Consider the following 55,274-nt stretch of genomic DNA (forward strand, 5'->3'; position numbering starts at 1 on the left):
CGGTGCGCAGGGGAAAGGCGATGCGCAGTTGCTGCACCAGTTGCAGGCTTGATTCATTGCTCAGGGCAAAGAAGGTTTCGGTCTGGGTCTGGCGCAGGCTGTCGCGCAGGATGCCTTCGCTTTCCGGGGTCAGCAGCCACACCAGCAAACCGTTGGCGCCGCAGTATTGGTTGTAGATCAGCGATTTGAGGGCGATGCGTACGTAGTCGGTGAGGGCGGTGATGTCGCGTTCGTGCTGGCCGTGTTCGATCAGGGTTTCGGCGATCACCCGGATCGCCCGCAACGGCACGCATTCGGACGCCAGCCGTTGCAGTACGGAAGAGAACCGCGCCAGTGGCAGCACTCGCTGCATTTCCTGGGCGAGTTCCGGTTGCTCGGATTCCAGCCAGCCGAGGATCGCTTTGGTTTCCTGCAACCCGATGAACTGCGGCCCGCAAGCCTGTAATGCGCGCTCCATGCGCTCGACGATCAGGGTGCTGGCGCTGATGGTTTCCACCGGGCTTTGTTGCAACTGCGCGGCGTCGGCCGGCAACCACAGCCATTGGCTTTCCTGACGCTCAAGGCTGCCGGCCACTGCGTGTTCGAATTGCCCGGCATCCAGAGCATCGACATCGATGGCGACGTGGGTCTGGTTGAACGTGGCCTTAAGCATCGGCACTTCATAGACCGAGAAACGGAATTCGTCCGGTGCCAGGTGTTCGGCGGTTTCGATGATGAACGACGGTAAGGTCAGGCCGTAATGCACCACCAGGCGATTACGCCGTTGACGGATTTCGCTGACCAGCGCGTCGATCTGCGCCCTGTTCTGCTGGGGATGGAACTGCAACAGAAACTGCCGGCTCGGGGTAAAGGTGCGCAGGTCTTCGTTGCCGTTGTCCTCCGGCGCCACGGCGACCGGTTGCTCCTGCGTGGATTTGGGTTTGGCGCTGTTGCAGTTGCAGCACGCCCCCCAGGCTACAGATGATCGCGATCACGATGAACACCGCTGTCGGCATCCCTGGCATCGCCGCAAAACCAAGCATCGCCACCGACGCGATGATCCAGGCCTTGGGCTGGCTGGTGATCTGCTCGGCGATCTCGCGGCCGATATTGGCTTCCACGCCCGGATTGTCGTTGGACACGCGGGTGATGATCATCCCCGAGGTGACGGAAATCAGCAGCGCCGGAATCTGCGCAATCAAGCCATCGCCAATGGTCAGCACGGTGTACAACTGCACCGCGTCGCCAGCGGTCATGCCGTGCTGAATCACGCCGATGGCGATCCCGCCGATCATGTTGATCGCGACGATAATCAGGCTGGCAATCGCATCGCCGTTGACGAACTTCATTGCCCCGTCCATGGCGCCGAACAACTGGCTTTCCTTGCCCAGTTCCGAGCGTCGGCGGCGGGCTTCATGGACGCTGATCAGGTTGGCGCGCAAGTCGGCGTCGATCGCCATCTGCTTGCCGGGCATGGCGTCGAGGGTGAACCGCGCGCCGACCTCCGCCACCCGTTCCGAACCCTTGGTGATCACCAGGAAGTTAACCACGGTGAGGATCATGAAAATCACCATGCCCACCGCCAGGTTACCGCCGACCACGAACTGCCCGAAGGCCTCGACGATGTGCCCGGCGTCCTGATCTAGCAGGATCAAACGGGTGGTGGAAATCGACAGCGCCAGGCGAAACATCGTGGTGATCAGCAACACTGAGGGGAAGGTCGAGAACGCGAGCGGGCGGGGCAGGTGCATGGCCAGCATGATCAGCAGGCAGGAAATACAGATGTTGATGGCGATCAGAATGTCCACCAGCCAGGTCGGCAGCGGCGTGATCATCATGAACACGATGGCGAGCACGACGAACGCGCCGACGATCTCCGAGCGACGCATGGCCGCCAGGGCGATCTGGTTCAGCACATTGATAATCTGTTCCATCAGGCGGGGCTCCCCTTGGGCAGGTCCTGCTCTTGGCGTGTGAGCTCCGCCATCAACGTCAGCAGGTTGCCCAGGGCGTTCTGTCGGGCCTTGAGATCGCGCCACAACAGAATGGGCAGCTGCTGCAGCATCGGACGCAGACCGTTGAGAAAAGCCAGTTGATGCTTGAGGTGTTTGCCGCCAATGAATTGCGCCAGTTGCAGCGTTTCATGCAGGTTCATGCCCTTGCCCGACAGCGTCAGCAGGTGCTTGAGGAAGGTCGGTGCATTCAACTGCAACGCCGGGTTCTTGCCGCGCATGCGGCCGAGCAAGTGCTCGCTGGTTTGCAAAAGGGTCGCGACATGGCGAGCCGTGTTCAGGCCGTGCATGAGGTTGCGCAATTGTTGCTGGGTGCTCGAGGGGCTCAGGGCTGCGAGGTCGTCGGCAATGGCGCCGCGCAGGTCGCGCAGGGTCGGTGCGAATTGCCGTTCGCCTTCTTCCTGGCCGAGCAGGGTGTCGATCAGGCTGGAAATGCTTTGCTGGCCGACTACGCCCGAGTAGTACAGGTCTCGCAGCGTCTGTCGGCGTCGCGGGTTGAGGCTGGACTTGGCAAAGGCCCGGGCGGTGTTGATGCCGGCCTGGGCCTTGTTGCCGTGTTCGCGACGCAGCAGCTTGAGTTGCTGATTCAGGTTGACGTGTTCGCCGCTGGCCCCTTCGTTATAGGCCTGGCGCGAGGCTGCTTGCAGCATCACGTGGGCCTTGGCGGCGTCGTCACCACTGAGTGCCAAAACTTGCGCAAGGGTCGGCGTCTGGTTCTTCAACTGCTTGCGCAGTTCCCGCGCCGCGCTGTCGAGGCCCTTGTCCTGGCTGCCCATCAGCAGCTGATAAAGCTCCCCCAGTTTGACGGCCTTGGACTGCAAGGCATTGGTGCTGGCCATCAAGTCGCGCTGGCTCAGGGTCCGGCTCTGCTGAATCAGCGCCGAAGCAAACCGCGTGACCTGTTGGGTCGATGTCCCCTGATTGGTCGGGGGTGTGCTCTGGGCAAGCAGTGCCGCCGACCTGACAGGCGTCGCCGGGGCCGGTTGCTGGACATGGGGAATGTTCGGAGCCGCGATCTTCATAGCGCATTTCTGTCAGGGGTCATGCGCAGTGAGTGGGTCGTCCTGGCCATCCGGTTCCATGTCGGCGGCAAACGGAACATCTGTGCCAGATCCAGTATTGGATCCAATCGGCTTGTGCAAGAACTTGCACAGAAATCATCAGTAACGGTTTTAAAAATCGTTAAAAATCAAACAAGTACATAAATGTGTCAATTGGCATACAAATCGCTATAGCCCTGGGACATATCCTGAAATGGTTTATAGCGATGCTTTCCAGCAATTCGATGACCTGTCCAGCTCCTGTTTCCGGCCTCCGTCAGCTCAATACCGAGCAGGTGCACAAGCTGAGAATCTTCATCAAAAAAAGGTGATGAACCTTGATGATGTGGAGGACATCCTCCAATGCACGTTTCTCGAAGCGCTGCGTAATGAGCATAAATTTCGCTACGACTCCCAGCCGCAAACCTGGTTGTGCGGCATCGCGCTGAACCTGATTCGTAACCACTTTCGCAAACTGTACAAACAGCCCTTTCAGGAAAGCTGGGAAGACCGCGAAGAGCTGGAGGTTAGCGATGGTTGCGACATTGGTGCGCAAGTGGATGATCACCGACAGTTGGCGCGCGTCGTCCTGGCGATTGGCGCGTTGCCGGTGACCATGCAGCAAGTGCTGCGGGTCAGCCTGGAAATGGACGGCAACTATCAGGACACCGCCTCGAGCCTGGGCGTACCCATTGGCACCGTGCGCTCGCGTTTGTCCCGGGCGCGGGAACAACTCAAGCGCAGCGTGCCCTGTGTTTTTTGAAACTCATTCACCTCAAGTTGGGAACCGCATGAGCCTGTCCTGCCACACATCGGCATTGTCCGACTGAAAATGGCGAACCCTCATGCGCATTTCCAACACTCCGTTCCCCGCAACCGCCTCTCCATTGTTGGGCGGTGACAAGCCTTCGCGGCCAGCGTTGGAGAATGCCAAACCTAGCGTGATGTCCGCGCCGGGTGGTGGTGTGCAGTTCGGACAACAGGCCGGGTCCCAGACACTGGCCAGCCCAGCCAAAGACGCTCAATCGCCGAACCTGTTGGGCCTGGTGATGAAGCGTTTGCTCGGTGGCGATGAAGGCACTACGCCCGCGAGCAAACTCACCGATACCACCCCGGCTACCCGTACTGCCGCCGTAACGTCGACGACCGATGCCACGGCGCCTTCGTCCAACCCGGCGGCGGCCAGCAGTCCCGAAGCCCAGTTACTCGACGACTCGAAATACTCCTCACCCAAGGAGCTCGAACGCTGGGCACCCCTGGTGGCGGACTTGCCGCCGGAGCAGCGGGAGCAAGCGGCCAAGGAACTCAATCGACCGATTGCCGCCGCCCTTATGGCCACTGAAAAAGGCCCGGATGCGGCCAAGGCGATGAAGTTCATCAACGACAATCCGGCCCTGAAAACCGCCGTCGATACCGGCAAACACGGCGGCAAGGCGGACGGCAAAATCACTGACGGCGACCTCAAGGCGTTTGCCAAGAAGATGCAAGGTGCGGCCGACAACGCTGACAAGGACCTGGCTAATTACCAGAAGGACCATCCCAATGCTGATCCTCAGTCGTTGCAGATGGTCCGCTCGGCCTCGTTGTTGCAGGCCAACGGTCCGCTGGCCAATGCTGCCGATCCCAAACATGCGGCCGGCGCGGAGGGTAAAACCAAAGTCGATCAGTACATGGACGCCGACGGCCTCAAGGCTTTGCAGGACAACAACCCCGGGCTCGCCGGACCGCTCAAACAAGCCTCGAAAACCTGGTCGCAGCCGGGCCTGCTCAACCTGCTTGATCAGGGTGGACTCAAAGGCCGGGACCTGGCCACCCATGGCCCGGACAAGAAATTCGATGCAGCGAACATCAGCAACTGGATCAAGAACCAGGCTCCCACCAATGGCGGCGAGTTCGCCGGGATGCTCAGCGACGCAGCGACCCTGAATGCTGTCGCTGGCACTGATATCAGCAAACTGGGTAAAGAGGTTTTCGAGCAGCCGCAGAACTACACCGGCGCCGAGAAAGCGGCGGTGATGGTCAAGTTGCAACAGACCCAGCAGAGCGTTGTTGCCGGTTCCGATCTACGCAAAACCGGCAAGACCGAAGACGCTCTGGCGGAAAAGATCGGCCAGTTGCAGGACGATCCCGATGTGCAGACCTACATGAGCCAGGCCATCCCCAGTCAGGAACGAGCCCTGGTGGCCAGCGACCCGTCCCTGGAAAAAGCCGTGAAGGGCCAGTTGCAAAACGTAGTGAGTGGCCAGGCCCTGCGCAACGACATGAACAGCGCCGACAAGACCTCGAAAAAAGACGCCGCTCCCGACTACAGCGGCGCCATCGGCGGGCTATCGGCGCAACTGCAAATGCAGCAGGACTTGCTGGGCCCCGACGCTGATCTGCCGACGGCTGCGCAAGTGGTCGGCAACCAGCCCGATGTGCAGGGCAAGCTGCAACAGTCCTACGTCAGCAATTTCAGTGAGGGCGGTTCGCTCAAGCAGTTGCTGGGACAGAAAAAGGCCGACGCCGGGCAGTCCCTGCAAACCAGTGATGCGCAAAAAGCGGCCTATGACGCGGTGCTGCCACAGAGCTTCGTCCAGCGTCAGCAAGCGAGTTATGTGGACGCCACGGTCGGCCAGTTACAGCAGTCGAAAAAAGGTCGCGAGTTACTCGAAAACGTCGGTGATGCGACAGGTCAGTCCGGCTCGGTTTCCGATGCCGTTGCGCCGAAAAACAAGGCCCAGCAAGTCAAGGATGCCTACGACAACACCAAGCAGGGTCTTTCGACGGCCAAGGATGGCGTTGATGCGGTGCGCAAATTGGCTGGCCGTGAAGCGTCGGCCGGGCTCGGGCGCATGGCCGGTTCTATCGGCGGACGGATTGCCGGGGCCGTTGCCGGTGAGGCAGCAGGGCTGGCGGCGGCTTCGGCCATCGGCGCGGCTGCCGGTCCTGTGGGTTGGGTGATCGACGCGGCCATGAGCATCGGTTTCGGCATCGCGGCGATTGTCGAGGCAGTGAAAAAGCACTCCGCGCAAAAGCAATTCGACCACAACGTCGATCCGACCCTGGAGCAGTTTGGAATTCCCAAGGCGCACTGATCGAACGTTCTATTTGATCTCAACGCTTCACTCCAACAAAAGGAATGTCCATGGACCCGTTATCTTCCAGCCGTACACAACCTTTGATCGATCGCAACGAGATCGAAATGCAGCCGCCCACATCCACCAACGCTGCCGCATCCACCAGTGCTACCGCAGCGATAACCAGTGGCGATCCGCAGGTCCTGCACGACCTTAAGACAAAAATGACCGAGCTGTTCAGGGGTGACCGAACCGATACAAACGGGGAAGCAATGGACGCGCTGGTGGAAGGGCGGGCCAACAGACTGCATGAATTGAATTATTCCTCCGCTGACGTCGATCGTCTGTTGGACAAGGCCGAACGTATGGACCGAGTGACGGTTCCGACCCAGGGCGCTGTCGGTGGCTTGCCGTTTGGTGTGGTCACCGTGGTGCTCGACAAAGTGCCAGGGGTAACAGCCGACGCCACCGGTAACCCGGGGTATACCGGTTTTATCGCCGGGGCGATGTCCGGCGCGGCCGATGTGGTGGGCGGTGGGGTGCTCGCTAAAACGACCGAAGATTCGCTGTGGCTCAAAGCGCCGGCTGACAAGCTTGAAACGATTATGGCTGACTCCCAAAAGGCCAAATCGGAGGCTCATCCGATCAAGCAGGCCGGGCAAAGCGCCCTGGCCCTCCAGACATTTTCCGTGCGTAACGTCGTTCGTCTGGGGGCAGCGGCAGCGCTCAATGCAACGGCCGGGCCTAAAGTTGCCGCTGCATTCGATACGGCCATTGGTTCGGCCGGCGGGATGGTGGCCGGCGCCGGGTATGCGGTGCTCATGCACAACAATCAAAAAGCCGCGGGACTGGTCGGCGGGGCGCAGTTGTTCGGGCGCAAAGACTGGGAAGATCAATTCAAGGAGCTGGACAAGTGCAGTCCTTCCCGGCCTTACATCAACGGCGCCAAGCGCGCCGCCAAATTCCCACTGGACGTTGCGACCGAGACCTTGAGCTCTGTGCGCAAGGTGTTTGAAGGCGGCAACCTCCTGACTAACGGCGGCGCGCTGGCTGGAGGTTTCGCGCTGACAGGCATGGCGCGTAACGCGGCCAAGCAGGCGGCACTCAATCAGGGGCTGCCGAAGGGGGCCGTTGCCGCGGCGGACCATGCGGTGAACGTCGCGGGTTCGGCGTTGACCTTCGCCGCCTACGGTGCTGCCGGTGTGCTGGCCGGAAAAGCGGCGGACAAAGGCGTCAAGGTTATTCAGGAAGACATTCCGCCCAAGGCTCTGAAGCTGGCCAAAAAAGTCCAGGATGGTATTGAGGAAGGGGCGAAGGATACGGGCGAATTTGTCGAGAATAACTATAACTCGGCCAAGAAAGGCTTTCAGGAGGCCGGCACTGCGATCAAGGGGGCTTATACCTCCGGTACGCAAGCGCTGGGTCTGCGCGAGCGTCGGGTACCTACCGGTGATGGTACAGACCAGGTGTGATGGGGATGCCCCGACATGAAAATGTCGGGGCATCAGTGAGTTTGTCGCGTTTGTAAAAACTCAACGATCACCCGCGCAGCTTTATCGGGGGTCGCCTGAAGCAGGCAGTGCGGCGCCTCGACTTCGATCACTTGTACCTGCGGTTTTAGTTCGCAGATCCGCAGCGAGGCAGTCTTCGGCACCACCCGATCCTGGGTTGCACGCAGATAAACAGCGGGAACTTTGATTTGGGACAGTTGCGTCGATACATCGACTTTGAGCACCGATCGCAGTCGCTTGCGCATCACCGAAGGACTGACCTTGTTGATCGCCCGACTCAGTGCGGTGCGTAGGGCGGCGGTGGAAAATCGGCCGAGTAATAACGGGCTGAGCCAGCGGGTAGGCACCAGACCCATGGGCAGAATCTCGACCAGAAATCCCAGGCGATTGAACAGCGGCCGCGGGTTGCTGGCAAAGGTGCAGCAGAGCACCAGCCCGACCTGCCGAGGCAGATTCAAGGCCGTCAGAGCAATGGCGATCGGCCCCGAGAAGGATTCGCCCAGCAACACGAACGGCCGGTCAGTGGGCAGCGATTGCCTGGCAATGGCTTGCAGTTCCCCATAGTTCAACGGGATGTCGCAGGGGTAAGTCACCACAACGATGTCGCAAGCTTGCCCCATGGCCGCCACGAAAGGCTGGAACAGTTCACCCGTTCCATCCATTCCCGGTAGCAGGACCAGCGTCGGCAGGTTTGATCGGTTCATGTATTCCTTCCTTGGCGAATGGCCATTCTGCCCATTTGGTCCACATCACGCTTCGAAAAATCCCCCTTCGGTCTATGGGCAGATTTCCGGGTTTTGGACTACTACTGACGAACCCTTTTCCATTCCCCTGTCTGGAGCATTCAATGCTATCTCACTGGTTTCTTGCGGCGATCCACCTCTTGGCTGTGGCCTTGGGTCTTTGGGCGGTGCTCACTCGCGGCACGGCGTTAAGCCGCTTGGCCGCTGGAACGGCGCAGATTCGTAGCGTGCTGGTCGCGGATAACGTGTGGGGGATTTGTGCCGGGATTTTGCTGGTCACGGGACTGATGCGAGCCTTCGGTGGGTATGAAAAAGGCACCGACTACTACCTTCATCAGCCGCTGTTTCATCTCAAGATGACGCTGTTCGTGATCATTTTGCTAATGGAACTGGCGCCGATGATCACCTTGATCAAATGGCGGATCGCGTTGGGGCGTGGCGCTTCGATTGACCAGGGACGGGCGAAACTGTTTGCCCGGATCAGCCACACGGAAGCCCTGTTGCTGATGCTGATGATCATCGCAGCCACCGGCATGGTGCGCGGTGTGACCTTCGGCTAGCAACGCTGATTCGTCGGGTTTAAAGCGAATAGTCTGACAGCCAAGGCGTGGCCGACGCCGGTAGTATCGGCTTAACGAAAGGGGGAGGGACAGGAGGCGAGTGCTCAGCAGAACGCCGAGCATGAATCTTTAGCCAGCCATTGCGCTGAAGCGAACGGGCTGGCTACTGATGCAGCAGGACTCAGGGGGTTTGTGGCTTGTCTGGTGCGGTCAGACCGGCCTGAATGCGCTGATAGATTTCTTCGCGATGTACGGCAACATCTTTCGGGGCGTTGATGCCAATCCGGACTTGCTGGCCGCTAACGCCCAGAATAGTGATCGTAATGTCATCACCGATATTTATGCTTTCACCGACTTTGCGGGTGAGTATCAGCATGGTCTTCTCCTTGATTGCTTGTAGGGCACCTGATTCAGACAGTGCAGAGGTCGGTGTAGTTATAGATTAGTGCGAAGTCTCACAGTTTGGGTGCCTCTTTCTGACGCGCAGATGCTGCATTAATTCCCAAGGCGTAACTATACAGAGGCCGCAACCATCATTCTCGTTGTTTTAAGGCCATTTTGCGGCACTCGGGAAGTATTCATGAATGTTAAAATCCGCACTTTCAGCATTCAGAGGGAAACGTTGTGCGCAAAATGGCCTTGGTAATCGCAGTATTGGCGTTGGCGGGATGTGGTGAGGGCAAGGAAGCGAGCACTCAAAAGACGCCATCCAGCGCAGTTTCCGTACAGGCTTCAGCTCCTGTTCCGGCAGCCGGTCCGCAATGGGATCTCGAAGTGCGCGGCGAAACAACCCAGGCAGTCAGCGACCTCAGCGGCTGGTTGATCGAGCACAGCTTCGTTTCCAATGTGGTTCGGGAAAACGGCAAGGACCGGATCCTGCTCGGGCCGTTCGGATCCAAAGCCGAGGCCGAGGCGCGTCAGGCTGACTTAAACGCGGCGCTGACCAAGGCGAAAAAGATGAACATCGAATCGCTGATCATCGAGCGTCCGGCGGCTCAGTAACCGCACAACTGTTCAGGCGCCGTTCAGCAGCGACTCTTAAAAGGGGAGCTGGAGGACGTCAACGTGGACGAGGAGATCCTCAGGGGAGCCTCCGAATCGGCCAGCGATGGTTTCTACGGCTGGGTCGCCTCTCAGCCTGATGGGCTACTGGCGCTACAACAAAGTCGGTGGTTAGAAACAAAAAAAGGCCTAGGGTTTAATGCCCGAGGCCTTTGTGTTTTCAGCGGTTGTTCAACCACAGGCTTTCATGTTTACCGGGCCGACAAACTCATTACCGCGACCCATCACGCAGGCCACGCTCTGGTTGCGCTGGCGCTCCCAGGCTTGCACCGGGTAGGTCTTGTTCCAGGCTTCATACAGTTGGCGATCCTGTTTGGACAGCTTCAAGCCGTACTGCTTGCTCATGTAGAAATACGTCCGGGCGATCATCCCGCGTATCGAAGGGCGCGGCATGACCTTCTTGGCCTTGAAGTCGACCTGCGTCAGGCACGAACCGTATTGGCCCGATTGTACCGGCAGCCAGCCAAAGCTGAAGTTGCTGCGGTCGCCATTCACCTCGCCGATGCTCGGCACCAGGTTGTGCAAGTCGGCCTCGGCCTTCTGATAAGTCGGGTCGTAGCGCGTGCAGTTTTTGCGTCCGCCCGACTGCCAGCATTGGCGCTGATGACCGATCTGCCAGGCGGGGACAATGTGTTCCCACTCGATGCGCGAGGCGCGCTTGAGGCTTTTGCGCGGCACATACCCACAGGCGGCGAGGTCCACCTTGTTACCGGTGTATTTGCAGCCGCAATAAAACTCGGTGGATTGCGGTGCGTAAAGCTTCCAGGCGACTTTCTTGGCTTCGTTGAAGGTGCGCGGAGCGCCAGCCTGGGCGCCCATGGCGATGAACAGAAACAACAAAGCAAAACAACGGACACTCATTGACTCAATCTTCCTTCGGCACAACCCAAAAAATCTGCACGCCGCCATCGTCGCGATAGGCGAGGGTGACGTTATCGTTTTCGTCGATTTCTTCGAGCAGTTGTTCCCACTCATCCACCGGTTCGTCAGGAAGACGGAAGATCAGGGCGGCTTTGGCTTTCTGGGCACTTTGGGAATTGATGATTTTTTGGACGCGAATGCCCATGCGTTGATAGGAGTCAGGAGAGGCGGAAGTGGTGGCCACAGGATTATCCTTATTAAGCTGTACGTGCATACAGTATTTAACTGTAAGCATTTTCGCAACTGCTTAAAATTCAAGAAAATCCTCTGACAGTGGTTTTTTCCGTTTGGTGTAAGACGGTCAGGATTTTTTGTAGGACTATGACCCCTCGCCAGAGTGGCGAAGGGTGTAAGCGGTGCCCGACCGGAGCTGGTCGGGCGAGGGCGGATCAGTATTCCCAGAACATCCGTTGCAGCTCTTTGCTGTCATTGGTTTTGGTCAGCGCGACCATGGCCAGGATCCGGGCTTTTTGTGGGTTGAGGTCATGCGCTACAACCCAGTCGTACTTGTCATCAGGCTGTTCAGCGTTACGCAGTACGAAACCGCCGGCGTTGACGTGGGACGAGCGGATGATTTGCACGCCGTCCTTGCGCAGGGCCTGCAGGGTTGGAACGACGCGCGAAGACACCGAGCCGTTGCCGGTGCCGGCGTGAATGATCGCTTTGGCGCCCGATTGAGCCAGGGCTTTGTAGGCGACATCGCTAACGTTGCCGTAGGAATAGGCGATTTCGACGTCAGGCAGGCTCTTGATGGTTTTGATGTCGAATTCCGAATCCATGGTGTGACGCTTGGCTGGCAGACGGAACCAGTAGGATTTGCCTTCGACCACCATGCCCAGCGGGCCCCAGGCACTTTTGAAAGCCTCGGTCTTGATGTTGATCATTTTGCTGACGTCGCGACCGGACTGGATTTCATCGTTCATGGTCACCAGCACACCTTTGCCGCGTGCTTCTTTGCTGCTGGCCACGGCCACGGCGTTGTAGAGGTTCAGCATACCGTCAGCCGACATCGCAGTGCCTGGGCGCATGGAGCCGACCACGATGATCGGCTTGTCGGTTTTTTCCACCAGGTTCAGGAAGTAGGCGGTTTCTTCCAGGGTGTCGGTGCCGTGGGTGATGACGATGCCATCGACGTCTTTGCTGTCGGCCAGTTCTGCCACGCGACGACCCAGTTGCAACAGGTTGTCGTTGGTGATGCTTTCAGAGGCGATCTGCATGATCTGTTCGCCACGCACATTTGCCAATTTGCCGAGTTCCGGCACGCCGGCAATCAGTTGCTCGATACCGACTTTGGCCGCTTGATAAGTGGCACTGTTGGCCGCGCTGGCGCCAGCGCCGGCGATGGTGCCGCCGGTGGCGAGGATCACCACATTAGCCAGTTTCTGTTGGGTTTCGGCTTCTTTCGCTTGAAGGGCGGTCGGCAGGAGCAGCAGGAGGGCCAAAGCGCCCGGAATAAAAGTGTTGAATACAGATTTCATTATTTTCTCTCTAGTAGTGACGGTGCTGATGCAGGTTCATCTAGATGCGCCCCCGGCAGATCTGAACGCCTGGGGTGCACGAGTAGGAGCAGGATCTGTACCAGCCGTACTTTGAATGAGAAAAAACTTTAATCTGCTGATTTATATAGGTATTTTTGTGATTGTCGGGACAGGTTCACATCTTGTTGTCCGGGTTCTCGAACACGTTTGGTGTTTGTGTTCGGTTCTCCGAAAAAACCTACGACTTTCGTTGAGAAAATCGCCTTGCGAAATTTCAGACCGCTGCTAAAGAAATTCGCGTTCAGGTCGATGCTCCTTTAAAGGACCTTACTTTTTCAGGAGCTCACATGTCGTTATCCGTCGGTATTCCGAATGCTGCAGGCATCACAATCGGTGGCAAATCAGCCGCTACCATCCGAGCGTTGAACGAAGCTACAGCGGAGGCGGCAGATAAAGCGCTGGGTGTCAGCAAGGACGACGGCAAGCAAGTCAAGACAAGCGCCGTGGGCCTGGCATCGGGTGCAGATGCGCAGGAAGTCCCGGACAACACCAGTGTGACGGTGAAAATGCTGCTCAAGCGCATGCAAGAGCTGCAACAGCAACTGCGCGAGGAGCAGCAACAATTGGCGGCAGCCCAGGCGGCTTCTTATCCAACGCCGGAAGCCAAGACCACTGCGGTCATGGGTGTTCAGGGCCAAATAGCCGAAACCAACGGCGCTTTGATGGAGGTATCCGCCGCCTTGGTCAAGGAGATGTCCAAGGGCTCCGGTAGCGGGTCGGTGGTCAACACCTCGGCCTGATGTGATTGCCCGGTTTTTGCCAACCAGTACAAAAAATTGGTCGTTTCTGCTCGTTGACAAATCCCTGCAGGGTTCGCATAGTTCGGTCTACGCAAACGTTTGCGCGGCGTTCCCGATGACTTGATTCATCGGCGACGCCCTGAAGCTACGCCAGCGCAAGCGTTGCTCACAATAATCATAAGATCGGAGTGAACCCATGAAGCTGCCATTCGCTGGACGTCTTCTCGCTGTCGCTATGCTGGCTGCCGCATCCGCCGCTTTGCCCTCTCTTCGGCTTTCGCCGACACCCCCGAAAAACCTAAAGTTGCCCTGGTCATGAAATCCCTGGCCAACGAATTCTTCCTGACCATGGAAGACGGCGCCAAGGCCTACCAGAAGGAACACTCCGCCGATTTTGACCTGATCTCCAACGGCATCAAGGACGAAACGGACACGAGTAACCAGATTCGCATCGTCGAGCAGATGATTGTGAACAAGGTCAATGCTCTGGTCATCGCACCAGCAGACTCCAAGGCTATGGTCCCGGTGCTCAAGAAAGCCGTCGATGCCGGTATTACCGTGATCAACATCGACAACCAACTTGATCCGGCCGTCGTCAAAAGCAAGAACATCACCATACCGTTCGTAGGCCCGGACAACCGCAAAGGTGCGCGTCTGGTGGGCGATTACCTGGCCAAGCAACTGAAGGCCGGTGACGAAGTTGGCATCATCGAAGGCGTGTCCACCACCACCAACGCCCAAGCCCGCACCGCAGGCTTCAAGGATGCGATGGAAGCGGCCAATATCAAGGTTGTCTCGTTGCAGTCCGGCCAATGGGAAATGGACGGTGGTAACAAAGTCGCCGCTGCAATCCTCAGTGAATACCCGAACATCAAAGCCCTGCTGGCCGGTAACGACAACATGGCCCTCGGCGCCGTTTCCGCCGTCCGTGCAGCGGGCAAGGCTGGCAAGGTTCAGGTAGTCGGTTACGACAACATCAACGCCATCAAGCCGATGCTCAAGGACGGCCGCGTCCTGGCGACCGCTGACCAGTTCGCTGCCAAGCAAGCCGTGTTCGGCATCGAGACTGCGCTGAAAATCATCAAGGGCGAGAAAGTCGACAGCGGCACCAACGGTGTGATCGAAACTCCGGTAGAGCTGGTTACCAAGTAGTCCTTCTGGCGACACAACGGTGCTCGCCCGTCCGGGCGAGCGCATGGAGAGTTTTTTATGTCAGTTTGCGCCCCGAACGCTGTCCTCTCGGTCAGCGGTATCGGTAAGACCTATGCCCAACCGGTCCTGACCGGCATCGACCTGACGCTGATGCGCGGTGAAGTGCTGGCGCTGACCGGTGAGAACGGCGCCGGCAAAAGCACCTTGTCGAAGATCATCGGCGGGCTGGTCACGCCGACCACCGGCCAGATGCAATTCCAGGGTCAGGAATACCGCCCCGGCAGCCGCACCCAGGCCGAAGACCTGGGCATTCGAATGGTCATGCAAGAACTCAATCTGTTGCCGACGCTGTCGGTGGCGGAAAACCTGTTTCTCGATAACCTGCCCAGCAGCGGTGGCTGGATCAGTCGCAAGCAACTGCGCAAGGCTGCGATCGAGGCCATGGCCCAAGTCGGTCTCGACGCGATCGACCCGGACACCCTGGTCGGCGAGCTGGGCATCGGTCATCAGCAAATGGTCGAGATCGCCCGTAACCTGATCGGCGACTGCCATGTGCTGATCCTCGACGAACCGACCGCGATGCTGACGGCTCGTGAAGTCGAGATGCTGTTCGAACAGATCACTCGCCTGCAAGCCCGCGGCGTGTCGATCATCTACATCTCCCACCGCCTCGAAGAACTGGCGCGAGTGGCACAGCGCATTGCCGTGCTGCGTGACGGCAACCTGGTCTGCGTCGAGCCGATGGCCAATTACAACAGCGAGCAACTGGTCACCCTGATGGTGGGCCGTGAGTTGGGCGAACACATGGACTTGGGGCCGCGCAACATCGGCGCGCCGGCGCTGACGGTCAAAGGGCTGACCCGCTCCGACAAGGTTCGCGATGTGTCTTTCGAAGTGCGCGCCGGTGAGATCTACGGCATTTCCGGGCTGATCGGGGCAGGGCGCACCGAGTTGCTGCGCCTGATCTTTGGCGCCGATACCGCGGACAGCGGCACGGTCGCGCTGGGTTCTCCGGCTAAAGTCGTCAGCATCCGTTCGCCGGCTGATGCGGTCGGTCACGGCATCGCCCTGATCACCGAGGACCGCAAGGGCGAAGGCCTGCTACTGACCCAATCGATCAGCGCCAACATTGCCTTGGGCAACATGCCGGTGATTTCCAGCGCGGGCGTCGTCAATAACGGTGACGAGATGGCACTGGCCCAACGTCAAATCGACGCGATGCGCATCCGCAGTTCAAGTCCAACACAACTGGTGTCCGAGTTGTCCGGTGGCAACCAGCAGAAAGTCGTGATCGGCCGTTGGCTGGAGCGCGATTGTTCGGTGATGTTGTTCGATGAGCCGACTCGCGGTATCGACGTCGGCGCCAAGTACGACATCTATGCCTTGCTGGGTGAATTGACTCGCCAGGGCAAAGCGTTGGTGGTGGTGTCCAGTGACCTGCGCGAGCTGATGCTGATCTGCGACCGGATCGGCGTGTTGTCTGCGGGGCGCCTGATCGATACCTTCGAGCGCGACAGCTGGACCCAGGATGATTTGCTTGCCGCCGCTTTTGCCGGCTACCAAAAACGTGATGCGTTGCTCAACGAAGCAGCGCCTAGGGATCTTCCATGAAAACTGCAGCATCTGCCGGTAAACGTAGTGGCAATTTTTACGGGCTAGGCACCTACCTGGGCCTGGCCGGTGCCTTGCTGGCGATGGTCGCGCTGTTCTCGGCCCTGAGCAGCCATTTTCTGTCGTATGACACCTTCAGTACCCTGGCCAACCAGATCCCCGACTTGATGGTATTGGCGGTCGGCATGACGTTCGTGTTGATCATCGGCGGTATCGATCTGTCGGTCGGTTCAGTGCTGGCGCTCGCAGCTTCAGCGGTCAGCGTGGCGATTCTCGGCTGGGGCTGGAGCGTCTTGCCCGCAGCGTTGCTCGGCATGGCGGTTGCGGCACTGGCCGGGACCATCACCGGTTCGATCACCGTGGCCTGGCGAATCCCGTCGTTCATCGTGTCCTTGGGCGTGCTGGAAATGGCCCGTGGTCTGGCGTACCAGATGACCGGCTCGCGCACGGCTTACATCGGTGATGCCTTTGCCTGGCTGTCCAACCCGATTGCCTTCGGTATTTCGCCGTCGTTCATCATTGCCTTTGTGATCATCATCGTCGCCCAGGCTGTGTTGACCCGGACTGTGTTCGGTCGTTACCTGATCGGCATTGGCACCAACGAAGAGGCCGTGCGTCTGGCCGGGATCAATCCAAAACCCTATAAGATTCTGGTGTTCAGCCTGATGGGCTTGCTCGCCGGTATCGCCGCGCTGTTTCAGATTTCCCGTCTGGAAGCGGCGGACCCGAATGCCGGCTCCGGCCTGGAGCTGCAAGTGATCGCCGCTGTGGTGATCGGCGGCACCAGCCTGATGGGCGGCCGCGGTTCGGTCATCAGCACGTTCTTCGGTGTATTGATCATCTCGGTATTGGCGGCGGGCCTGGCGCAGATTGGTGCGACCGAACCGACCAAACGCATCATCACCGGTGCGGTTATCGTGGTGGCGGTGGTGCTTGATACTTATCGCAGTCAGCGCGCAAGCCGGCGGACCTGATTCATGGCAACGATCAAGGATGTGGCGGCACTTGCAGGGATTTCCTACACCACGGTGTCTCACGTGGTGAACAAGACGCGGCCGGTCAGTGAAGAAGTGCGGGTGAAAGTCGAGGCAGCGATCAAAAGCCTCGACTACGTCCCCAGCGCCGTCGCGCGTTCGTTAAAAGCGAAAACCACGGCGACCATCGGTTTGCTGGTGCCCAACAGCCTCAACCCGTACTTCGCCGAACTGGCCCGGGGCATCGAGGATTACTGCGAGCGTAACGGCTACTGCGTAATCCTCTGCAACTCCGACGATAACCCGGACAAGCAGCGCAGCTACCTGCGGGTGCTGCTGGAAAAACGCATCGACGGCTTGATCGTTGCCTCGGCCGGTGGCGATGCCGTGCTCGCTGAAGGTCTGGCGGGCGTGCGCACGCCGATGGTGATTGTCGACCGTGGCCTGGAAGGTGTGAATGCCGATCTGGTGCGCATCGACCACGAATACGGCGCCTACCTGGCGACCCGGCATCTACTGGAGTTGGGGCATCGGGACATCGCCACAATCGGCGGGCCGGCGGACACCAGTGTGGCGCAAATGCGTCTGGCCGGTTACTGCCGGGCGTTGAAAGAGGCGGGCGTCGAAGTGCCCCGCGAGCGCATGCTGGAAAGCGACTTTACCAGCACCGGTGGCTACACAGCCGCCGCGATCCTGCTGGAAAAGAACCCGCCCAGCGCGATTTTCGCCGGTAACGACATGATCGGTATCGGTGTGCTGCGCGCGGCCGCCGAACGCAATATTCGCGTGCCCACAGAGTTGTCGGTGATCGGCTTCGATGACATCCAAATGAGCCGTTATGTTTATCCGGCGCTGACCACCGTGGGCCAGTCGATCCTGCAGCTAGGTGAGATGGCTGCCGAGGTGCTGTTGCGAAGGATTGCCACGCCGGACCTGGCCACTGATCAACGGATCGTGACCCCAAGTATTGTCTTGCGGGAGTCGACTGCACCGCTGGCTGGTGTGTTTGCTGAGTACCGCTAAACAAAAGCACCGCTGAAACCGAATTGATGAGTAATGATGTATGCCAGCAAAAGTAGTGGTAATAGGCAGCTTGAATATGGACCTGGTGACCCGGGCGCCACGGTTGCCCCGTGGCGGTGAAACGCTGATTGGTCAGTCGTTCACCACGGTCTCTGGCGGCAAGGGTGCGAACCAGGCCGTGGCCGCCGCGCGACTGGGTGCCAAGGTATCGATGGTCGGCTGCGTCGGGACCGACGCTTATGGTCAAGAGCTGCGCGGGGCATTGTTGGCGGAACGGATCGATTGTCAGGCGGTCAGCATCGTCGATGGCGCCAGTGGCGTGGCGTTGATTGTGGTTGATGACAACAGCCAGAACGCGATCGTGATTGTCGCCGGTGCCAACGGCGCGCTGACGCCGCCAGTGATCGACCGTTTCGACGCGGTGCTGCAAGCGGCGGACGTGATCATCTGTCAGCTGGAAGTGCCGGACGCCACCGTCGGTCATGCGCTCAAGCGCGGCCGTGAGCTGGGCAAAATCGTGATTCTCAACCCGGCGCCGGCCAGTCGTCCGTTACCGGCGGATTGGTATGCGTCCATCGACTACCTGATCCCGAATGAAAGCGAGGCGTCGGCCCTGAGTGGTTTGCCGGTGGATTCCCTCGACACCGCGCAAACCGCCGCGACCCGATTGATCGCGATGGGCGCCGGCAAGGTGATCATCACCCTCGGTGCCCAAGGCTCCCTGTTTGCCAACGGCACAGGTTTTGAGCATTTCCCTGCGCCGACAGTGAAGGCAGTTGATACAACGGCGGCCGGCGACACCTTTGTCGGCGGTTTTGCCGCTGCCCTGGCTTCCGGCAAAAGCGAGGCCGAGGCGATCCGTTTCGGTCAAGTCGCAGCAGCACTGTCGGTCACCCGAGCGGGGGCGCAACCTTCGATTCCTACTTTGTCCGACGTACAGGCCTTTAAAATCCCATGAAAAAGACACCTTTGCTCAACGTCGCGCTGTCGCGGCTGATCGCGTCCCTGGGTCATGGCGACATCGTGGTGATCGGTGATGCTGGCCTGCCAGTGCCGCCGGGCGTCGAACTGATCGATCTGGCACTGACCCACGGTATTCCGGATTTCATCAGCACCTTAAAAGTGGTGCTCAGCGAAATGCAGGTCGAAAGCCATGTACTCGCCCAGGAGATCCTCGACAAGCAACCGACGGCCCTGGCGACACTGGAAGAGCTGAATGCCGAAGGTGCCTTGGGCCGGCGCGACTTGCTCAGCCATGATCAATTCAAGGTCCTCAGCCGACAGGCGCGGGCGATTGTTCGTACGGGCGAATGTCAGCCGTACTGCAACATCGTGCTGGTGTCCGGGGTGACGTTCTAACTTGCTGTAACCCTTTCTGCTTTCCCACGCACAAGGAGTGCGCTATGCACCGCTATGCTCAGAAACTGCATCATCTGCTCCGGAGTCTGCTGCTTTTGTCCCTGATTACCGCAACAAGCGCCCAGGCGGCGGAAAAGATCGACTTGATCATCGACACCGACCCGGGTGCCGACGACGTGGTCGCCTTGCTGTTTGCCCTGGCCTCGCCGGAAGAACTGAACATTCGCGCACTAACCACCGTCGCTGGCAACGTGCGCCTGGACAAGACTTCGCGTAATGCACGCCTGGCCCGCGAGTGGGCAGGGCGCGAAGAAGTGCCGGTCTACGCTGGCGCGCCGAAGCCGCTGATGCGCACGCCGATCTACGCCGAGAACATCCATGGCAAGGAAGGCCTGTCGGGTGTCACCGTGCACGAACCGAAGCAAGGCCTGGCCAAGGGGAATGCGGTCAATTACCTGATCGATACCCTTAAAACTGCCAAACCCCACAGCATCACCATCGCCATGCTCGGTCCACAGACCAACCTGGCCCTGGCGCTGATCCAGGAACCTGAAATCGTTCAGGGCATCAAGGAAGTGGTAATCATGGGCGGTGCGCACTTCAATGGCGGCAACATCACCCCGGTGGCTGAATTCAACCTGTTCGCTGACCCGCAGGCTGCGGAAGTGGTGCTCAAAAGTGGGGTGAAACTGACCTACCTGCCGCTGGACGTGACCCACAAGATCCTCACTAGCGACGCGCGCCTGAAGCAGATCGCCGCGCTCAACAACAATGCCGGCAAGATCGTGGGCGATATTCTCAACGAATACGTCAAAGGCGACATGGAGCACTACGGTATTCCGGGCGGCCCGGTGCATGACGCCACCGTCATCGCTTACCTGCTGAAGCCGGAGCTGTTCACCGGTCGTTCGGTCAATGTGGTGATCGACAGTCGTGAAGGTCCGACATTCGGCCAGACCGTCGTCGATTGGTATGACGGCCTGAAAGCACCAAAGAATGCTTTCTGGGTTGAAAACGGCGACGCTCAAGGCTTTTTCGATCTGCTGACCCAGCGTCTGGCTCGTTTGAAGTAAGCCGCAGACCCGCAGGTGCCAGCCTGCGGGTTTTACTCCCTTTCTGAATCCACCACGCCGGGGTAGTCGGCCGGGTATTTCTCGAATATCTGGGCGATGAACGACTGGGCGGCTTGTGTTCCCAGTTCCTTGACCAGTAGGTCGATGCCAATGATTGCCAACTCTTCCGGGCTGCCCGGGCTGTAGGAACTGTGGCCCTGTGCCCACTTGGCTTTGATGTCGGCGTCGATACTTACGGTGGTCATGATGGCGCTCGTGAAGTCGGGAAAGTCTGAGTGTCGAGTTAACCATTTTGCGCAGCGTTTGGCACTCCGACTTAGGCATGAGGGAAGGGCTATGCGACACTTGGCCTTTGATGGATTTTCAAGGACCGCGCTGTGCAGATCGATTTGAATACTCCCGACGGCTTGACCCTTGAGGCCGTGCGCCAGCTCCTGGCCTCTGCCAGCGACGATGAGCACACGCAGTTGCGGGTAACCAAGGGCGGCATCGCTTACATTTCGTCGGGCGTTGTCGGCGGCACTGATATCAATGGTCTGCTGTTTCGCCTGGAGACGTGGGCCAAGGGCTCGGGTTATGTGGGATTAGTCGCCGCCAGTGACGAGGTCTGGGTCATGCAGATCTTCAACGCGCTGAAAGAGAACTGGCCGAATCCGCTTTACGACTACATCGACGTCTATTGAGTGCTGTTCATATTCAGTCACGATTGAGTGATGAACGATGCTGCGACGCTCAGGCAAACTCGCTGACCGTCCAGATTGGGGGCAGGGTGACAGTACTGTCCGTGAAACCAAACGCCAGATTGGCGGTCGCACGATCTCAGATTAACTATTTAAAGAAGGAGGCTTCATGCCTTGGAAGCTCGCGTCATTGGGTACTTTGTTGGCCGTTGCCATGCTGGCCGGTTGCAGCACTCCCTCCACCGAGTCGACAGCAAAAGACCCTGTGGTGACCGACACCGGTCACAGCCGTTGTGATTCAAAGGCTGCAGAATTCACCATCGGCAAAAAGGCCTCGCCAGAACTGCTGGAGCAGGCACGTACTCGCGCGGGCGCGCAGAGTGCGCGGATTCTCAAGCCCAGCGATATGGTGACCCTGGAGTATCGCTCCGATCGCTTGAACCTGAACACTGACGACAACTTGGTGATCACGCGCATCAACTGCGGCTGATACCGTCAGGCTTTTGTTTCGCCCATAAAAAACCCCGTCACATGGACGGGGTTTTTTTAGTGCGCCAGAAACTTACTCTGGGCGAACTTGTGCAGCTTGCATACCCTTTTGGCCTTTCTCAGCCACGAAGGAAACGGTCTGGCCTTCTTTCAGGCTTTTGAAACCGTCGCTTTCGATAGCTTTGAAGTGTACGAACAGGTCGTCACCGCCACCTTGAGGAGTGATGAAGCCGAAGCCTTTTTCATCGTTGAACCATTTAACGGTGCCGGTTTGGCGATTAGACATGGTGTATCTCCAAGAAACATATATTTTCAGTAGTACTGTGCTGCTCAGGCCAACTGGGCACACGGGACTATCATAGTCGAAATGTACGGTTTGGGAGCCCCCGCAGGTGCTGTTTGCCCTTAAACCGTGCTTTCTTTGCTGCTTGATCTGGCTGTAAGCCCCGTTTTAAAAGGCTTTCAGCCAAAAGTAAAGACGATAAAAAAAGCTGTAAAACCTGTATAAAATGTCCGAAAAAGCGACGCTCGGGCTCTTTTTACAGTCATCGGTGGCGTAAAAACGACTTCGCCTGGCTTATTTTTTCTCACCATTCTCGAGCCTGCATGTGGCAATTTTTTCCATTGCCTGTTTCCCCAGTGCGTCACTGGCCGTGCCGTTCATCAATGCCGTAAGGTCACTGGCAGGATATGATTTGAGCTGATCGGCGCCGCAACCACACACGGCTTTTGCCTGAGCGTTACTGATCTTCTTTTCGGCAGCAGGAACGCACTGGGCCATGTATTTATCCCGCTCGCCCTTCGGCCAATCGGCATGGGCCGCCAGAGGCAGCAGAAGGACGAGAGGGGCGACTACTGCGAATAAACGATTCAGACGCATGCTTGGATGCTCCTTGTGGGTCAAATGTCTTGTTATCTGATGGATAAAACCGGGTTCAAGTTCAGCACTCTGGCATAAAAAGCGTCGTTTTACGCTGGCATAAGGCGTGGGTGCATCGACGACCGTTCATCTGTGCTAGGATTCTGCGCTCGTGCTTTTGCAGGCTCCGGCTGACATTCAGTCCCGGCAGCGGCAACTGTACGAATAACCCTGATTTGAATCCCAGTCACTCTGGTTCGGTTTTCCGGTTGGCCGCAAGGCTCCTGCCGCTGTAAGGCAGGCGTTCGTCATTGAATGGCCTGGATCGGATCTTGTACTGGCTCATCCCAACCCACGTGACCTTTGGTAGGGGTCACCACTAGGAGAGGAGGCGCCATGCCAACTATTACTCTTCCCGACGGCAGTCAACGTTCATTCGATCATCCGGTTTCCGTAGCCGAGGTCGCCGCATCCATTGGTGCTGGCCTGGCCAAAGCCACCGTGGCCGGCAAGGTCAATGGCAAGCTGGTCGACGCCAGCGACATCATCGACAGCGATTCCACGCTGCAAATCATTACGCCAAAGGATGAAGAGGGGCTGGAGATCATTCGCCACTCTTGCGCCCACCTGGTTGGCCACGCGGTCAAGCAGCTGTACCCGACCGCTAAAATGGTCATCGGCCCGGTCATCGACGAAGGCTTCTATTACGATATCGCCTTCGAGCGTCCTTTTACGCCTGACGACCTGGCTGCAATCGAACAGCGCATGCAGCAGCTGATCGAAAAAGATTACGACGTGATCAAGAAAGTCACTCCGCGCGCCGAAGTGATCGAAGTGTTCAAGGCCCGTGGCGAAGACTACAAGCTGCGCCTGGTCGAGGACATGCCGAACGAGCAGGCCATGGGCCTGTACTATCACGAAGAATACGTCGACATGTGCCGCGGTCCGCACGTGCCGAACACGCGCTTCCTGAAATCCTTCAAGCTGACCAAGTTGTCCGGCGCCTACTGGCGTGGCGATGCCAAGAACGAGCAATTGCAGCGCGTTTACGGCACGGCTTGGGCTGACAAGAAGCAGCTGGCGGCTTACATCCAGCGCATCGAAGAAGCTGAAAAGCGCGATCACCGCAAAATCGGCAAGCGCCTGGGCCTGTTCCACACCCAGGAAGAGTCGCCGGGCATGGTGTTCTGGCACCCGAACGGCTGGACCCTGTATCAAGTGCTTGAGCAGTACATGCGCAAGGTTCAGCGCGACAATGGCTATCTGGAGATCAAGACTCCGCAGGTCGTTGACCGCAGCCTGTGGGAGAAATCCGGGCACTGGGCCAACTACGCCGACAACATGTTCACCACTCAGTCGGAAAACCGCGACTACGCGATCAAGCCAATGAACTGCCCTTGCCACGTGCAGGTGTTCAACCAAGGCCTGAAGAGCTACCGCGAACTGCCAATGCGCCTGGCCGAGTTCGGTGCTTGCCACCGTAACGAGCCATCGGGCGCGTTGCACGGCATCATGCGAGTACGTGCATTCACTCAGGACGATGCCCACATCTTCTGCACCGAAGAGCAGATGCTGGCTGAATCCGCTGCGTTTATCAAACTGACCATGGACGTTTATGCCGACTTCGGCTTTAAAGACGTCGAAATGAAGCTGTCCACTCGTCCGGAAAAACGCGTTGGTTCCGACGAATTGTGGGATCGCGCTGAAGCCGCATTGGCCGCAGCCCTTGATAACGCTGGCCTGCCGTACGATTTGCAGCCGGGCGAAGGTGCGTTCTACGGTCCGAAGATCGAATTCTCCCTGAAAGATTGCCTCGGCCGCGTCTGGCAGTGTGGTACCCTTCAGCTCGATTTTAACCTGCCTGTCCGTCTGGGAGCCGAATACGTCTCCGAAGACAACAGTCGCAAGCACCCGGTTATGTTGCACCGGGCGATACTTGGATCCTTCGAACGTTTCGTCGGAATCCTGATCGAGCACTACGAGGGTGCATTCCCTGCGTGGCTGGCTCCGACCCAGGCAGTGATCATGAATATCACTGATAAACAGGCTGATTTCGCCGCTGAGGTTGAAAAAACTCTCAACGAAAGCGGATTTCGTGCCAAGTCTGACTTGAGAAATGAAAAGATCGGCTTTAAAATCCGCGAGCATACTTTGCTCAAGGTTCCTTATCTCTTGGTTATCGGAGATCGGGAAGTCGAGATGCAGACTGTCGCTGTGCGTACTCGTGAAGGTGCTGACCTGGGCTCGATGCCCGTCGCCCAGTTCGCTGAGTTTCTCGCGCAAGCGGTTTCCCGGCGTGGTCGCCCAGATTCGGAGTAATTACTATTAAGCGTGAAATGAGACAAGATAAACGAGCTGCACCGAAAGCCCCGATCAACGAGAATATCTCGGCACGCGAGGTTCGGTTAATTGGGGCTGAAGGTGAACAGCTTGGGATTGTGTCAATTGAAGACGCGCTTCTTAAGGCTGAAGAGGCCAAGCTGGATCTGGTGGAGATTTCCGCCGATGCAGTACCCCCTGTTTGCAAACTGATGGACTACGGCAAATCGATCTTCGAAAAGAAGAAGCAGGTTGCCGCGGCCAAGAAAAACCAGAAGCAGATTCAGGTTAAAGAAATCAAGTTTCGTCCAGGGACGGAGGAAGGGGATTACCAGGTAAAACTGCGCAACCTGGTACGTTTCCTGAGTGATGGGGACAGGGCCAAGGTATCCTTGCGATTCCGCGGCCGTGAGATGGCCCACCAGGAGCTGGGGATGGAACTCCTCAAGCGAGTTGAAGGTGACTTGCTCGAGTACGGTTCGGTCGAACAGCATCCTAAGATGGAAGGACGCCAACTGATCATGGTCATCGCCCCGAAAAAGAAGAAGTAATCAATAGGGCACGGCAGGCCTTCTGATTATGTTTATCAACTGAATGCGGAGTATCCGAACATGCCAAAAATGAAAACTAAAAGTGGTGCTGCTAAGCGGTTTCTGAAAACTGCTAACGGTATCAAGCACAAGCACGCTTTCAAGAGCCACATCCTGACTAAAATGTCGACCAAGCGTAAGCGTCAACTGCGCGGTAGCAGCTTGCTGGCACCGTGTGACGTGGCAAAAGTCGAGCGCATGCTGCGCCTTCGTTAATTTAGTCAAGAATAGAGGAAGTAACTCATGGCTCGTGTAAAGCGTGGCGTCATTGCCCGTAAACGTCACAAAAAATTCTGAAACTTGCTAAAGGCTACTACGGCGCTCGCTCGCGCGTATTCCGTGTTGCCAAGCAAGCGGTAATCAAGGCAGGCCAATACGCCTACCGTGACCGTCGTCAGAAAAAACGTCAGTTCCGCGCTCTGTGGATCGCTCGTATCAACGCTGGTGCACGTATCAACGGTCTGTCCTACAGCCGTTTCATCGCCGGCCTGAAAAAAGCGTCCATCGAGATCGACCGTAAGGTTCTGGCTGATCTGGCAGTGAACGAAAAAGCGGCGTTTGCTGCGATTGTCGAGAAAGCTAAAGCCACCTTGGCTTAAGTACCCCCGACAGTCACCCGGCCTCACCTCTGTGGGGCCAGGTGTTAAACGTCATAAATAGGGAAGAGCCTTCAAGCTCTTCCCCTATTTTGTATCTGGAGTCTGTACATGGAAAACCTGGACGCGCTGGTCTCTCAAGCTCTAGAGGCTGTGCAAAGCGCTGAAGATATCAATGCCCTGGAGCAAATCCGGGTTCACTACCTTGGCAAAAAGGGCGAATTGACTCAGGTGATGAAGACCCTGGGGAATTTGCCGGCAGAAGAGCGTCCGCAAGTCGGCGCCCTGATCAACGTTGCCAAGGAGCGTGTCACAGAGGTTCTCAATGCACGCAAGGCACTGTTTGAAGAGGCCGACCTGGCCGCCAAACTGTCTGCCGAGTCCATTGACGTGACCCTGCCTGGCCGTGGCCAGACCTCGGGTGGTCTGCATCCGGTTACGCGTACTCTGGAACGTATCGAACAGTTCTTTACCCACATTGGCTACGGCATCGCCGAAGGCCCTGAGGTCGAAGACGATTACCACAACTTCGAAGCGCTCAACATCCCAGGCCATCACCCGGCCCGTTCGATGCATGACACCTTCTATTTTAATGCCAACATGTTGTTGCGCACCCATACCTCGCCGGTACAGGTCCGCACCATGGAATCGAAAAAACCGCCGATCCGCATTGTCTGCCCAGGCCGTGTGTACCGCAGCGACTCCGATATCACCCACTCGCCGATGTTCCACCAGGTCGAAGGCCTGCTGGTTGATCGCGACATCAATTTCGCCGACCTCAAAGGCACCATCGAAGAGTTCCTGCGCGTGTTCTTCGAAAAAGAACTGGCCGTGCGTTTCCGTCCTTCGTACTTCCCGTTCACCGAGCCATCCGCCGAAGTCGACATGGAATGCGTGATGTGCAGCGGTAAAGGCTGCCGTGTCTGCAAGCAGACTGGCTGGCTGGAAGTGATGGGCTGCGGCATGGTTCACCCGAACGTGTTGCGTATGTCCGGGATCGACCCGGAAGAGTTCTCGGGCTTTGCCTTCGGCATGGGCGTTGAGCGTCTGGCCATGCTGCGTTACGGCGTGAACGACTTGCGTCTGTTCTTCGACAACGACTTGCGGTTCCTCGCGCAATTTCGCTAGTCGTAACGAATTCTTAGGAGAGCAGGATGAAATTCAGTGAACAATGGCTGCGTGGCTGGGTAAGCCCGCAGGTAAGTCGTGACGAGCTGGTTGCTCGTCTGTCGATGGCCGGTCTTGAGGTCGATAGCGTTACGCCGGCCGCCGGCGTATTCACCGGTGTCGTAGTGGGCGAGGTGCTGAGCACCGAGCAGCACCCGGACGCCGACAAGCTGCGTGTTTGTCAGGTCAGCAATGGCTCGGAGACCTTCCAGGTCGTTTGCGGTGCGCCAAACGTGCGCCCGGGCCTGAAGATCCCGTTCGCCATGATCGGTGCCGAACTGCCAGGCGACTTCAAAATCAAGAAAGCCAAGCTGCGTGGCGTTGAGTCCAACGGCATGCTGTGCTCCCAAGCCGAGCTGCAAGTCGGCGAAGGCAACGATGGCCTGATGGAATTGCCGGCTGATGCGCCGGTCGGTCAGGACATTCGTGAATACCTGAGCCTGGACGACGCCAGCATCGAGGTCGACCTGACCCCGAACCGCGGCGACTGCCTGTCCCTGGCCGGCATAGCCCGTGAAGTTGGCGCGCTATACGCCGCTAAAGTCACCCGTCCGGTCGTAGTCGTTGTGCCAGCCGTGCACGATGAAGTACGTTCGGTTGAAGTGCTGGCGCCAGCGGCGTGCCCACGTTACCTGGGTCGTGTGATCCGTAACGTCGACCTGTCCAAGCCTACGCCGTTGTGGATGGTTGAGCGTCTGCGTCGTGGCGACGTGCGCAGCATCGACGCTGCGGTCGACATCACCAACTACGTGATGCTGGAGCTGGGTCAACCGTTGCACGCGTTTGATCTCGCCGAAATCAATGGCGGCATCCGCGTGCGCATGGCTGAAGAAGGCGAGAAGCTGGTGCTGCTCGACGGTCAGGAAGTCAGCCTGCGTAGCGATACGCTGGTAATTGCCGACCACACCCGCGCCCTGGCAATCGCCGGCGTCATGGGTGGCGAGCACAGCGGCGTCAACACCGCGACCACTCGCGATATTTTCCTGGAAAGCGCGTTCTTCGATCAGATTGCTGTCGCTGGCAAGGCCCGTTCCTACGGCCTGCACACCGATGCCTCGCACCGCTACGAGCGTGGCGTGGACTGGCAACTGGCCCGTGAAGCCATGGAGCGCGCCACCGGCCTGCTGCTGGAAATCACTGGCGGCGAAGCCGGCCCGATCATCGAAACCGTCAGCGAGCAGCACCTGCCGAAAATCGCGCCGGTTACATTGCGTGCGCAGCGCATCACCCAGATGCTGGGCATGGAAATGGATTCGGCCGAAGTCGAGCGTCTGCTGAACGCTTTGGGGCTGACCGTTTCTGCCGATGGGGCAGGGCAGTGGCAAGTAGAAGTGCCAAGCCATCGCTTCGACATTAGCCTGGAAGTTGACCTGATCGAAGAGCTGGCCCGTCTGTACGGTTACAACCGTCTGCCGGTTCGCTACCCACAAGCCCGTCTGGCGCCACAAGCCAAGGCTGAAGCCCGTAGCGATCTGCCAGAGCTGCGTCGTCTGCTGGTGGCCCGTGGTTATCAGGAAGCGATCACTTACAGCTTCATCGATCCGAAACAGTTCGAGCTGTTTAATCCGGGTGTAGAGCCGCTGCTGCTGGCTAACCCGATTTCGAACGATATGGCCGCCATGCGTTCGTCCCTGTGGCCAGGCCTGGTCAAGGCGCTTCAGCACAACCTGAACCGTCAGCAGGATCGTGTCCGTCTGTTCGAAAGCGGTCTGCGCTTCGTCGGTCAGTTGGAAGGCTTGAAGCAAGAGCCGATGCTGGCGGGTGTTGTTTGCGGTAGCCGTCTGCCGGAAGGCTGGGCGCAAGGTCGCGATGTCGTCGACTTCTTCGACGTCAAGGCTGACGTGGAAGCGGTGCTGGGCTTCGCCGGTGCACTGGATTCGTTCACTTTCGTGCCGGGCAAGCATCCAGCGCTGCATCCGGGTCAAACCGCCCGCATCGAGCGTGAAGGTCGTTTGGTTGGTTTCGTTGGTGCTATCCACCCTGAATTGTCGAAAACCCTCGGTCTCGATCGCCCGGTCTTCGTTTTCGAGCTGGTTCTGGCCGAAGTGGCGTTGGGTAAAATGCCTAAATTCCAGGAGTTGTCGCGCTTTCCTGAAGTGCGTCGTGACCTTGCGCTGATCGCCGAAAAAGACGTCGCAGCCAGTGCCGTACTGGACGTAATCCGTGAAAATGCAGGCGAATGGCTGACAGACCTCAGGCTATTTGACGTGTATCAGGGTAAAGGTATTGATCCTGATAGAAAAAGCCTTGCAGTCGGCTTGACCTGGCAGCATCCATCGCGCACTCTTAATGACGATGAGGTGAATACTACGACGCAAAATATCCTCACCTCGCTCGAACAAAGGTTGAACGCCACGTTAAGGAAGTGACGTATGGGGGCTCTGACGAAAGCTGAGATGGCGGAACGTCTGTATGAGGAGCTGGGCCTGAATAAACGGGAGGCCAAGGAATTGGTCGAACTGTTTTTTGAAGAAATCAGGCACGCTCTTGAAGACAACGAACAAGTCAAATTGTCCGGTTTCGGCAATTTCGACCTTCGGGACAAACGCCAGCGGCCTGGCCGCAATCCGAAAACGGGTGAAGAAATCCCGATCACGGCTCGCCGTGTGGTCACCTTTCGTCCAGGGCAGAAGTTGAAGGCCCGAGTTGAGGCTTATGCTGGAACCAAGTCATAACGACGAGCTACCCGTCATCCCAGGCAAACGCTACTTCACCATCGGTGAAGTCAGCGAGCTGTGTGCGGTAAAACCACACGTGCTGCGCTACTGGGAACAGGAGTTTCCTCAACTCAACCCCGTCAAACGCCGCGGAAACCGCCGGTATTATCAGCGACAAGACGTGTTGATGATCCGGCAAATCCGCGCGCTTCTTTACGATCAAGGGTTCACCATCGGTGGCGCGCGCCTGCGTTTGTCCGGCGATGAAGCCAAAGACGACACCACTCAGTACAAGCAGATGATTCGGCAGATGATCGCTGAATTGGAAGATGTGCTGGTTGTGCTCAAGAAATAATTTCCTGCGTTTGAATACTTCCAGTTTTCAAAAGCTTGCGATATATTCTTGAGCGTTCTTCGAGATGAGGGACGAGTATCACGCCTAGTCGGGGCGTAGCGCAGTCCGGTAGCGCACTAGCATGGGGTGCTAGGGGTCGAGTGTTCGAATCACTCCGTCCCGACCATATAATTCAAGGGGTTGCGAGATTTTATCTCACGACCCCTTTTTATTTTTAGGAGTTTTTACCCCTACAAAACGACTGGCTCTTGGTGGAATCTTCAGTTGATACCAAGGTCGGAATTTATCCCCAGTTTGATGAGTGAGTTGGACCGACAACTTTGGCCACAATGACGCAGCGCGATCCAGCAGTAAGAGCGTCCTCAGAAGCTTTGTTTTCAATCTTTCTCTGCCATCTACAGCTGTGTGACAGATATTGCCAGAGCACACTAGGTGACGATGCGCATCACCCAGTGCGTCGATTTTTACAGAATATTTAGCGGATAGCTGATGATCACGCGATGCTCGTCGCTGTCCCGTTGCGTGGACACTTCAGTGCGTAGCGATGCATGACGCAAGGCAATGCTCAGGTCCTTCAGCGGCCCCTGCTGAACGACGTAGCTCACCGTCAGGTTGCGTTCCCACTCGCTTTTGTCACCTGTCGGGGTACGGATGTTCGAGCCGCTTTCGTACATGCCGAGGAAGCTCAAGCCCGGAACCCCGACCCTGGCGAAATCATAACCGTATCGAACCTGCCAGGTGGTTTCCCCGGCGCGCTGGAACTTGCCGATCATCGACTCCGTCATGAAGTAAGCCGTAGAACCGTCACCCTGGTTCAACCAGACGGCATCGCTGTCGCCGCTGACTTGCTGCAGGCCGGCGGCGATGGTGTGGCCGTTCACCAGATAGGTGAATTGCGCACTGTCCAGGCGGCTGTCGACCTTGCCTTTGGTGACGCCATTGCCGTAGTAACCGAAGGTGTAGAAATCCGGATCGTGGCCGTTGGCGCCATCGGAGCGGTTGTCGAAGTGACGCAGGTCGGTACGCAGGGTGCCAGGACCCACCTTCATATCGTATTTGAGACCGAGGAAGTTCTGTTTGTAGAAGTCCTGCAGGTTGCCGTAGTAGTACTGCAACGTCAGGTCTTTAGTCGCTTTGTAATCCACGCCGCCGTAGTAGAACTTGTTCACGAACTCGCCGGTCTGCGCGTTGTTCGCGCCGGGAATCGACATGCCCATCTGGTTACTTGAGCCGCGACCTTTGACGTGCTCCAACTGGCCCACGGTGAAAGTGAAATTCTCCAGGTCTTTGGACTGAATCTGCCCGCCATTGAAAGTCTGTTGCAGCATGCGGTCGGTGGACATCACCACCGGCAACATCGGCACCAGCGTGCCGTATTTCAGTTCGGTGTTGGAGAACTTCGCCTTGGCCGTCAGGCCCAGGCTGCCGAACTCATCCACGGCACGCCCATCACTGTCGGTCGGGAAGATATTGCCGTTGAAGGCCTTGCTTTCAGGGTTGTAGTGCCGACCTTTGCCAGAGTCCAGCCGCACCCCGAACATGCCAATCGCATCCACGCCGAAACCGACGGTGCCCTGAGTAAAGCCTGACTGAAAGTTGGCGATGAAACCCTGGCCCCATTCCTGAGTGTAATTGGGGTCGGCGGCGCCGCTGCGGTTGTCGGCATTACTGAAAAAGTTACGGGCCAGCACACTGAGCTTGCTGTCTTCCACCAGACCGGCGGCGTAACCCTGTTGAGCGATAATCAGGCCGCAAATGCCGGCCACTACTTTAGGTGCGCGATTGAAAAGCTCCATCGGAGTCATCCCCATGAGTTGTCGAATGTTGTGAGAGGCAGTCAAAAGCGGCAGTAGAAGTTTTTATTGTTTTTCAGGAGCGACGATGGCCGGTGAAACGTTCAGTTTCACGGGCGGCAAGCGGTACAGGATGAACAACGCCAACACGCCGAGGCCGGTGCACAGCAGCAGGCCGACGCCCACCGATTGGGCCAGTGCATCACGGGCCAGGTTCAGCCATTGCGGGTGTTCGAGCAGGGCGGCGTCGGGGCGCAAAATGACCTGTGGGTCGGCGTACAAGGCCAATTCCCCGAGGTGCCCTTGGGCAATGAACAGTCGTTGCAGGTTGGCGCTGTACAGCAGGTTGACCAACACCCCCATTCCCGCCGTTCCCAGCAAACCACCGACCAAGCGCAGCGATTGGGTCAGCGCGGTGGCGATCCCCAGGAACTGACGCTCGGCCAGGGTCTGGGTGAAGACCGTCAGGTTCAGCAGGATGAAGCCCAGGCCAAGCCCCGCCAGCAGGATCAAGCCGAGTAGCGCATTAAACGAGGCACTGCGTCCAGCAATGGCCAGCCCAAGGCAGGCCAGCAACAGCGCGACAAAACCACACAGCGGCAACAGGTTTGGATTGCGCAAGCGGGTGACGATGCGACTGTTAACGATGGCGCCCAGGGTGATGCTCAACGCCAGTGGTGTAATCAGCAGGCCGGCATCTTGCGGCGAGTAGCCATAGCTGCCTTGCAGTAACAGCGGCAGATAGAACAACAACGAAAACATGATCGCCCCGGCGGCCATCGACAGCAGAAACAACAGGCGCATGCTCGGTAATCCGAGTAACGCCGCTGGCAGCAGCGCGTGTCGGCAGCGCCGTTCCCAGTGCCATAGGGCAACGGTCGCCGCGATGCAGCTCAGTCCCAGCACCGTGCTCACTATCAGACTGGAATGGCCCAACCATTCGACGAACAACTGCAGGCTGCCCAGCGCCAGGGCAATCAGTAATGCGCCGGGCCAGTCGAGGCTGATTTTTGCCCGTTGCTGCGGGCGGTAATAGGGCAGATAGCGCCAGGCAAAAAACAATGCCAGGCAACCCAGCGGCAGATTGATGTAGAACACCGAACGCCAACCGTAGGCCCCGGTCAGATAGCCGCCCAGCCCAGGCCCGATGGCGTTGACCACGCTGAACAAGGCACTTAGCAACATTTGCCAGCGCAAGCGTTGGCGGGTGTCGGGAAACAGTTCCGGGATGCAGGCGAACGCGGTGCCGATCAACATGCCGCCGCCGACACCCTGCAAGGCGCGGCCGATCACCAGCCACAGCATGTCGTTGGCCACGGCGCAGGCCAGCGACGCCAGGGTGAAGATCACGGTGGCGGCGATGACGAAGGGTTTGCGCCCGTAGTAATCCCCCAGTCGGCCGAAGATCGGGATGGTGACAATCGACGCCAGCATGTACCCCGTGGCCACCCAGGCGTAGAGTTCAAACCCCTTGAGCTCGGCGACGATGCTCGGCAAGGCATTGCCGATCACGGTCTGATCGAGCGCCGAAAGCATCAGCACCAGCGAGATGCCAAGCATTGCCAGCAAGGCCTGCTTGAAGCTCAAAGGAGGGTGGGTGGCCGCGGTCATTGTCGGTCCTCAGCCCAGCGCCGAAACGGCAGCGGCAATCCGCGAACACCCTTCGTCGAGGGTCTTGATGTCGGTGGCGATCGACATCCGGAAGAACGGCGCCAATCCATACGCGGTCCCGGCGACCACGGCCACTCCCTGGCTTTCCAGCAGGTACATGACCACGTCGTAATCGGTGTTCAACTGCTTGCCTTGAACTGTGGTTTTACCGAGCAGCCCCGAGCAGTTCACATAGAGATAGAACGCGCCATCGGGTTTGCGGCAACTCAGACCGTCGATGGCGTTGAGCAGGTCCAGGCAACGATCACGGCGTTGCTGGTAAACCACCACACTGTCCTTGACGAAAGTCTGGTCGCCGTTGAGCGCTTCAACCGCTGCGGCCTGACTGACCGAGCAGGCATTGCTGGTCGATTGCGATTGCAGGGTTGCCATCGCGCCGATCAAATCAGCCGGGCCGGCGGCATAGCCGATGCGCCAGCCGGTCATGGCGTAAGTCTTGGACACGCCGTTGACCACGACGGTGCGCTCGGTCAACGCCGGTTCGATGGCGAGGATGTGCGGGTTTTCCAGACCTTCATAGCGGATGTGCTCGTAGATGTCGTCGGTCATCAGCAACACCTGCGGATGGTCGAGCAGCACATCGGCCAAGGCGCGCAGTTCGGCAGCGCTGTAACTGGCGCCGGTCGGGTTGCTCGGCGAGTTGAGCAGCAGCCACCGAGTGCGTTCGGTAATCGCACTGCGCAGTTGATCCGGGGTCAGTTTGAAGGCGTGTTCTTCCGGGCAGGCGAGGGTGACGGGTTCACCTTCGCAGGCCAGCACCATGTCCGGGTAAGACACCCAGTACGGCGCCGGAATCAACACTTCATCGCCAGCGCCCAGGGTCGCGGCGAAGGCATTGAAAATTGCACTCTTCGCGCCGCTGGTGACCAGAATCTGATTCGCGCCGTAAGTCAGGCCGTTTTCCCGAGCCAACTTGTCGGCAATCGCCTTGCGCAGTTCCGGGGTGCCGGCATTTTGTGTGTAACGGGTTTCGCCACGTTCGATGGCAGCACCGGCCGCTTGCCGAATGTGCAGCGGGGTATCGAAGTCCGGCTCGCCGACCACCAGATTGATAATGGATTTGCCCTGCCGGCGAAGTTCGTTCGCACGGTCAGAAGCGGCGCTGCTTGGGGACGGCTTGATACGTTGCACACGGGCGGCGATGCGGGAGGCGGTCACGTGTCGTTCCTCGTTGATGACATTGACGAGGCCCTACAGTACGAGTCGCTGCTCGCACCGCCATAAGACGAGATCGTTCTGGTCGGATAGGAATCGCTTATGGCTGGAACTGAACACGGCTCGCACCAAGGTGGTGCGCTCAAGCCTGTATGCCCGTGGCGGGTGTTGAGCAAGATCGCCCCGATCCAGCCATAGCAAAGGCTTATGGTTGAAACGCAAAACTTGTAGGAGCGAGGCTTGCCCGCGAAGAATGCACCGCGGTTTTTCAGGTATTACGCGTCATCGTTCTTCGCGGGCAAGCCTCACTCCTACAGGTTCCGGGACTGCTGGCCTGGCTCTTGCTAAAGCCTGTGGGTTGTCTCCCTTTTTCAAGCAAGAGCATCGCCACCGTGAACCTGCGCCGTTTGAAGTATTTCGTGAAACTCGTCGATATCGGCAGCATGACCCAGGCCGCCGATGTGCTGCATGTCGCGCAACCTGCGCTCAGTCAACAACTGGCGACGCTGGAAGCGGAGCTGCAACAGCAACTGCTGATTCGGACCAAACGCGGCGTCACCCCGACCGAAGCGGGCAAGGTGCTCTACGGCCATGCGCAAATCATTTTGCGCCAGTGTGAACAGGCTCAAAGCGACATCAATGCCACGGGGCATGCCTTGTCCGGGCAGGTGTCGGTCGGCCTGGCACCGGGCACCGCTGCGTCGACGCTTTCGTTGCCGCTGTTGCGCCGGGTGCGCGAGCGTCATCCGGGCATTCTGCTGTACCTCAATGAAAACTTCGGCACCACCTTGAGCGAGTTGATCATGAACGGTCGGATGGACATGGCGGTGCTGTATGGCGGGCGCGAAGTCCATGGCTTGAGCTTCGTTTCGCTGCTGCGCGAGAACCTTTACCTGGTCAGCGCCGATCCGGCTGTCAGCGCGCTCGACGAGATTCCTCTGGCCGAGCTGGCGGACATGGACATGCTCCTGCCGCGTCCCTACAACGTCATGCGGCGGCTGGCGGATGAAGCCTTCCAGCGCATCGGCATGAGCGCGCGAGTGGTGGCGGAAATCGAATCGTCGATCACCCTGACCGCTGCCGTCGCCGAGCATTTCGGCTCGACCATCCTGCCTGAGTCCTCGGCACGGGTGATGGTCGCCGCCACCTCGGTGCACATGTGCCGCATTGTCGAGCCTGAAATCGAAGCGCCACTGGCGCTGTGTTTGTCCGGGCACCTGCCGCTGTCGGTGCCGGCCCAGGCGGTCAAGGCGATCCTGCTGGAACTGGTCGCGGAGATGCGCGGCAGCCTGATCTGAACGGTCATAAGGACGGCTTATCACCCCAAAGCCAAAGCGTCTTGGTCGCCGCCGGACAGGCTCGCTACATTGACCCCATCCACTCAGACACGCTCGACAGGCAGGGGCCCACGCATGGATTCAGAACGCATCAAAGGGTTGATCGATTTGCTCGCCGAATCCGATTTGCTCGAACTGAGTCTGACCGAAGGCGACAGTACGATTCGTCTTTTCAAGCAGGCAGGGAAGGTCGTGACGACCCAGTCGATGGCTGAGCCTTCGCGGACACCGACCGTGGATTTGCCCGCGTCAGACACCCCGGCGACGGCCGCTACCGAGATCAAGGCCAGCCTGTATGGCGTGCTGCATCTGACGCCAGCAGCCGGGGAAGCACCATTTGTTGCGGTCGGTGACCAGGTTGAAGCCGGACAGACCCTGGCGGTCCTCGAAGCGATGAAAATGTTCCACCCGGTCAAGGCTAAAACCGCAGGCCGGATCACCGCGATCCTTGCCCAGAGTGGCGCCGAAGTCGAAGCCGGACAGTCGCTGTTCCGCCTCGGCTGATCTCACGCCCAATCTCTTTCAGGTGAATTCAATGTTCGACAAAGTGCTGATCGCCAACCGTGGCGAAATCGCCCTGCGCATTCAGCGTGCCTGCCGTGGCCTGGGGATAAAGACCGTGGTCGTGCACTCCGAGGCTGATCGCCACGCGCAGTACGTACAAAACGCTGACCAGGCCCTGTGCATCGGTCCGGCTTCTCCCAGCCAGAGTTATCTGAACCAGACGGCGTTGTTGTTTGCCGCCAAGGTCAGCGGCGCACAGGCGATCCATCCGGGTTATGGATTTCTGTCGGAGAGCGCCGGGTTTGCCGAGCGTATTGAAGCCGCTGGGCTGACCTTTATCGGGCCCAGCGCAGCCTGTATTCGCACCATGGGCGACAAGGTCGCCGCCAAACGGGCGATGCGTGAAGCCGGCGTTCCGTGCGTGCCGGGGCCGGACTCGGTGATGCCCACCGACGATGCCAGCATCCAGGCGATTGCTCGTGACATCGGTTACCCGGTGATCGTCAAAGCCGCCGGCGGCGGCGGTGGTCGTGGCATGCGTGTGGTGAAGGAAGAGCGCGAGTTGCTCGACGCCATCGCCCTGACCCGCGAAGAAGCGCGGCTGGCGTTCGGCAATCCAGAACTCTACATCGAGAAATTTCTCGGCCATCCACGGCATGTGGAAATCCAGGTGTTGTGCGATGCCCATGGTCACGCGATTTGGCTCGGTTGCCGCGATTGCTCCTTGCAGCGTCGACACCAAAAAGTCCTGGAAGAAGCGCCGGCGCCCGGCATCGATCCGGAACTGATCGCCAAGGTCGGTGAACGCTGCGCCGCCGCTTGCCGGCAAATCGGCTATCGCGGTGTCGGTACGTTCGAGTTTCTGTACGAGGACGGTGAGTTCTTCTTTATCGAGATGAACACCCGGCTGCAAGTCGAGCATCCGGTGACGGAGATGACCACTGGCATCGACATCGTTCAGCAGCAATTGCGCATGGCCCGTGGCGAAGTGCTGGAACTGCGCCAGCAAGACGTGCAGCTCAACGGTCATTCACTGGAATGCCGGATCAACGCCGAAGACCCGGTCACCTTTATGCCGACGCCGGGGCTGATCCAGCGCTGGGAAGTGCCTGGCGGTTTTGGTGTGCGGGTCGACTCCCACGTCACCACCGGGTACCGGGTGCCACCGTATTACGACTCGATGGTGGCCAAGGTCATCACCCACGGCGCGACCCGCGACGAGGCCATGGCCCGTATGCGCCTGGCCCTGAGTGAGCTGGTTGTGGAAGGCATCTCGACCAACATTCCCTTGCACCGCGACATTCTCGACGACCCGGCGTTCTGTGCCGGTGGCGTGGACATTCATCACTTGGAGCGCTGGTTGCAGCAACGGAGTCCGACATGAGTATTGCTTCTGTATCGCTGCGTCCGCACATCAGCCTGCTCGGCTCGACCGCTCTGTTGTTCGAAGCGCCGGGCGAACTGGATCTGGCGCCGCAACAACGGATTTGGAGCCTGGCCTTGCAGGCTGGTGAATGGGCCGAAATCCACGAAGCGGTGCCCGGCATGAACAACCTGATGCTGACGTTCATCAAACCGCCGCGCGACCTCAACGGGTTGTGCGAGCGATTGCTGGAGGCCTGGGAAACCAGTCAACCGCTGCCTCTCGAAGGACGCATCGTTGAGTTGCCGGTGGTGTACGGCGGCGCGTTCGGCCCGCACATGAATGACGTGGTGGCCCACACCGGGCTCGACATCGAGACCATTGCGAACCTGCATTGCGAGCCGTTGTACCCGGTATACGCCTTGGGCAGCCACCCGGGCTATTGCTACCTCGGCGGCATGGATTCGCGCCTGGCCACACCACGACGCCAAGTGCCGGTGATCAGCATCGCCGCCGGCTCGGTGTCAATTGGCGGGGTGCAGACCGGCGTCTCCGCCTCGGCCGGCCCCAGTGGCTGGAACACCATCGGCCGCACTGAAATGTCGTTTTTTGACCCGAACCAAAACCCTCCGGCGATGCTCAGGCCGGGCGACATGTTGCGTTTGCGAATCGCGAGGATCATTCGATGATCGAGATTTTATCGGCCACCGCTTTGGCCACCGTGCAGGACTTCGGTCGTTTTGGCAGCCTCGGTTTCGGCGTCGGAACCTCCGGCGCAATGGACCATTTGGCGCTGGCGCTGGGTAACCTATTGCTGGGCAATCCCGAAGACGCGGCAGCGATCGAAATCCCGTTGTTCCCATTCGAAGTACGGTTTACCCAGGACTGTGCGTTTGCGTTCACCGGTGCAGCTTGCGAAGCAACCCTCGACGGTCAGCCATTGTTGCCGTACTGGGTGGCGCAGGCTTGGGAAGGCCAGGTACTGAGCCTCGGCTACCCAGCCTGCGGCAGTCGGGCTTATCTATGCCTGGCCGGCGGCGTCGATGTGCCATCGGTGCTCGGTTCGCGCAGCACGCAATTGCGCGGCGAGTTCGGTGGCTTGCAGGGGCGGGCGTTGCAGCAAGGCGACCGGATCGCGGCGCTGCGTCCAGGCATGAGTGCGCTGCCAACGGATTTCGGCGTCGTGTCACCGAGTCTGGCCTTGCCATTGCAACGCGATGGACTGCCGGCGATGCGCGTACTGCCTGCGGCCGAATACGAGTGTTTTCTGGACGAATCCCGTGCGGCGTTCTGGGCCGGCGAGTGGAAGGTCACGACCCAGAGCAACCGCTACGGCTACCGGCTCGAAGGCGCGCCGATCTTGCCCAAGGCGCCGATGGAAGTCCGTTCCCACGGCATCGTCCCCGGCGTGATTCAGGTGCCCCACGGTGGCCAGCCGATCATCCAGATGCGCGATGCGCAACCGAGTGGCGGTTATCCGAAATTTGGCACCGTGATCGAGGCCGATCTCTGGCGTCTGGGTCAGGCGCCGATTGGCAGCAAGGTACGGTTTATCGAGTGCAGCTATGCCGAAGCCGTCGCGGCCCTGGAAGATAATCAGCGCTATCTCGCGGAGGTCAGCCGCCTGGTTGACCTTCACGGGCTGGCCTCGCGTTAAGGACATTCAGACATGACAAATCAGGAAATCCGCCAGTTGGCGGTGTGGCTCAAGGAGACCCACCTGGCTGGCGCGGAAATCCGTCGTCCGGGGCTTTATTTGGTGCTCAAGCGCTGTGTCGACGAGGTCGCGGCGCCGGTTCAGATCACGGCGCCAGAACCTTTGAAGGCGCCCGATGAACAGCTGTTGAAGACCCCGGCCTGGGCCGGTTGCTGCTGACGCACCCGCAACAGAGCGAGGTGCTGGTATCGGTTGGCAGTCGGGTGGCGCCAGGGCAACTGGTCGCGTTGCTGCAAGTCGGCGATTTGCTGTTGCCGATTCTCAGCCAGAAGGCCGGACGGGTGGCGGCGGTGTTGACGGTGTGTGGCACGACGGTGGGTTTTGGCGAGGCGTTCATGCGCCTGGATGCGGCATGACGAGTGAGGGCAAGTGATGAAGATTGATTTGAACGCGGATCTGGGCGAGGGCTTCGGACCTTGGCGCATGGGTGAAGATGAAGCGTTGATGAGCCTGATCTCATCGGCCAACGTGGCGTGCGGTTTTCATGCCGGCGATCCGCTGATCATGGATAACACCGTGCGTCTGGCCAAGGCCGGCGGCATCGATCTGGGTGCCCATGTGGGCTTCCCCGATTTGATGGGTTTTGGCCGGCGGCAGATGAACATTGAACTCAAGGAACTGGCGACCTACGTGATTTATCAGCTCGGGGCGCTGGCCGGGATGGCGGCGGTCAATGGCCATCGCATAACCCACATGAGTTTTCACGGCGCGCTGGGCAACATGGTCGCCGCCGACGCGGCGTTGGCCGAGCCCCTAGTCTGTGCGGTGGCAGCGTTCGATCCGACGCTGATTATCAGTTCATCGAGCAGTCGGGCCATCGAAAACGCCGCTGACAAATGCGGGTTGCGGGTCGCCACCACGTTTCTGGCTGACCGTGCCTACGACGACGACTGCCTGCTGGTGCCGCGCAAGGTGCCGGGCTCGGTGATCAAGGAACCGGCGGCCGTGTTGCAACGGGTTCGACAGTTGCTGGAGGAGGGCACCGTGACCACGCTCAACGGCAAGCACATTGCGGTGCCGGCGCATTCGATCCTGCTGCACGGCGACACCCCTGGCGCAGTGGACCTGGCCCGCACCATCCGTCGAGAAATCGAGCTGGCGGGCGGTTGCATCACGCCTATTTCGCAACTGTTGGCGTAACGGTTGCACGGTCATAAGCAGGGCTTATTGCCACACAGTCATTCCGTCTTGGTCCACGGCTTCAGGGCTGGATAGAGTCGAAGTCATCGCGATCACCGAGTGATCCGCACATGTAATACGAGGACAAACTCATGCCATTTTCAGATTACAAAACCGCGCTGGTGACCGGCGCCTCTTCCGGGATTGGCGCCGCCGTCGTCGAGCGCCTGTGTCAGGAAGGCGTGCAGGTGCATGCCTTAGCTCGCAGCGCTGAGAAGCTACAAGAACTGGCGGCGAAAACCGGCTGCATCGCACATGCCATCGATGTTACCGACCTGGCCGGGTTGACCCGTCTGTTCGGAACCCAGCAGTTCGACATTCTGGTGAACAACGCCGGGGTCGATAAACCGGGTTCGATTCTCAAGGCTGACGCCGAAGGCATCGACTTGCTGATCGACGTCAACCTGCGGGCGGTCTTGCACCTGGCACGTCTGGCGTTGCCGGGTATGGTTGAGCGCGACTGTGGCCACATCATCAACATCAGTTCGATTGCCGCGGCTTACAACTTCGGCGGCAACTCGACTTATCACGCCACCAAAGCGGCCGTGAGCATGCTCTCGCGACAGCTGCGCATCGACGCGTTCGGCAAGCGGGTTCGGGTCACCGAGATCTGTCCAGGCCGGGTGGCCACCGACATCTTTGCCCACGTCCATGGCGATTCCGAAGATACCTACAAGCGTTTCGTCGAAGGTTTCGAACTGCCGCAGGCCAAGGACATCGCCGACGCCATCGCGTTTGCCATCGCCGCGCCGATTTCGGTCAACGTCGGGCACATGGAAATCACCCCGACCCTGCAAGTGCCAGGCGGTCTGTCGACGGCCCGTCCGCAGGATTATCAGGGCTGAGATCCTCCACGAAAGACGCCTGCCAGAAGAACGGATCAATCCGTCATGCCATACCCACGCCACGCTTGTCGCTGGCGACTTAATTCTGCCCTAGCCCAATGCCGATAGGGATTGACCATGAAGCGTGACTTCGATTTGGCCGCGGTTCTGCAAGGCGAATATGCCGAGCTGATCGTCAAGGGCATTGAAAAGACTCTACAACTGGCGCTGTTCGCCTGGCTGCTGGCGATGGCCCTGGCGCTGTTGCTGGTGACCGTGCGCCTGACCGGAAACAAACTCGCCGACCGGTTAGTGGCCGGTTACGTGTCCTACCACCGAAACGTGCCGACGCTGGTGCAACTGATGCTCTGGTATTTCGGCGTACCGACCTTGCTCAGCGAGTCCACTCAACTGTGGCTGGCGAACTACAGTACTGAATACCTGTTCTCGGTAATTGCCCTGGGGTTGTGCCAAGCCGCGTATTTCTGTGAGGACATCCGCAGCGGCCTGCGCGCCATTCCCGCCGGGCAGACCGAAGCGTCCCGAGCGCTCGGGTTGGGTTATGTGCGCTCGATGCGCTACGTGATCCTGCCGCAAGGTGTGCGCAACTGCCTGCCATCACTGATCAACCACACCGTGCTGTTGTTTAAGAACACCAGTCTGGCTATGGCCATCGGTGTGGTCGAGCTGAGTTACGCCACCCGCGAAGTCGAGAACTACACCTTCCGTACCTTCGAGTCGTACCTGGTTGCCACGGTGTTCTACCTGGTGTTTTCACTGCTGTTGATGGGGCTCGGCGCGTTGTTGGCGCGACGCTTCAACAAAGCGCTGGCGAGGTAGATGACGATGTTTGATCTCTTCTCGATTTTGCAAAACAACTGGACGCTTTTTCTGATCGGCCAATATCCCCACGGCCCGTTGGGCGGTTTGGCCAGCACCTTGATTCTGGCAGCGCTGGCGCTGGTGATGGCATTCCCGTTTGGCTTGCTGCTGGCGCTGGCTCGGGTTTCGCCGTGGAAGGGCCTGCGTTGGGCGGCCACGGTCTGGGTCTATGTACTGCGCGGCATTCCATTGCTGATGGTGATTTTCTGGACGTACTTCCTGGTGCCGTTGCTGATCGGCCACAACATCACCGGGTTCGTCACCATGCTCTGTACATTGGTGATCTACCAAAGTGCCTACCTGTGCGAAATCATCCGTGGCGGTATCCAGGCGTTACCGCCGGGTCAGTACGAAGCGTCCCGCGCACTCGGCCTCGGTTACCTGCGCACGACGATCTGGGTGATCTTGCCGCAAGCGTTGTACAACGCGTTGCCCAGCCTGATCAGCCAGTTCATCTCGATCATCAAGGAAACCTCGCTGGGCTATGTCATCAACGTCCAGGAAGTGACCTTCGCTGCCAACCAGGTCAATAACCAACTGCTGACCAAGCCGTTCCAGGTGTTTTTCATCCTGGCGATCATCTACTACCTGCTCTGTTTCGGCCTGACCCATCTGGCGGGCTGGGTGGAACGCCGTATCGCTCGCAAGCGCCTGGGTAATGGCGGTCCGGCCGTGGCTGCCGACCCTTTATTGGCCATCGATAATTGAAGAGGGTTGCGACCATGCATCCAATGATCATGTTTTCGAATATCAACAAATGGTACGGCGAGTACCACGCACTGACCAACATCACCGCGGAGGTGAAACCCGGTGAAGTGGTGGTGTTGTGTGGCCCGTCAGGGTCCGGCAAGTCGACGTTGATCCGCACGGTCAATCGCCTGGAAGACATTCAGAAAGGCCAGATCGAGTTCGACGGCCAGGACGTCGCCGGCACGGACGCGCACATCAACCGACTGCGCAGCCGTGTGGGTTTCGTGTTCCAGAGCTTCAATCTGTTTCCACACCTGTCGGTGCTGGAAAACATCACCCTGGCGCCGAGCAAAATTCGCAACCTGAAAGGTTCGGCCGCCAAGCAACACGCCATGCAATTGCTGGATCGGGTCGGGCTGGCGCACAAGGCCGGCGCCTATCCGGCGCAGCTGTCCGGCGGTCAGCAGCAGCGGGTGGCGATCGCCCGGGCGTTGGCGATGGAGCCGCCCGTGATGTTGTTCGATGAACCCACCAGTGCCCTCGACCCGGAAATGGTCGGTGAGGTGCTGAGTGTGATGAAAGGCTTGGCCAAGGAGGGCATGACCATGATGTGCGTGACTCACGAGATGAACTTTGCCCGTGAAGTCGCTGACACCATCTGGTTTATGGACGCGGGTCAGATTCTGGAAAAGAGCACGCCCGAAAGCTTCTTCAATCAGCCCGCGCACCCGCGAGCGCAACGTTTCATTGCCGATCTGCGGGCTCATTGAGTCGCAACGGTTTTGCTTGCTCTGCCATTCGACTTTCTCATCCCCGGAGTTTTTCCATGCGTATGAAGCATCTGTTAGTCACGCTGGCGTTAGGTCCTTTGGCTGTTGCCGTCGCCCAGGCCGATCAATTGAGCGACATCATGGCCAAGAAGTCGTTGAGCTGCGGCGTGTATGCCGACGTGCCACCGTTCTCGGCGCCTGATCCGAAAACCCGCGAACTGGTGGGCATGGATGTCGATTTGTGCAAGGCCCTGGCCAAGACCATGGGCGTTGAACTGGAGCTCAAACCGCTGTCGGTGGAAGCGCGGATTCCTGAGGTGAAAATGGGCCGTGTCGATGTGATCTTCGCCAACCTGGCCTACACCAAGACCCGCGCCGAACAGATCCAGTTCAGCGACCCGTACTACATCGCCAAGGAAACCCTGGTGGTGCGCGCGGTCAACGCCGATCAGCCGAAAAGCTTCTTCAAGGACAAGCGCATCAGCTCCACCAAAGGCTCGACCTCCGAGCAGTCGATCCGAATTGCCGGGGCAACTCCGGTGACGTTCCAGGACACCGGTTCGGCCTACATGGCCTTGCAACAAAACAAGGTCGTGGGCCTGGTGACCAACACCATGACCGCGTTGAAACTGGTGGGTCAGGCCAAGGAAAGTGGTGTCGAACTGGCATTGGCCAAGGAGCCGATGGCCCTCGAACCAATTGGCGCGGGCATGCGCCGTGATGAGCCGGCCTTTCTGGCCAAGGTCAACGAATCGCTGGCGTCGATGGAAAAGTCCGGCGAGATCGATGCAATCTGGGACCGCTGGATCGGCCCAAACACCGCCTACAAAATGGTTCGTGAGGACAAAGTACAGAGCCTTGGCAACTTGAAGTTCGATCCATTGCCTTGAGCCCGATGCACCGTCATTGTTGAGCAATGACTCGCTGAAAAAGCCCGACGACTGTGACAGCGCCGGGCTTTTTCACGTGGAGTAAGCGTTGGCTTGTAGCTCAGCTCAAACGCTGATAAGCCAATAGACGGCGCTCGACCAGCCGGAATATTCCCACCAGCGCACACGCCACCAGCATGTAGAGCAGGGCGGCAATCCCATAGGCCTGAAAGGTCTTGAAGGTGGCCGCGTTAACATCTGCTGCGATTTTCAGGATGTCGGGAACGGTTGCGGTAAAGGCAATGGCCGTGGCATGGAGGACAAAAATCACTTCGTTACTGTAAGCGGGGAGTGCTCGACGCAGCATGCTCGGGATCAGTACGTGAACGAACAGTTGGCTGCGGGTCATGCCCAAGGTCAGCGCCGCCTCGATCTCGCCGCGTGGGGTGGTACGCAGTACGCCGGCAAGAATTTCAATGGTGTAAGCGCACGTATTCAAGGCCAGCGCCAGAATCATACAATGCATGCCGTCACGAAAGAACCACCACAGGCTCGATGATTCTCTGATGAAGCTCAAACTGGCCAGGCCGCTGTAGATGATCAGCAGTTGCACGAACAGTGGGGTGCCGCGAAACACCAGGGTGTAGAGCCGAATGGGCAGTGCGAGCCACTGACTGCCGTAGGTGCGAATCAGCGCCAGCGGTATCGCCGCGCACAAACCGATGACGGCGGACGTCACCAACAGCCATAGCGTGATAGACAGACCGCTCCAGCGGTAACCGTCGGACCACAGGAAATTCGGCCCGAACTCTTTCAGTATCTCGATCATGACGCTCTCCGCTGCGGTTCGACGCTGTAGCGCCGCTCAAGGTGCTTAAGCGCCAGACTTGAAAGGATCGCAAAGGCAAAAAATATCGCGGCAATCACCAGGTAGAAAAACATTTGCCTTGAGGTCGCGTTGCCCGCCTGTTTGGCGACCTGAACCATGTCATTGAGGCCCAGCAGCGAAATCAGGCCGGCACTTTTCAACAGCACTTGCCAGATATTGCCGATGCCGGGCAATGCGAAACGCATCATCTGTGGGAAGCGGATACGCCGCAGTACTTGCCAGTGGCTCATGCCATAGGCTCGAGCCGCCTCCAGTTGCCCGAACGGGATGGCCTGGAAGGCCCCGCGAAAGGTCTCGGTGCAGTAGGCACCGTAGATGAATCCCAGCGTACCGATCGCGGTGCCGTAAGGGTTCAACTGAAAAGAGTCCTGGCCGAACGCTTCCGCCACCTGGTTCAGCCCGATTTGCGCGCTGTAGTAAATGAGCAGCATCAAGACCAGATCCGGGACACTGCGCACCAGCGTGGTATAGACCGTTGCGATCAGCCGTAGCGGTGCCAGTGGCGAGAGTTTCGCCAAGGCCCCGAGCAGGCCAAGCGTGATGGCCACGCAGGCAGCCCAGGTGGCCACCTGCACCGTCAACCATGCGCCCTGAAAAATAAGATGGCTGTATCCCTCAAGAAACATGGTTCCTGGCTCCGCGATGGTGGTTTATTTAGGCGAGATGTCGAAGTCGAAGTGTTTTTTGGCGATGCGCTCATAGGTGCCGTTTTGGTGGATCCGCTCGAGCGCCTGATTGATGTCGCTGGCCAGCGCGGTATCGCTTTTGCGCAAGCCGATCCCGGTTCCCGGCCCGAAGATTTCAGGGGATTTGACGATCTCACCGGCATAGCCGAAGCCTTTGCCAATCGGCTTCTTGAGCAGGCCTTCGGAGACCGCAATGGCATCGTCGAACGCTGCATCCAGCCGACCGTTGATCAAGTCCGAGTAGGTCAAGTCGCTGCTTTGGTAAGGCACCACCTCCACGCCTTTCAAGCCCCACATCTGCTTGGCATAGACTTCGAACACGCTGCCTTGCTGCACGCCGATGCGCTTGCCGCGTAAGGATTCGGCTGTCGGTTGCAAGGGGCTGCCCTCTGGTGCCACCAGGCGGGCCGGGGTGTCATACAGGGTGTCGGAAAAGGCGATTTCGGTTTTGCGTTCTTCGGTGATCGACAGGGCGGACAGGATGCCGTCGAATTTCTTGCCTTTAAGCGCCGAGACCATCCCGTCGAAGGCGTTTTCTACCCAGACGCAACGACGTTTCAACTCGGTGCACAGGCTTTCCCCCAACTCGATATCGAAACCTGTCAGCGAACCGTCCGGGCGCTTGGACTCAAAGGGTGGGTAGGTGGGGTCGACCCCGAAACGCAGCTCTTCGCTGGCGCCCCAGCTCATCAGCGGGCTGGCCACGAGCATCAAACCGATCAGACATTTTTTCATCGACAGGTATCCACGACAGGTTGGTTGAACAGCCCCGGGATTGGCCCGGGGCAGCACGCATCAGCCTTGAGTGTTCAAGGCTTGTTTCAATTGCTGGGAACGCTCGGCGTCCATGGCTTGACCATGGCCGAAACCACCAGTCCAGCCACACACGCGGGCGGCATAATCGACGCCGTGCAAAAGGCACTCCGCGAGGCTGTGCCGGGCTTGCCATGTCAGCAGAAACGCGGCGACGAAGCCGTCACCAGCGCCCATGCTGTCGACAACCGTGCAGGGCAGGCTGGGCTGTTCATGGATGCCGTGGGCATCGACCGCGAGGGCGCCCAGAGCACCGCGTGTGATGACCACAATCGAGGGGCCCAGCGCCCGCATCGAGTGCGCCAGTTCATAGGCTTCTCCCGAAGACAGGTCGGCCGCCGAGAAAAAGGCAATATCGACATGCTTGATCAGGGCCGGCCAATCGAACTCGACCCAGTTGTCCGAGAAGTCGAAGGACAGGCAGCCGCTGGCATGACGAATCTGCGCCAGCTGGTTTTCGAGACCGCTGTAGAGGCTGCTGTGTGCCAGCGGGAACTTCGTGATGTAGGCCAGATCTTCGGCAGTGAGTCGCAGTTGACGACAGACACCAGAATCGCTGCCGAGAAAGACGCGTTCGCCGTCGATGCTGTCGACACACGCCCAGCCGTTGGCGCCCGGCAGCGTTCGGCAACGGGAAGCATCGACTTCTTCTATTTGCAGGCAGTCGAGCAGGCGCTGGCCATACTGATCGTCACCTACGCAGCCCAGGTAGGCGCTGCGAGTGCCCAGCCGGGAAGCGAATACCGCAACGTTGAGCGCATTCCCGCCTGGGTACTCGATGTTCCGGTCCAGGTACACATCCATCGTGTTGTCGCCGACCGCGATCAGGCTGGCCATGCTCAGTACTCCGTTTTCCACATGTAGCGGCGAGTCGTCAGCGGTTGCTGGTGCCAGACCGCCAGATGGGCAGCGATGCGTTCAGCGGCGATGCCGACGATGTAGGGCGCGACCATCGCGCGGATTTCCGGGTCGATCCCGAGCATCGGGAAGTCCTTGGAGTCATAGACCATGACCCGTTCGGTGTACCGCTGGCAGAAGCTCACGACCCGTTCCATCTGCGCTCGGCTTGGGTCTTCGCCGACCAGCAGAAGCAGCGGAGTGGAGGCATCGATGGCTTCGAACGGGCCATGGAAAAACTCCGCGGCCTCCACCGGCAGGCAATGCAGCCATTGGCTTTCCATCACCACGCAGACGCCGAACACATAGGCGGTGGTGAACATCGGACCCGACGCGAGGAAGTACATGACGCGATCATCTTTATAGAGGCGTGCTTCTTCGGTCGCCCGTTGGTCGTTGTTGATCGCCGCATCAGCCAGCGCTCGCGGCAGCGCCTTGAGTGAGCGGGTGAGCTTGTCCAGCAGGGGCCAGCCTTCGCGTTTGGCCAAAATACCGCCGATCAACGCCTGAAGGATCATGAAGCAGCCGAAGTAAGCCTCGTCCGTACGTCCCAGCAGGAAGCAATGTTGAACGGCTTGGGCCAGCGGCAGCTCGGCGGTTTGTGTCACTCCCACCGTGAGACATGGTTTGCCCTGCAGGAAGCGGGCGGCGGCGATGGTTTCCTGGGTCGTTCCGGATTTGGACGCGAGCACAACCAGGGTGCGCTCATCCAGGCGCGGCGGATCGATGTCCATGAAATCGGCCGGGAAATAACGACGGACTTCCAGTGAATGGCTGTAGCGCTCAAGCCAGTACTGCAAGCCGAGCATGATGCGGTTGGGGGCGCCGCAGCTGACGAAATAGATGCGGTCAATCCGCGTTGCCAACTCTTGGCCAAACTGCTGGGCGTCGTCGACGATTTGAACGGATTGCTGTAAGGAAGTGATGAAGCCTTCCCGGTTGAACTGGATCGCCATGTGGACTCCTGGGTGCCTTGTTAAGGGGGCTCATGTTGCTGTTCATGACCACCATTTAGACCAAAATCTATACCATGAAAAATACCATTACAAGGCTTATTCCCCGTGGTCTAATGAGTCGAATAAGCGGTTTTCAGGAGTTTTCCGAGCCAGGTATTCTTTGTTATCGTTAAACTGGCGGGTTTGCGTCAGCTTTTAATTGTTTACAGTCGCAGCGGATCACCAGAAAAATAATCCAGGATGTAGACCATGAAAGTTACCAGCGCAAAATCCTCCGACGTGGCGTTTCCCGCACCGCAACGCAAGCAGGTTGCCTGGCAGGCCGTCCAGGCGCTGCTTGAAATGTTGGAGCGCCCGGAGTTCGGACCGACTGAGCGAATCCCTGCGGAAAGGGACTTGGCCGAACACCTGGGAATCAGTCGGATGACCTTGCGCAAGGCGCTGCAAACACTGATCGATCGCGGGATCCTCGAGCGCCGCGGCAATCGCGGAACCTTCGTGACCGCTCCGGGTGTCGAGCGACCACTCAATACCGTGGCGCGTAAAGGCATCGCCGAAGTGGTTGAACAGGCCGGCGCCCGGCCCGGCAGCAAATTGCTCTATTTCGAACAAGCCCAGGCCAGCGCCCGCGTCGCCAAACTACTGAAGATTCAGGAAGGCGATGTGTTGCTGGCCATCAGGCGTCTGCGCACCGTGGACCAAAAGCCGTTCTGCATCGAGACCAGCTACATTCCTGCCGCGCGGGTGCCGGAACTGGTCGCGGGGGATCTGATCGAGGGGGCCTCGTTGTATGCCTTGTTGCTGGCGCGGTATCAGATCGAAATAGAAAGTGACGAGGGCACGTTAAGCATTGCCACTATGAATGACCAGGAGGCGCGCCTGCTGGAGGTCGATCCCGGGACGGCTGCGCTGGTGTATCGGGGCGTGATTTTCGACACCCTAGGGCAGCCGGTGGAGTATCTGGTTTCGATCAACCACCCGCAGCGTGTGGTGTTCAAACTGGCAGACAGTCGGGTCAACAGTTTTCGCATCTAAAATCGATAGTCCGCCGGAACCTCCCGAGCGATGAACTGCTGCATGTGTTCGAGAAAGCTGATTTGCAGTTTCGACGCCGGCCCCTGCACCGGCAGCAGCATGCTGAAGTCCATTTCGATCGCCGGTTCGAATGCCCTGAACACAATGCCACTGCCTCGGTATTCGACAGCGCTGATCGCATCAACCAGCGCTACCCCCAAACCTTGTTCGACGAGCGCGCACATTGGCAGCGATAGCTGGGTCTCCAGACGCAGTTCACGCTCGACCCCGTGAGCGGCAAATATCGAGTCGATGTGTTGGCGCGAGCCGATGGATTGTGGATAGGAAATAAACGCTTCGCCTTGCAAGTCTTCAGGCTTGATCGTGGCCTGGTTCTGCAAGCGGTGCCCGGCGGGCAGGGCGCACAGCATCCGGGTCGCCAGCAGTTTTTCGGCGCGCGGGCTCGGGTAGGTGTTGGGCAGTACGATGATGCCGAGGTCGCAACGCTGACCCACCACCAGGTCTACCACCTCGCGCGATGAAAGCACCGCCAGCGAAATTTGCACATGGTCATGCTCGGCCATGAACGCGGCGATGGCTCGCGGCAGGAACGACAGGCCCATGGCCGGCGCACAGGCAATGTGCAGCGAACCGCGTTTCAGGCTGAGGATGTCCTGCGCGGTTCGGGCAATACGGTCGACGCCAATCAGTGAGCGTTGCACTTCCTGATACAGCGTCATGGCCTCGGGTGTGGGCTGAAGTCGACCTTTGATCCGGTCGAACAAGCTGAAACCGATGTCTTCCTCGAGGCTGGCAATCAGTCGCGTTGCTGCAGGTTGCGAGATGTGCAGCATCTCGGCGGCGCGGGTCACCGTCTGGCCCAGAATCACGGCGCGAAAGGCTTCCAGCTGACGAAGGTTCATGGCGTTATCCTTTGAAGAAAACCATAACTAAAAGACATGGGATTGACAAAATAAAGCATTTTTCAAGCTGCTGTCAGCTCTCTAGGATCTTCTCCATCAAGATTATTCGGGCGTAGTGCCTGCGCTGTAGGTGATTCCTCAGCGTTGAGAGAGCGATCGCGGGACTTATGCAAAAAACTGATGTAATTATCGTCGGCGGTGGTTTGGTGGGGCTGTCCATTGCTTATGGGCTGGCCATGCTCGGTCGCCAGGTCAGCGTCCTGGATGAGGGGGACGACGCCTTTCGGGCTGCGCGCGGCAACTTCGGCCTGTTGTGGGTTCAGGGCAAGGGTTATGGAATGAGCCCCTATGTGCAATGGACTCGCGAGTCGGTGGCGCTGTGGCCGCGGTTCGCCGCCTCGTTGCAGGCCGACACCGGCATCGACATCCATCTGCGTCAGCCGGGCGGGTACCAGCTGTGTCTGAGTGAAGATGAGATGGCCGAAGAAAGCCGCCGACTGTTTTGGCTGCGCGAAGCCATGGACGGTGATTATCCGTTCGAACTGCTGGATTCGGCACAACTGCGGGACCGCTTGCCTGGCGTGGGGCCGACGGTAGTGGGTGGCTGCTACTCGCCCATGGATGGTCACGTCAATCCTCTGAAATTGTTGCAGGCCCTGTACGCGGCCTGCCAGATACGCGGGGTCAAGATCATCAATGGCCACCGGGTGAGCGCCGTCGGCCAGCGAGGTTCGGGCTTTGAACTGAGCGCCGGTGAACATTGCTGGCACGCCGAGCGGGTCGTGTTGGCTGCCGGACTCGGCAATCGTGCGCTAGGCGCAGCGTTGGGGCTGGATGTGCCAGTGAAGCCCAACCGCGGGCAGATCCTGGTCACCGAGCGCCTTAAACCCTTTCTGCATTACCCCACCACCTACGTGCGTCAGACCGACGAAGGTACGGTGCAGTTGGGCGACTCCCATGAGTCTGTAGGTTTGGACGACGGTACTGGCAGCGAAGTGATGGCGACCATTGCGCGTCGTGCCGTGCAATGTTTTCCGCAGCTGGCAAACGTGCGTCTGGTTCGGGCGTGGGGCGCATTGCGGGTGATGAGTGACGATGGCTTCCCGGTCTACGAAGCCGCGCCGAGCTGCCCGGGTGCATTTGTAGTGAGTTGCCACAGCGGCGTGACGCTGGCGGCAATCCACGCCTTGCGCCTGGCGCCATGGATTGGCGGCGAGTTCGATGATCCGGCTGTAGCGGCTTTCAGTCTGCAGCGATTCAGTCTCAAACATGAGGTGCGTCATGCCGGCTGATAGCTTGTTTCGGGCCTTGGCGCCTGCGCAAAACACCGTGCAAATCGAGTTTGAAGACGCGCCATTAAAGGTGCCTGCCGGGGTTTCGCTGGCTGCCGCGTTGTTGGTCAGCGGCGTCACTCATACCCGCGAAAGTGCTGTCAGCGGAAGGCTTGGCGCGCCCTATTGCATGATGGGTGTGTGCTTCGAGTGTCTCGTCGAGGTGGACGGGCAAGCCAATTGTCAGGCGTGTCTGCTGCCGGTTCGAGCGGGTATGAGTGTTTTCAGGCAACGCGGTGCTCGCGATCTCCCGGCCGGTGACGAGGAGGGCGCTGATGAATGATCAAATGATTGACCTGGTTGTGATCGGTGCCGGCCCGGCGGGCATGAGCGCGGCGCTTGAGGCCACACGACACGGGCTCACCGTGGTTGTGCTGGATGAACAGGGCAGCCCCGGGGGCAAATTTATCGCAACGTCCTGCAGGCCGATCCGCGTAGTCGTGTCGTATTGGGCGATGACTATGAGGCGGGCGCGGAGCTCACCGCGCAGTTCCTCCAGTGCGGTGCCCGTTACCTGGCCAACGCGGCTATCTGGCAAGTGACGCCGCAGCGTCAGGTGCATTACCTGATTGATGGCCGTGCCGAAATCTTGCAGGGGCGTCATGTCTTGATCGCCACTGGTGCGTTCGAGCGGCCGATGCCTGTCCCTGGCTGGACCCTGCCCGGCGTCATGACCGCCGGCGCCGGGCAGATCTTGCTTAAAAGCGCCGCGCTGGTGCCGGATGGACCCGTGGTGTTGGCCGGTTGCGGGCCATTGTTGTATCTGCTGGCCGTGCAATATCTGCGTGCCGGCATTGCCATCGAAGCGCTGGTGGACACCAGTGGAAAAGGCGACCTGTTGCGTGCCTGGCACAAAGTCCCCGGTGCATTACGCGGTTGGCGCGACTTGCTCAAGGGCCTGCATTTGCTGGTCGACTTGAGGCGCGCCGGGGTCCGGCATTTTCGTGATGCCCGGGACCTACATATCGAAGGCACGACACAGGTCAGTGCCCTGAGTTTCGGCAGTAAAGGGCGTCGCTGGACCATTCCCGCCTCGCTGATTTTGCTGCACCAAGGCGTGGTGCCCAACACCCAGATCAGTTGGTCGTTACGCGTCGAACACGACTGGTGCGAACAACAACTGTGCTGGGCCGCACGCCGCGACAGTTGGGGTGAAACCAGCCTGCCAGGAATATTTATCGCCGGTGACGGTGGTGCAATTGGCGGCGCTCAGGTTGCGCTGCTCGAAGGCCGTTTGGCCGGGCTGGCGATTGCCGCAAGGTCGGGAAAAGTCGATCCGCAGCCGTTGCAACAACTTGCCGCCCCTTATCGAAAGGTCCTGCGTCGCCAACGAGCTGCGCGGCCACTGATCAATGCGTTGTATCGCCCGCAACAGCAAAACCGCATACCCGCCGACGAGGTGATTGTCTGTCGCTGTGAAGAAGTCAGCGCCGGTGCGATTCGCCACTACGTTGAGCTCGGTTGTCTGGGCCCCAATCAGACCAAGGCGTTCGGTCGCTGCGGCATGGGGCCTTGCCAGGGGCGGCTGTGCGGTTTGAGCGTCACTGAAATCATTGCCGAGCAGCGCAAGGTCCCCGCCGTAGAGGTCGGGTATTACCGCATTCGCTCGCCACTCAAACCCATCACCCTTGCCCAATTGTCCACCGAGACACCTCTTACCCAGGAGCATCTATGAGCCTTATCCAACGCATCGAAAGCAATCCACGCCTGAGTCGCAGTGTCGTACACAACGGCGTGGCCTGGCTCAGTGGCATCGTCGCCGCCGATTGCAGCCAGGACATCCGTGGTCAGACGCGCCAGGTTCTGCAACGGGTCGACGAGTTGCTGAAGGTCTCGGGCAGCGACAAGAGCCGTCTGCTCAGCGTGCAGATCTGGATGAAAGACATGGGCGCTGATTTTACCGGCATGAATGAAACTTGGAGTACCTGGGTCGATGCCGGGCAAACGCCGGCACGGGCCACCGCTCAAGTGATGTTCGATGACCCGCAGATCCTGTTGGAGTTGATTGTCACCGCCGCAGTCTGAAACCACCCTGTTTTAACCGCTGCGTTACGTAGCGGTGAGGCAGGCGGCCGACAGAGCCGTCACCTCTGCTTGTTCACATTGCCGCTGCCATAACGGACGTCTTCTTTTGCGGAGCGCCCGACATAAACAACATCGCATTTGGAGCTTTGAATGAACGTAAAAAGCGTTGTCTTGAAAGTCAGTCTTGTCTCGCTGCTGGCGTTTGGTGCCAGCCTGCACGCGGCTGAGCAACCTCTGCGGCTGGGCATCGAAGCGGCTTACCCGCCGTTCGCTTCGAAAACCCCGGACAATACCATCGTGGGTTTTGACTACGACATCGGGCAGGCGCTGTGCGCCGAGATGAAAGTCCAATGCCAGTGGCAAGAGCAGGAGTTCGACGGGCTGATTCCAGCGCTCAAGGTGAAAAAGTCGATGCGATCATTTCTTCAATGTCCATGACGCCCGAGCGGATGAAATCAGTCGATTTTAGTAACCGTTACTACCGTATCCCGGCACGCTTGGTGTTCAAGAAAGGCGCCGGCGTCACCGATATTCCCGCCCAGCTCAAAGGCAAGCGAATCGGCGTGTAACGGGCGACCAACTTCGATCGTTACGTGACCGAGAATTTTGCTCCGGCTGGCGCTGAAGTGATTCGCTACGGCTCGCAAAATGAAGTGTTCCTTGACCTGCTGGGTGGTCGCCTGGACGCAACCATGGCCAGTTCGGTGGTCATCGATGAAAGCCTGTTGAAGCGCCCGGAAGGGCTAGACTATGAATTTGTCGGCCCGGCTTTTACCGAAGAAAAATTCTTCGGTACCGGTATCGGTATTGCGGTGCGCAAGGGCGATCCGCTGGCAGGTCGTTTCAATCAGGCCTTGGCGACAATTCGTGCCAATGGCACCTACGAAAAAATTCGCCAGAAGTATTTCGACTTCGAT

At 58.8% G+C, this 55,274-nt stretch carries 55 protein-coding genes, 1 tRNA gene and 6 pseudogenes (2 of these 62 cut by a window edge); 43 read left to right on the forward strand and 19 right to left on the reverse strand.

What is annotated here, in order from left to right; genetic code table 11:
• Both sctV and sctW read right to left on the reverse strand, forming a co-directional pair.
• Positions 1-1,913 (reverse strand): annotated as a pseudogene (gene sctV / locus RHM58_RS19870) (type III secretion system export apparatus subunit SctV) (it extends 188 nt beyond the left edge of the window).
• Entirely contained in the window at positions 1,913-3,013 is a 1,101-nt protein-coding gene (gene sctW / locus RHM58_RS19875; RefSeq protein ID WP_201257291.1) for a type III secretion system gatekeeper subunit SctW, read from the reverse strand. The pseudogene sctV and the gene sctW overlap by 1 nt, the downstream one beginning before the upstream one ends.
• A 245-nt stretch (positions 3,014-3,258) precedes the next feature.
• Here sctW and RHM58_RS19880 point away from each other — a divergent pair.
• The 3 genes and pseudogenes from RHM58_RS19880 (at position 3,259) to RHM58_RS19890 (ending at position 7,562) form a co-directional block, all read left to right on the forward strand.
• A pseudogene (locus RHM58_RS19880) lies at positions 3,259-3,794 on the forward strand (RNA polymerase sigma factor).
• Between the two features lie 82 nt (positions 3,795-3,876).
• Positions 3,877-6,108: a type III effector HrpK domain-containing protein gene (locus tag RHM58_RS19885; protein WP_322267938.1), complete on the forward strand. Its 2,232-nt coding sequence runs from the start codon at positions 3,877-3,879 to the stop codon at positions 6,106-6,108.
• Positions 6,109-6,158: 50 nt separating this feature from the next.
• Entirely contained in the window at positions 6,159-7,562 is a 1,404-nt protein-coding gene (locus RHM58_RS19890) for a hypothetical protein (RefSeq protein ID WP_322267939.1), read from the forward strand.
• Between the two features lie 32 nt (positions 7,563-7,594).
• On the opposite strand, the gene RHM58_RS19895 is transcribed toward RHM58_RS19890, so the two are convergent.
• Positions 7,595-8,305, reverse strand: a complete 711-nt coding sequence (locus RHM58_RS19895) for an alpha/beta fold hydrolase (RefSeq protein WP_201257287.1) — start codon at positions 8,303-8,305, stop codon at positions 7,595-7,597.
• A 143-nt stretch (positions 8,306-8,448) separates the two neighbouring features.
• On the opposite strand from RHM58_RS19895, the gene RHM58_RS19900 reads away from it, so the two are divergent.
• A complete protein-coding gene (locus RHM58_RS19900) occupies positions 8,449-8,904 on the forward strand; it encodes a DUF2214 family protein (protein ID WP_322267940.1) in 456 nt (151 codons plus the stop codon).
• A 181-nt stretch (positions 8,905-9,085) separates the two neighbouring features.
• Here RHM58_RS19900 and csrA read toward each other — a convergent pair whose 3' ends face one another.
• Positions 9,086-9,280: a carbon storage regulator CsrA gene (gene csrA, locus RHM58_RS19905; protein ID WP_007938114.1), complete on the reverse strand. Its 195-nt coding sequence runs from the start codon at positions 9,278-9,280 to the stop codon at positions 9,086-9,088.
• A 248-nt stretch (positions 9,281-9,528) separates the two neighbouring features.
• Between csrA and RHM58_RS19910 the strand changes: the two genes are divergently transcribed.
• Positions 9,529-9,906 (forward strand): SPOR domain-containing protein, encoded by a 378-nt coding sequence (locus RHM58_RS19910; RefSeq protein WP_322267941.1) that lies wholly within the window; start codon positions 9,529-9,531, stop codon positions 9,904-9,906.
• Between the two features lie 231 nt (positions 9,907-10,137).
• Here the strand turns inward: RHM58_RS19910 and RHM58_RS19915 are convergent, their stop codons facing one another.
• The 3 genes from RHM58_RS19915 to RHM58_RS19925 all read right to left on the reverse strand — a co-directional run bounded on the left by RHM58_RS19915 (position 10,138) and on the right by RHM58_RS19925 (position 12,365).
• The gene (locus RHM58_RS19915; protein WP_201202307.1) at positions 10,138-10,827 is read right to left on the reverse strand and encodes an endonuclease; all 690 of its coding nucleotides are present in this window, start codon (positions 10,825-10,827) and stop codon (positions 10,138-10,140) included.
• Between the two features lie 4 nt (positions 10,828-10,831).
• A complete protein-coding gene (locus RHM58_RS19920) occupies positions 10,832-11,122 on the reverse strand; it encodes a DUF1654 domain-containing protein (RefSeq protein ID WP_201202308.1) in 291 nt (96 codons plus the stop codon).
• A gap of 154 nt (positions 11,123-11,276) precedes the next feature.
• Positions 11,277-12,365, reverse strand: coding sequence for an asparaginase (locus RHM58_RS19925; RefSeq protein ID WP_201202309.1), 1,089 nt, complete (start codon positions 12,363-12,365; stop codon positions 11,277-11,279).
• 347 nt (positions 12,366-12,712) lie between these two features.
• Here RHM58_RS19925 and RHM58_RS19930 point away from each other — a divergent pair, with 347 nt between their 5' ends.
• The 8 genes and pseudogenes from RHM58_RS19930 to RHM58_RS19965 all read left to right on the forward strand — a co-directional run bounded on the left by RHM58_RS19930 (position 12,713) and on the right by RHM58_RS19965 (position 20,357).
• Positions 12,713-13,165 (forward strand): hypothetical protein, encoded by a 453-nt coding sequence (locus RHM58_RS19930; protein ID WP_201257284.1) that lies wholly within the window; start codon positions 12,713-12,715, stop codon positions 13,163-13,165.
• A gap of 196 nt (positions 13,166-13,361) precedes the next feature.
• Positions 13,362-14,317 (forward strand): annotated as a pseudogene (locus RHM58_RS19935) (sugar ABC transporter substrate-binding protein).
• Positions 14,318-14,374: 57 nt separating this feature from the next.
• Positions 14,375-15,928, forward strand: a complete 1,554-nt coding sequence (locus RHM58_RS19940) for a sugar ABC transporter ATP-binding protein (RefSeq protein WP_322267942.1) — start codon at positions 14,375-14,377, stop codon at positions 15,926-15,928.
• Complete coding sequence (locus RHM58_RS19945) at positions 15,925-16,902, forward strand: ABC transporter permease (protein ID WP_201202315.1); 978 nt, start codon at positions 15,925-15,927, stop codon at positions 16,900-16,902. Before RHM58_RS19940 ends, RHM58_RS19945 begins: the two co-directional genes overlap by 4 nt.
• A gap of 3 nt (positions 16,903-16,905) precedes the next feature.
• A complete protein-coding gene (locus RHM58_RS19950) occupies positions 16,906-17,925 on the forward strand; it encodes a LacI family DNA-binding transcriptional regulator (RefSeq protein ID WP_322267943.1) in 1,020 nt (339 codons plus the stop codon).
• A 40-nt stretch (positions 17,926-17,965) separates the two neighbouring features.
• Complete coding sequence (gene rbsK, locus RHM58_RS19955; RefSeq protein ID WP_201202317.1) at positions 17,966-18,883, forward strand: ribokinase; 918 nt, start codon at positions 17,966-17,968, stop codon at positions 18,881-18,883.
• Entirely contained in the window at positions 18,880-19,284 is a 405-nt protein-coding gene (rbsD, locus tag RHM58_RS19960; RefSeq protein WP_201202321.1) for a D-ribose pyranase, read from the forward strand. The genes rbsK and rbsD overlap by 4 nt, the downstream gene beginning before the upstream one ends.
• 44 nt (positions 19,285-19,328) lie before the next feature.
• Complete coding sequence (locus RHM58_RS19965) at positions 19,329-20,357, forward strand: nucleoside hydrolase (protein ID WP_322267944.1); 1,029 nt, start codon at positions 19,329-19,331, stop codon at positions 20,355-20,357.
• A 32-nt stretch (positions 20,358-20,389) separates the two neighbouring features.
• Here the strand turns inward: RHM58_RS19965 and RHM58_RS19970 are convergent, their stop codons facing one another.
• Positions 20,390-20,602: a hypothetical protein gene (locus RHM58_RS19970; RefSeq protein ID WP_201188749.1), complete on the reverse strand. Its 213-nt coding sequence runs from the start codon at positions 20,600-20,602 to the stop codon at positions 20,390-20,392.
• A gap of 132 nt (positions 20,603-20,734) precedes the next feature.
• Here RHM58_RS19970 and RHM58_RS19975 point away from each other — a divergent pair, with 132 nt between their 5' ends.
• Together RHM58_RS19975 and RHM58_RS19980 are read left to right on the forward strand one after the other, a co-directional pair.
• Positions 20,735-21,040, forward strand: coding sequence for a hypothetical protein (locus RHM58_RS19975; RefSeq protein ID WP_201202326.1), 306 nt, complete (start codon positions 20,735-20,737; stop codon positions 21,038-21,040).
• A 166-nt stretch (positions 21,041-21,206) separates the two neighbouring features.
• Positions 21,207-21,527: an I78 family peptidase inhibitor gene (locus tag RHM58_RS19980; protein WP_201202327.1), complete on the forward strand. Its 321-nt coding sequence runs from the start codon at positions 21,207-21,209 to the stop codon at positions 21,525-21,527.
• A gap of 72 nt (positions 21,528-21,599) precedes the next feature.
• Here RHM58_RS19980 and RHM58_RS19985 read toward each other — a convergent pair whose 3' ends face one another.
• Together RHM58_RS19985 and RHM58_RS19990 are read right to left on the reverse strand one after the other, a co-directional pair.
• The gene (locus RHM58_RS19985; RefSeq protein WP_003179963.1) at positions 21,600-21,812 is read right to left on the reverse strand and encodes a cold-shock protein; all 213 of its coding nucleotides are present in this window, start codon (positions 21,810-21,812) and stop codon (positions 21,600-21,602) included.
• Between the two features lie 291 nt (positions 21,813-22,103).
• Positions 22,104-22,406, reverse strand: a complete 303-nt coding sequence (locus RHM58_RS19990; protein WP_201202328.1) for a hypothetical protein — start codon at positions 22,404-22,406, stop codon at positions 22,104-22,106.
• Between the two features lie 375 nt (positions 22,407-22,781).
• Between RHM58_RS19990 and thrS the strand changes: the two genes are divergently transcribed.
• The 9 genes and pseudogenes from thrS (at position 22,782) to RHM58_RS20035 (ending at position 30,235) form a co-directional block, all read left to right on the forward strand.
• Positions 22,782-24,704 (forward strand): threonine--tRNA ligase, encoded by a 1,923-nt coding sequence (gene thrS / locus RHM58_RS19995; protein ID WP_322267945.1) that lies wholly within the window; start codon positions 22,782-22,784, stop codon positions 24,702-24,704.
• Positions 24,704-25,255, forward strand: coding sequence for a translation initiation factor IF-3 (infC, locus tag RHM58_RS20000; RefSeq protein WP_176469887.1), 552 nt, complete (start codon positions 24,704-24,706; stop codon positions 25,253-25,255). The genes thrS and infC overlap by 1 nt, the downstream gene beginning before the upstream one ends.
• A gap of 60 nt (positions 25,256-25,315) precedes the next feature.
• Complete coding sequence (rpmI, locus tag RHM58_RS20005) at positions 25,316-25,510, forward strand: 50S ribosomal protein L35 (RefSeq protein ID WP_008145659.1); 195 nt, start codon at positions 25,316-25,318, stop codon at positions 25,508-25,510.
• Between the two features lie 27 nt (positions 25,511-25,537).
• Positions 25,538-25,893, forward strand: a pseudogene (gene rplT / locus RHM58_RS20010) (50S ribosomal protein L20).
• A 108-nt stretch (positions 25,894-26,001) separates the two neighbouring features.
• On the forward strand, positions 26,002-27,018 hold the full coding sequence (pheS, locus tag RHM58_RS20015; protein WP_054596661.1) for a phenylalanine--tRNA ligase subunit alpha: 1,017 nt from the start codon (positions 26,002-26,004) through the stop codon (positions 27,016-27,018).
• A 26-nt stretch (positions 27,019-27,044) separates the two neighbouring features.
• A complete protein-coding gene (gene pheT, locus RHM58_RS20020) occupies positions 27,045-29,426 on the forward strand; it encodes a phenylalanine--tRNA ligase subunit beta (protein ID WP_201202330.1) in 2,382 nt (793 codons plus the stop codon).
• Between the two features lie 3 nt (positions 29,427-29,429).
• Positions 29,430-29,732, forward strand: a complete 303-nt coding sequence (gene ihfA, locus RHM58_RS20025; protein ID WP_002553164.1) for an integration host factor subunit alpha — start codon at positions 29,430-29,432, stop codon at positions 29,730-29,732.
• Positions 29,713-30,069: a MerR family transcriptional regulator gene (locus RHM58_RS20030; RefSeq protein ID WP_003179985.1), complete on the forward strand. Its 357-nt coding sequence runs from the start codon at positions 29,713-29,715 to the stop codon at positions 30,067-30,069. The genes ihfA and RHM58_RS20030 overlap by 20 nt, the downstream gene beginning before the upstream one ends.
• Positions 30,070-30,158: 89 nt before the next feature.
• Positions 30,159-30,235 (forward strand) — tRNA-Pro (locus tag RHM58_RS20035).
• A gap of 298 nt (positions 30,236-30,533) precedes the next feature.
• Here the strand turns inward: RHM58_RS20035 and RHM58_RS20040 are convergent.
• The 3 genes from RHM58_RS20040 to RHM58_RS20050 all read right to left on the reverse strand — a co-directional run bounded on the left by RHM58_RS20040 (position 30,534) and on the right by RHM58_RS20050 (position 34,691).
• Positions 30,534-31,865: an OprD family porin gene (locus tag RHM58_RS20040; protein ID WP_201187211.1), complete on the reverse strand. Its 1,332-nt coding sequence runs from the start codon at positions 31,863-31,865 to the stop codon at positions 30,534-30,536.
• 63 nt (positions 31,866-31,928) lie between these two features.
• Positions 31,929-33,473, reverse strand: coding sequence for an MFS transporter (locus tag RHM58_RS20045; protein WP_201187213.1), 1,545 nt, complete (start codon positions 33,471-33,473; stop codon positions 31,929-31,931).
• Positions 33,474-33,482: 9 nt separating this feature from the next.
• Positions 33,483-34,691, reverse strand: coding sequence for an aspartate transaminase (locus tag RHM58_RS20050; RefSeq protein WP_201187214.1), 1,209 nt, complete (start codon positions 34,689-34,691; stop codon positions 33,483-33,485).
• 389 nt (positions 34,692-35,080) lie between these two features.
• Here RHM58_RS20050 and nac point away from each other — a divergent pair, with 389 nt between their 5' ends.
• From nac to RHM58_RS20115, 13 genes are all read left to right on the forward strand, one after another.
• Complete coding sequence (gene nac / locus RHM58_RS20055) at positions 35,081-35,986, forward strand: nitrogen assimilation transcriptional regulator NAC (protein ID WP_201187216.1); 906 nt, start codon at positions 35,081-35,083, stop codon at positions 35,984-35,986.
• 114 nt (positions 35,987-36,100) lie between these two features.
• Positions 36,101-36,529 (forward strand): acetyl-CoA carboxylase biotin carboxyl carrier protein, encoded by a 429-nt coding sequence (locus tag RHM58_RS20060; RefSeq protein WP_322267946.1) that lies wholly within the window; start codon positions 36,101-36,103, stop codon positions 36,527-36,529.
• Between the two features lie 31 nt (positions 36,530-36,560).
• On the forward strand, positions 36,561-37,913 hold the full coding sequence (accC, locus tag RHM58_RS20065; RefSeq protein WP_201187220.1) for an acetyl-CoA carboxylase biotin carboxylase subunit: 1,353 nt from the start codon (positions 36,561-36,563) through the stop codon (positions 37,911-37,913).
• Positions 37,910-38,581, forward strand: a complete 672-nt coding sequence (gene pxpB / locus RHM58_RS20070) for a 5-oxoprolinase subunit PxpB (protein ID WP_322267947.1) — start codon at positions 37,910-37,912, stop codon at positions 38,579-38,581. The genes accC and pxpB overlap by 4 nt, the downstream gene beginning before the upstream one ends.
• Positions 38,578-39,549, forward strand: coding sequence for a biotin-dependent carboxyltransferase family protein (locus RHM58_RS20075; protein WP_322267948.1), 972 nt, complete (start codon positions 38,578-38,580; stop codon positions 39,547-39,549). Before pxpB ends, RHM58_RS20075 begins: the two co-directional genes overlap by 4 nt.
• A 12-nt stretch (positions 39,550-39,561) precedes the next feature.
• Positions 39,562-39,768: a hypothetical protein gene (locus RHM58_RS20080; protein WP_322267949.1), complete on the forward strand. Its 207-nt coding sequence runs from the start codon at positions 39,562-39,564 to the stop codon at positions 39,766-39,768.
• Positions 39,759-39,965, forward strand: a complete 207-nt coding sequence (locus RHM58_RS20085; protein ID WP_322267950.1) for a biotin/lipoyl-containing protein — start codon at positions 39,759-39,761, stop codon at positions 39,963-39,965. Before RHM58_RS20080 ends, RHM58_RS20085 begins: the two co-directional genes overlap by 10 nt.
• A 16-nt stretch (positions 39,966-39,981) precedes the next feature.
• Positions 39,982-40,749, forward strand: a complete 768-nt coding sequence (locus tag RHM58_RS20090; RefSeq protein WP_201187234.1) for a LamB/YcsF family protein — start codon at positions 39,982-39,984, stop codon at positions 40,747-40,749.
• 131 nt (positions 40,750-40,880) lie between these two features.
• Positions 40,881-41,633: an SDR family oxidoreductase gene (locus RHM58_RS20095; protein ID WP_201187236.1), complete on the forward strand. Its 753-nt coding sequence runs from the start codon at positions 40,881-40,883 to the stop codon at positions 41,631-41,633.
• 117 nt (positions 41,634-41,750) lie between these two features.
• A complete protein-coding gene (locus RHM58_RS20100; protein WP_322267951.1) occupies positions 41,751-42,452 on the forward strand; it encodes an amino acid ABC transporter permease in 702 nt (233 codons plus the stop codon).
• Positions 42,453-42,458: 6 nt separating this feature from the next.
• On the forward strand, positions 42,459-43,202 hold the full coding sequence (locus tag RHM58_RS20105; protein WP_201187240.1) for an amino acid ABC transporter permease: 744 nt from the start codon (positions 42,459-42,461) through the stop codon (positions 43,200-43,202).
• 23 nt (positions 43,203-43,225) lie between these two features.
• Positions 43,226-43,954, forward strand: a complete 729-nt coding sequence (locus tag RHM58_RS20110) for an amino acid ABC transporter ATP-binding protein (protein ID WP_322270870.1) — start codon at positions 43,226-43,228, stop codon at positions 43,952-43,954.
• A gap of 56 nt (positions 43,955-44,010) precedes the next feature.
• Positions 44,011-44,844, forward strand: a complete 834-nt coding sequence (locus RHM58_RS20115; protein WP_201187248.1) for an ABC transporter substrate-binding protein — start codon at positions 44,011-44,013, stop codon at positions 44,842-44,844.
• 100 nt (positions 44,845-44,944) lie between these two features.
• On the opposite strand, the gene hisM is transcribed toward RHM58_RS20115, so the two are convergent.
• Genes hisM through RHM58_RS20140 form a run of 5 tightly spaced genes read right to left on the reverse strand, consistent with a single transcriptional unit; the run spans position 44,945 to position 49,064 of the window.
• Positions 44,945-45,652: a histidine ABC transporter permease HisM gene (gene hisM, locus RHM58_RS20120; protein ID WP_322267952.1), complete on the reverse strand. Its 708-nt coding sequence runs from the start codon at positions 45,650-45,652 to the stop codon at positions 44,945-44,947.
• Complete coding sequence (locus RHM58_RS20125) at positions 45,649-46,338, reverse strand: ABC transporter permease (protein ID WP_201187252.1); 690 nt, start codon at positions 46,336-46,338, stop codon at positions 45,649-45,651. The genes hisM and RHM58_RS20125 overlap by 4 nt, the downstream gene beginning before the upstream one ends.
• A 24-nt stretch (positions 46,339-46,362) precedes the next feature.
• On the reverse strand, positions 46,363-47,133 hold the full coding sequence (locus RHM58_RS20130; RefSeq protein WP_201187254.1) for an ABC transporter substrate-binding protein: 771 nt from the start codon (positions 47,131-47,133) through the stop codon (positions 46,363-46,365).
• Between the two features lie 60 nt (positions 47,134-47,193).
• Positions 47,194-48,048 (reverse strand): PfkB family carbohydrate kinase, encoded by an 855-nt coding sequence (locus RHM58_RS20135; RefSeq protein WP_322267953.1) that lies wholly within the window; start codon positions 48,046-48,048, stop codon positions 47,194-47,196.
• A 2-nt stretch (positions 48,049-48,050) separates the two neighbouring features.
• A complete protein-coding gene (locus RHM58_RS20140) occupies positions 48,051-49,064 on the reverse strand; it encodes an SIS domain-containing protein (RefSeq protein ID WP_322267954.1) in 1,014 nt (337 codons plus the stop codon).
• 249 nt (positions 49,065-49,313) lie between these two features.
• On the opposite strand from RHM58_RS20140, the gene RHM58_RS20145 reads away from it, so the two are divergent.
• Positions 49,314-50,099, forward strand: coding sequence for a GntR family transcriptional regulator (locus tag RHM58_RS20145; protein WP_322267955.1), 786 nt, complete (start codon positions 49,314-49,316; stop codon positions 50,097-50,099).
• On the opposite strand, the gene RHM58_RS20150 is transcribed toward RHM58_RS20145, so the two are convergent.
• Entirely contained in the window at positions 50,096-51,001 is a 906-nt protein-coding gene (locus tag RHM58_RS20150) for a LysR substrate-binding domain-containing protein (protein ID WP_322267956.1), read from the reverse strand. The two genes, RHM58_RS20145 and RHM58_RS20150, sit on opposite strands and share 4 nt — an antisense overlap.
• Positions 51,002-51,168: 167 nt before the next feature.
• On the opposite strand from RHM58_RS20150, the gene RHM58_RS20155 reads away from it, so the two are divergent.
• The 5 genes and pseudogenes from RHM58_RS20155 to RHM58_RS20180 all read left to right on the forward strand — a co-directional run.
• Positions 51,169-52,293 (forward strand): NAD(P)/FAD-dependent oxidoreductase, encoded by a 1,125-nt coding sequence (locus tag RHM58_RS20155; RefSeq protein ID WP_322267957.1) that lies wholly within the window; start codon positions 51,169-51,171, stop codon positions 52,291-52,293.
• Positions 52,283-52,615, forward strand: coding sequence for a (2Fe-2S)-binding protein (locus tag RHM58_RS20160; RefSeq protein ID WP_322267958.1), 333 nt, complete (start codon positions 52,283-52,285; stop codon positions 52,613-52,615). Before RHM58_RS20155 ends, RHM58_RS20160 begins: the two co-directional genes overlap by 11 nt.
• Positions 52,608-54,007, forward strand: a pseudogene (locus RHM58_RS20170) (FAD-dependent oxidoreductase). Before RHM58_RS20160 ends, RHM58_RS20170 begins: the two are co-directional and overlap by 8 nt.
• A complete protein-coding gene (locus RHM58_RS20175) occupies positions 54,004-54,357 on the forward strand; it encodes a RidA family protein (RefSeq protein ID WP_322267960.1) in 354 nt (117 codons plus the stop codon). The pseudogene RHM58_RS20170 and the gene RHM58_RS20175 overlap by 4 nt, the downstream one beginning before the upstream one ends.
• Positions 54,358-54,507: 150 nt before the next feature.
• A pseudogene (locus RHM58_RS20180) lies at positions 54,508-55,274 on the forward strand (ABC transporter substrate-binding protein) (it continues 15 nt past the right edge of the window).

The organism is Pseudomonas sp. 10S4 (assembly GCF_034344865.1).
Classification (GTDB): Bacteria; Pseudomonadota; Gammaproteobacteria; order Pseudomonadales; family Pseudomonadaceae; genus Aquipseudomonas.

Bases quoted from the DNA above. Each gene is read 5' to 3' on its own strand.
- sctW (WP_201257291.1), bottom strand. From the start codon at position 3,013: ATGAAGATCGCGGCTCCGAACATTCCCCATGTCCAGCAACCGGCCCCG.
- thrS (WP_322267945.1), top strand. From the start codon at position 22,782: ATGCCAACTATTACTCTTCCCGACGGCAGTCAACGTTCATTCGATCAT.
- pheS (WP_054596661.1), top strand. From the start codon at position 26,002: ATGGAAAACCTGGACGCGCTGGTCTCTCAAGCTCTAGAGGCTGTGCAA.
- RHM58_RS20100 (WP_322267951.1), top strand. From the start codon at position 41,751: ATGAAGCGTGACTTCGATTTGGCCGCGGTTCTGCAAGGCGAATATGCC.
- RHM58_RS20115 (WP_201187248.1), top strand. From the start codon at position 44,011: ATGCGTATGAAGCATCTGTTAGTCACGCTGGCGTTAGGTCCTTTGGCT.
- RHM58_RS19930 (WP_201257284.1), top strand. From the start codon at position 12,713: ATGTCGTTATCCGTCGGTATTCCGAATGCTGCAGGCATCACAATCGGT.
- RHM58_RS20135 (WP_322267953.1), bottom strand. From the start codon at position 48,048: ATGGCCAGCCTGATCGCGGTCGGCGACAACACGATGGATGTGTACCTG.
- RHM58_RS20075 (WP_322267948.1), top strand. From the start codon at position 38,578: ATGATCGAGATTTTATCGGCCACCGCTTTGGCCACCGTGCAGGACTTC.
- RHM58_RS20045 (WP_201187213.1), bottom strand. From the start codon at position 33,473: ATGACCGCGGCCACCCACCCTCCTTTGAGCTTCAAGCAGGCCTTGCTG.
- rbsD (WP_201202321.1), top strand. From the start codon at position 18,880: ATGAAAAAGACACCTTTGCTCAACGTCGCGCTGTCGCGGCTGATCGCG.
- RHM58_RS19980 (WP_201202327.1), top strand. From the start codon at position 21,207: ATGCCTTGGAAGCTCGCGTCATTGGGTACTTTGTTGGCCGTTGCCATG.
- RHM58_RS20150 (WP_322267956.1), bottom strand. From the start codon at position 51,001: ATGAACCTTCGTCAGCTGGAAGCCTTTCGCGCCGTGATTCTGGGCCAG.
- hisM (WP_322267952.1), bottom strand. From the start codon at position 45,652: ATGATCGAGATACTGAAAGAGTTCGGGCCGAATTTCCTGTGGTCCGAC.
- RHM58_RS20105 (WP_201187240.1), top strand. From the start codon at position 42,459: ATGTTTGATCTCTTCTCGATTTTGCAAAACAACTGGACGCTTTTTCTG.
- RHM58_RS19915 (WP_201202307.1), bottom strand. From the start codon at position 10,827: ATGAGTGTCCGTTGTTTTGCTTTGTTGTTTCTGTTCATCGCCATGGGC.
- RHM58_RS20140 (WP_322267954.1), bottom strand. From the start codon at position 49,064: ATGGCGATCCAGTTCAACCGGGAAGGCTTCATCACTTCCTTACAGCAA.
- RHM58_RS20145 (WP_322267955.1), top strand. From the start codon at position 49,314: ATGAAAGTTACCAGCGCAAAATCCTCCGACGTGGCGTTTCCCGCACCG.
- accC (WP_201187220.1), top strand. From the start codon at position 36,561: ATGTTCGACAAAGTGCTGATCGCCAACCGTGGCGAAATCGCCCTGCGC.
- RHM58_RS19895 (WP_201257287.1), bottom strand. From the start codon at position 8,305: ATGAACCGATCAAACCTGCCGACGCTGGTCCTGCTACCGGGAATGGAT.
- RHM58_RS19940 (WP_322267942.1), top strand. From the start codon at position 14,375: ATGTCAGTTTGCGCCCCGAACGCTGTCCTCTCGGTCAGCGGTATCGGT.
- RHM58_RS19950 (WP_322267943.1), top strand. From the start codon at position 16,906: ATGGCAACGATCAAGGATGTGGCGGCACTTGCAGGGATTTCCTACACC.
- RHM58_RS19945 (WP_201202315.1), top strand. From the start codon at position 15,925: ATGAAAACTGCAGCATCTGCCGGTAAACGTAGTGGCAATTTTTACGGG.
- RHM58_RS19920 (WP_201202308.1), bottom strand. From the start codon at position 11,122: ATGCTTACAGTTAAATACTGTATGCACGTACAGCTTAATAAGGATAAT.
- rbsK (WP_201202317.1), top strand. From the start codon at position 17,966: ATGCCAGCAAAAGTAGTGGTAATAGGCAGCTTGAATATGGACCTGGTG.
- RHM58_RS20040 (WP_201187211.1), bottom strand. From the start codon at position 31,865: ATGGAGCTTTTCAATCGCGCACCTAAAGTAGTGGCCGGCATTTGCGGC.
- RHM58_RS20155 (WP_322267957.1), top strand. From the start codon at position 51,169: ATGCAAAAAACTGATGTAATTATCGTCGGCGGTGGTTTGGTGGGGCTG.
- RHM58_RS20060 (WP_322267946.1), top strand. From the start codon at position 36,101: ATGGATTCAGAACGCATCAAAGGGTTGATCGATTTGCTCGCCGAATCC.
- RHM58_RS20125 (WP_201187252.1), bottom strand. From the start codon at position 46,338: ATGTTTCTTGAGGGATACAGCCATCTTATTTTTCAGGGCGCATGGTTG.
- RHM58_RS19925 (WP_201202309.1), bottom strand. From the start codon at position 12,365: ATGAAATCTGTATTCAACACTTTTATTCCGGGCGCTTTGGCCCTCCTG.
- RHM58_RS20160 (WP_322267958.1), top strand. From the start codon at position 52,283: ATGCCGGCTGATAGCTTGTTTCGGGCCTTGGCGCCTGCGCAAAACACC.
- RHM58_RS19965 (WP_322267944.1), top strand. From the start codon at position 19,329: ATGCACCGCTATGCTCAGAAACTGCATCATCTGCTCCGGAGTCTGCTG.
- rpmI (WP_008145659.1), top strand. From the start codon at position 25,316: ATGCCAAAAATGAAAACTAAAAGTGGTGCTGCTAAGCGGTTTCTGAAA.
- RHM58_RS20080 (WP_322267949.1), top strand. From the start codon at position 39,562: ATGACAAATCAGGAAATCCGCCAGTTGGCGGTGTGGCTCAAGGAGACC.
- pxpB (WP_322267947.1), top strand. From the start codon at position 37,910: ATGAGTATTGCTTCTGTATCGCTGCGTCCGCACATCAGCCTGCTCGGC.
- RHM58_RS20090 (WP_201187234.1), top strand. From the start codon at position 39,982: ATGAAGATTGATTTGAACGCGGATCTGGGCGAGGGCTTCGGACCTTGG.
- RHM58_RS19890 (WP_322267939.1), top strand. From the start codon at position 6,159: ATGGACCCGTTATCTTCCAGCCGTACACAACCTTTGATCGATCGCAAC.
- RHM58_RS20130 (WP_201187254.1), bottom strand. From the start codon at position 47,133: ATGAAAAAATGTCTGATCGGTTTGATGCTCGTGGCCAGCCCGCTGATG.
- ihfA (WP_002553164.1), top strand. From the start codon at position 29,430: ATGGGGGCTCTGACGAAAGCTGAGATGGCGGAACGTCTGTATGAGGAG.
- RHM58_RS20175 (WP_322267960.1), top strand. From the start codon at position 54,004: ATGAGCCTTATCCAACGCATCGAAAGCAATCCACGCCTGAGTCGCAGT.
- RHM58_RS19970 (WP_201188749.1), bottom strand. From the start codon at position 20,602: ATGACCACCGTAAGTATCGACGCCGACATCAAAGCCAAGTGGGCACAG.
- RHM58_RS20095 (WP_201187236.1), top strand. From the start codon at position 40,881: ATGCCATTTTCAGATTACAAAACCGCGCTGGTGACCGGCGCCTCTTCC.
- RHM58_RS19900 (WP_322267940.1), top strand. From the start codon at position 8,449: ATGCTATCTCACTGGTTTCTTGCGGCGATCCACCTCTTGGCTGTGGCC.
- RHM58_RS19990 (WP_201202328.1), bottom strand. From the start codon at position 22,406: ATGCGTCTGAATCGTTTATTCGCAGTAGTCGCCCCTCTCGTCCTTCTG.
- RHM58_RS19985 (WP_003179963.1), bottom strand. From the start codon at position 21,812: ATGTCTAATCGCCAAACCGGCACCGTTAAATGGTTCAACGATGAAAAA.
- RHM58_RS20030 (WP_003179985.1), top strand. From the start codon at position 29,713: ATGCTGGAACCAAGTCATAACGACGAGCTACCCGTCATCCCAGGCAAA.
- RHM58_RS20110 (WP_322270870.1), top strand. From the start codon at position 43,226: ATGATCATGTTTTCGAATATCAACAAATGGTACGGCGAGTACCACGCA.
- csrA (WP_007938114.1), bottom strand. From the start codon at position 9,280: ATGCTGATACTCACCCGCAAAGTCGGTGAAAGCATAAATATCGGTGAT.
- pheT (WP_201202330.1), top strand. From the start codon at position 27,045: ATGAAATTCAGTGAACAATGGCTGCGTGGCTGGGTAAGCCCGCAGGTA.
- RHM58_RS19885 (WP_322267938.1), top strand. From the start codon at position 3,877: ATGCGCATTTCCAACACTCCGTTCCCCGCAACCGCCTCTCCATTGTTG.